The sequence below is a fragment of the Comamonas sp. BIGb0152 genome, from assembly GCF_024809975.1.
In the GTDB taxonomy this organism is placed as follows: Bacteria; Pseudomonadota; Gammaproteobacteria; order Burkholderiales; family Burkholderiaceae_C; genus Comamonas.
This window is the reverse complement of record NZ_JANUDY010000009.1, coordinates 111,599-167,241: the sequence shown is the minus strand read 5'-3', so window position 1 is coordinate 167,241 and position 55,643 is coordinate 111,599. Positions and strand designations below refer to the sequence as shown.

53 protein-coding genes (2 of these 53 running past the window's edge) are annotated in these 55,643 nt (G+C 65.0%); 20 read left to right on the top strand and 33 right to left on the bottom strand.

Annotated elements, in window-relative coordinates; translation table 11 throughout:
- From M2375_RS17535 to M2375_RS17470, 14 genes are all read right to left on the bottom strand, one after another.
- On the bottom strand, positions 1–1,726 hold the 5' portion of the coding sequence (locus M2375_RS17535; RefSeq protein WP_259169173.1) for an ABC transporter ATP-binding protein/permease. 32 nt of this gene lie to the left of the window's left edge; only the first 1,726 of its 1,758 coding nucleotides appear in the window; its start codon is at positions 1,724–1,726; its stop codon lies beyond the left edge, outside the window.
- A 92-nt stretch (positions 1,727–1,818) separates the two neighbouring features.
- Positions 1,819–2,904, bottom strand: coding sequence for a beta-N-acetylhexosaminidase (gene nagZ / locus M2375_RS17530; protein WP_259169171.1), 1,086 nt, complete (start codon positions 2,902–2,904; stop codon positions 1,819–1,821).
- A 60-nt stretch (positions 2,905–2,964) separates the two neighbouring features.
- The gene (acpS, locus tag M2375_RS17525) at positions 2,965–3,357 is read right to left on the bottom strand and encodes a holo-ACP synthase (RefSeq protein WP_259169169.1); all 393 of its coding nucleotides are present in this window, start codon (positions 3,355–3,357) and stop codon (positions 2,965–2,967) included.
- A gap of 24 nt (positions 3,358–3,381) precedes the next feature.
- Complete coding sequence (locus M2375_RS17520; protein WP_259169167.1) at positions 3,382–4,152, bottom strand: pyridoxine 5'-phosphate synthase; 771 nt, start codon at positions 4,150–4,152, stop codon at positions 3,382–3,384.
- Entirely contained in the window at positions 4,149–4,910 is a 762-nt protein-coding gene (recO, locus tag M2375_RS17515) for a DNA repair protein RecO (protein WP_259169166.1), read from the bottom strand. Before recO ends, M2375_RS17520 begins: the two co-directional genes overlap by 4 nt.
- A 154-nt stretch (positions 4,911–5,064) precedes the next feature.
- Positions 5,065–6,048, bottom strand: a complete 984-nt coding sequence (gene era, locus M2375_RS17510; protein ID WP_259169271.1) for a GTPase Era — start codon at positions 6,046–6,048, stop codon at positions 5,065–5,067.
- 96 nt (positions 6,049–6,144) lie between these two features.
- On the bottom strand, positions 6,145–6,828 hold the full coding sequence (gene rnc, locus M2375_RS17505; RefSeq protein WP_259169164.1) for a ribonuclease III: 684 nt from the start codon (positions 6,826–6,828) through the stop codon (positions 6,145–6,147).
- Positions 6,829–7,197, bottom strand: a complete 369-nt coding sequence (locus M2375_RS17500; protein WP_259169163.1) for a DUF4845 domain-containing protein — start codon at positions 7,195–7,197, stop codon at positions 6,829–6,831.
- Positions 7,198–7,222: 25 nt separating this feature from the next.
- Positions 7,223–8,191 (bottom strand): signal peptidase I, encoded by a 969-nt coding sequence (gene lepB / locus M2375_RS17495; protein ID WP_259169162.1) that lies wholly within the window; start codon positions 8,189–8,191, stop codon positions 7,223–7,225.
- 23 nt (positions 8,192–8,214) lie between these two features.
- Positions 8,215–10,023 carry a translation elongation factor 4 gene (lepA, locus tag M2375_RS17490; protein WP_259169161.1) on the bottom strand — a complete coding sequence of 603 codons (1,809 nt, stop codon included), beginning with the start codon at positions 10,021–10,023 and terminating at the stop codon, positions 8,215–8,217.
- Between the two features lie 189 nt (positions 10,024–10,212).
- On the bottom strand, positions 10,213–11,163 hold the full coding sequence (locus M2375_RS17485) for an MBL fold metallo-hydrolase (protein WP_259169160.1): 951 nt from the start codon (positions 11,161–11,163) through the stop codon (positions 10,213–10,215).
- A 63-nt stretch (positions 11,164–11,226) separates the two neighbouring features.
- Positions 11,227–11,562 carry a hypothetical protein gene (locus tag M2375_RS17480; RefSeq protein ID WP_259169159.1) on the bottom strand — a complete coding sequence of 112 codons (336 nt, stop codon included), beginning with the start codon at positions 11,560–11,562 and terminating at the stop codon, positions 11,227–11,229.
- Between the two features lie 5 nt (positions 11,563–11,567).
- Positions 11,568–11,963 (bottom strand): nuclear transport factor 2 family protein, encoded by a 396-nt coding sequence (locus tag M2375_RS17475; protein ID WP_259169158.1) that lies wholly within the window; start codon positions 11,961–11,963, stop codon positions 11,568–11,570.
- Between the two features lie 21 nt (positions 11,964–11,984).
- A complete protein-coding gene (locus M2375_RS17470; protein ID WP_259169157.1) occupies positions 11,985–12,620 on the bottom strand; it encodes a DsbA family protein in 636 nt (211 codons plus the stop codon).
- Positions 12,621–12,701: 81 nt separating this feature from the next.
- Between M2375_RS17470 and M2375_RS17465 the strand changes: the two genes are divergently transcribed.
- From M2375_RS17465 to M2375_RS17445, 5 genes are all read left to right on the top strand, one after another.
- The gene (locus tag M2375_RS17465) at positions 12,702–13,646 is read left to right on the top strand and encodes a LysR family transcriptional regulator (protein ID WP_259169156.1); all 945 of its coding nucleotides are present in this window, start codon (positions 12,702–12,704) and stop codon (positions 13,644–13,646) included.
- Between the two features lie 277 nt (positions 13,647–13,923).
- On the top strand, positions 13,924–15,570 hold the full coding sequence (locus M2375_RS17460) for an ATP-binding cassette domain-containing protein (protein ID WP_259169155.1): 1,647 nt from the start codon (positions 13,924–13,926) through the stop codon (positions 15,568–15,570).
- A gap of 242 nt (positions 15,571–15,812) precedes the next feature.
- Positions 15,813–16,706 (top strand): LysR family transcriptional regulator, encoded by an 894-nt coding sequence (locus tag M2375_RS17455; protein WP_259169153.1) that lies wholly within the window; start codon positions 15,813–15,815, stop codon positions 16,704–16,706.
- A 70-nt stretch (positions 16,707–16,776) separates the two neighbouring features.
- Entirely contained in the window at positions 16,777–17,691 is a 915-nt protein-coding gene (locus tag M2375_RS17450; RefSeq protein WP_259169152.1) for an NAD(P)-dependent oxidoreductase, read from the top strand.
- A gap of 118 nt (positions 17,692–17,809) precedes the next feature.
- Entirely contained in the window at positions 17,810–18,295 is a 486-nt protein-coding gene (locus M2375_RS17445) for a ribosomal protein L7/L12 (protein ID WP_259169151.1), read from the top strand.
- 37 nt (positions 18,296–18,332) lie between these two features.
- Here M2375_RS17445 and yghU read toward each other — a convergent pair whose 3' ends face one another.
- Positions 18,333–19,169 carry a glutathione-dependent disulfide-bond oxidoreductase gene (gene yghU, locus M2375_RS17440; RefSeq protein ID WP_259169150.1) on the bottom strand — a complete coding sequence of 279 codons (837 nt, stop codon included), beginning with the start codon at positions 19,167–19,169 and terminating at the stop codon, positions 18,333–18,335.
- A 262-nt stretch (positions 19,170–19,431) separates the two neighbouring features.
- On the opposite strand from yghU, the gene M2375_RS17435 reads away from it, so the two are divergent.
- Complete coding sequence (locus tag M2375_RS17435) at positions 19,432–20,181, top strand: type 1 glutamine amidotransferase (protein WP_259169149.1); 750 nt, start codon at positions 19,432–19,434, stop codon at positions 20,179–20,181.
- 125 nt (positions 20,182–20,306) lie between these two features.
- On the opposite strand, the gene serS is transcribed toward M2375_RS17435, so the two are convergent.
- The 3 genes from serS to M2375_RS17420 form a co-directional block, all read right to left on the bottom strand.
- Positions 20,307–21,623, bottom strand: coding sequence for a serine--tRNA ligase (serS, locus tag M2375_RS17430; RefSeq protein ID WP_259169148.1), 1,317 nt, complete (start codon positions 21,621–21,623; stop codon positions 20,307–20,309).
- Positions 21,624–21,741: 118 nt separating this feature from the next.
- Complete coding sequence (gene ispH, locus M2375_RS17425) at positions 21,742–22,725, bottom strand: 4-hydroxy-3-methylbut-2-enyl diphosphate reductase (protein ID WP_259169147.1); 984 nt, start codon at positions 22,723–22,725, stop codon at positions 21,742–21,744.
- Between the two features lie 2 nt (positions 22,726–22,727).
- Positions 22,728–23,213 carry a peptidylprolyl isomerase gene (locus M2375_RS17420; RefSeq protein ID WP_259169146.1) on the bottom strand — a complete coding sequence of 162 codons (486 nt, stop codon included), beginning with the start codon at positions 23,211–23,213 and terminating at the stop codon, positions 22,728–22,730.
- Positions 23,214–23,426: 213 nt separating this feature from the next.
- On the opposite strand from M2375_RS17420, the gene radC reads away from it, so the two are divergent.
- Entirely contained in the window at positions 23,427–24,125 is a 699-nt protein-coding gene (gene radC / locus M2375_RS17415; protein WP_259169145.1) for a DNA repair protein RadC, read from the top strand.
- Positions 24,122–24,940, top strand: coding sequence for a Smr/MutS family protein (locus M2375_RS17410; RefSeq protein WP_310473186.1), 819 nt, complete (start codon positions 24,122–24,124; stop codon positions 24,938–24,940). Before radC ends, M2375_RS17410 begins: the two co-directional genes overlap by 4 nt.
- Positions 24,941–24,949: 9 nt before the next feature.
- On the opposite strand, the gene M2375_RS17405 is transcribed toward M2375_RS17410, so the two are convergent.
- From M2375_RS17405 to M2375_RS17390, 4 genes are all read right to left on the bottom strand, one after another.
- Entirely contained in the window at positions 24,950–26,065 is a 1,116-nt protein-coding gene (locus tag M2375_RS17405) for a M48 family metalloprotease (RefSeq protein ID WP_259169144.1), read from the bottom strand.
- Positions 26,066–26,143: 78 nt separating this feature from the next.
- Complete coding sequence (locus M2375_RS17400) at positions 26,144–26,737, bottom strand: LemA family protein (RefSeq protein WP_259169143.1); 594 nt, start codon at positions 26,735–26,737, stop codon at positions 26,144–26,146.
- A gap of 263 nt (positions 26,738–27,000) precedes the next feature.
- Positions 27,001–27,399 carry a group II truncated hemoglobin gene (locus M2375_RS17395; RefSeq protein ID WP_259169142.1) on the bottom strand — a complete coding sequence of 133 codons (399 nt, stop codon included), beginning with the start codon at positions 27,397–27,399 and terminating at the stop codon, positions 27,001–27,003.
- A 111-nt stretch (positions 27,400–27,510) separates the two neighbouring features.
- The gene (locus M2375_RS17390) at positions 27,511–30,027 is read right to left on the bottom strand and encodes an ABC transporter permease (protein WP_259169141.1); all 2,517 of its coding nucleotides are present in this window, start codon (positions 30,025–30,027) and stop codon (positions 27,511–27,513) included.
- A 136-nt stretch (positions 30,028–30,163) separates the two neighbouring features.
- Between M2375_RS17390 and M2375_RS17385 the strand changes: the two genes are divergently transcribed.
- Positions 30,164–31,189, top strand: coding sequence for a sensor domain-containing diguanylate cyclase (locus tag M2375_RS17385; protein WP_259169140.1), 1,026 nt, complete (start codon positions 30,164–30,166; stop codon positions 31,187–31,189).
- A gap of 10 nt (positions 31,190–31,199) precedes the next feature.
- Here the strand turns inward: M2375_RS17385 and M2375_RS17380 are convergent, their stop codons facing one another.
- The 4 genes from M2375_RS17380 to apbC all read right to left on the bottom strand — a co-directional run bounded on the left by M2375_RS17380 (position 31,200) and on the right by apbC (position 35,939).
- A complete protein-coding gene (locus tag M2375_RS17380; protein ID WP_259169139.1) occupies positions 31,200–31,514 on the bottom strand; it encodes a hypothetical protein in 315 nt (104 codons plus the stop codon).
- Positions 31,511–33,802, bottom strand: coding sequence for an FdhF/YdeP family oxidoreductase (locus M2375_RS17375; protein ID WP_259169138.1), 2,292 nt, complete (start codon positions 33,800–33,802; stop codon positions 31,511–31,513). The genes M2375_RS17380 and M2375_RS17375 overlap by 4 nt, the downstream gene beginning before the upstream one ends.
- Before the next feature lie 98 nt (positions 33,803–33,900).
- On the bottom strand, positions 33,901–34,848 hold the full coding sequence (locus M2375_RS17370; RefSeq protein WP_259169137.1) for a LysR family transcriptional regulator: 948 nt from the start codon (positions 34,846–34,848) through the stop codon (positions 33,901–33,903).
- Positions 34,848–35,939, bottom strand: a complete 1,092-nt coding sequence (gene apbC / locus M2375_RS17365) for an iron-sulfur cluster carrier protein ApbC (RefSeq protein WP_259169136.1) — start codon at positions 35,937–35,939, stop codon at positions 34,848–34,850. The genes M2375_RS17370 and apbC overlap by 1 nt, the downstream gene beginning before the upstream one ends.
- Before the next feature lie 109 nt (positions 35,940–36,048).
- On the opposite strand from apbC, the gene M2375_RS17360 reads away from it, so the two are divergent.
- The 4 genes from M2375_RS17360 (at position 36,049) to M2375_RS17345 (ending at position 40,646) form a co-directional block, all read left to right on the top strand.
- Positions 36,049–36,630 carry a restriction endonuclease gene (locus M2375_RS17360; protein WP_259169135.1) on the top strand — a complete coding sequence of 194 codons (582 nt, stop codon included), beginning with the start codon at positions 36,049–36,051 and terminating at the stop codon, positions 36,628–36,630.
- A gap of 85 nt (positions 36,631–36,715) precedes the next feature.
- Positions 36,716–37,981: a patatin-like phospholipase family protein gene (locus M2375_RS17355; protein WP_259169134.1), complete on the top strand. Its 1,266-nt coding sequence runs from the start codon at positions 36,716–36,718 to the stop codon at positions 37,979–37,981.
- A gap of 122 nt (positions 37,982–38,103) precedes the next feature.
- On the top strand, positions 38,104–40,254 hold the full coding sequence (metG, locus tag M2375_RS17350; protein WP_259169133.1) for a methionine--tRNA ligase: 2,151 nt from the start codon (positions 38,104–38,106) through the stop codon (positions 40,252–40,254).
- Positions 40,255–40,259: 5 nt separating this feature from the next.
- On the top strand, positions 40,260–40,646 hold the full coding sequence (locus M2375_RS17345; protein WP_259169132.1) for a hypothetical protein: 387 nt from the start codon (positions 40,260–40,262) through the stop codon (positions 40,644–40,646).
- A gap of 21 nt (positions 40,647–40,667) precedes the next feature.
- Here M2375_RS17345 and M2375_RS17340 read toward each other — a convergent pair whose 3' ends face one another.
- Complete coding sequence (locus tag M2375_RS17340) at positions 40,668–41,345, bottom strand: YitT family protein (RefSeq protein WP_259169131.1); 678 nt, start codon at positions 41,343–41,345, stop codon at positions 40,668–40,670.
- A 153-nt stretch (positions 41,346–41,498) separates the two neighbouring features.
- The gene (locus M2375_RS17335; RefSeq protein WP_259169130.1) at positions 41,499–41,993 is read right to left on the bottom strand and encodes an outer membrane protein assembly factor BamE; all 495 of its coding nucleotides are present in this window, start codon (positions 41,991–41,993) and stop codon (positions 41,499–41,501) included.
- A 42-nt stretch (positions 41,994–42,035) separates the two neighbouring features.
- Here M2375_RS17335 and M2375_RS17330 point away from each other — a divergent pair, with 42 nt between their 5' ends.
- From M2375_RS17330 to M2375_RS17320, 3 genes are all read left to right on the top strand, one after another.
- Complete coding sequence (locus M2375_RS17330; RefSeq protein ID WP_259169129.1) at positions 42,036–42,242, top strand: DUF3460 family protein; 207 nt, start codon at positions 42,036–42,038, stop codon at positions 42,240–42,242.
- 62 nt (positions 42,243–42,304) lie between these two features.
- Positions 42,305–43,165, top strand: coding sequence for a ScpA family protein (locus M2375_RS17325; protein WP_259169128.1), 861 nt, complete (start codon positions 42,305–42,307; stop codon positions 43,163–43,165).
- A 70-nt stretch (positions 43,166–43,235) separates the two neighbouring features.
- The gene (locus tag M2375_RS17320; protein WP_259169127.1) at positions 43,236–43,598 is read left to right on the top strand and encodes a 5-carboxymethyl-2-hydroxymuconate Delta-isomerase; all 363 of its coding nucleotides are present in this window, start codon (positions 43,236–43,238) and stop codon (positions 43,596–43,598) included.
- Between the two features lie 114 nt (positions 43,599–43,712).
- Here M2375_RS17320 and M2375_RS17315 read toward each other — a convergent pair whose 3' ends face one another.
- Positions 43,713–45,281 carry a TerC family protein gene (locus M2375_RS17315; protein WP_259169270.1) on the bottom strand — a complete coding sequence of 523 codons (1,569 nt, stop codon included), beginning with the start codon at positions 45,279–45,281 and terminating at the stop codon, positions 43,713–43,715.
- Positions 45,282–45,524: 243 nt separating this feature from the next.
- On the bottom strand, positions 45,525–47,357 hold the full coding sequence (locus M2375_RS17310) for a bifunctional anthranilate synthase component I family protein/class IV aminotransferase (RefSeq protein WP_259169126.1): 1,833 nt from the start codon (positions 47,355–47,357) through the stop codon (positions 45,525–45,527).
- A gap of 86 nt (positions 47,358–47,443) precedes the next feature.
- Here M2375_RS17310 and M2375_RS17305 point away from each other — a divergent pair, with 86 nt between their 5' ends.
- Positions 47,444–48,076, top strand: a complete 633-nt coding sequence (locus tag M2375_RS17305) for a tRNA-uridine aminocarboxypropyltransferase (RefSeq protein WP_259169125.1) — start codon at positions 47,444–47,446, stop codon at positions 48,074–48,076.
- Between the two features lie 112 nt (positions 48,077–48,188).
- Positions 48,189–49,718 (top strand): M20/M25/M40 family metallo-hydrolase, encoded by a 1,530-nt coding sequence (locus tag M2375_RS17300; RefSeq protein ID WP_259169124.1) that lies wholly within the window; start codon positions 48,189–48,191, stop codon positions 49,716–49,718.
- Between the two features lie 86 nt (positions 49,719–49,804).
- Here the strand turns inward: M2375_RS17300 and M2375_RS17295 are convergent, their stop codons facing one another.
- Complete coding sequence (locus M2375_RS17295) at positions 49,805–50,863, bottom strand: purine nucleoside permease (protein WP_259169123.1); 1,059 nt, start codon at positions 50,861–50,863, stop codon at positions 49,805–49,807.
- Between the two features lie 33 nt (positions 50,864–50,896).
- Positions 50,897–51,880, bottom strand: a complete 984-nt coding sequence (locus tag M2375_RS17290) for a LysR family transcriptional regulator (protein WP_259169122.1) — start codon at positions 51,878–51,880, stop codon at positions 50,897–50,899.
- A gap of 162 nt (positions 51,881–52,042) precedes the next feature.
- Here M2375_RS17290 and lysA point away from each other — a divergent pair, with 162 nt between their 5' ends.
- Positions 52,043–53,293, top strand: coding sequence for a diaminopimelate decarboxylase (lysA, locus tag M2375_RS17285; protein WP_259169121.1), 1,251 nt, complete (start codon positions 52,043–52,045; stop codon positions 53,291–53,293).
- On the opposite strand, the gene M2375_RS17280 is transcribed toward lysA, so the two are convergent.
- Positions 53,294–54,700, bottom strand: coding sequence for a PLP-dependent aminotransferase family protein (locus M2375_RS17280; RefSeq protein ID WP_259169120.1), 1,407 nt, complete (start codon positions 54,698–54,700; stop codon positions 53,294–53,296).
- Positions 54,701–54,838: 138 nt separating this feature from the next.
- On the opposite strand from M2375_RS17280, the gene M2375_RS17275 reads away from it, so the two are divergent.
- Positions 54,839–55,643, top strand: partial view of a hydroxymethylglutaryl-CoA reductase, degradative gene (locus M2375_RS17275; protein ID WP_259169119.1) — the 5' portion only. It continues 482 nt past the right edge of the window; only the first 805 of its 1,287 coding nucleotides appear in the window; the start codon lies at positions 54,839–54,841; its stop codon lies beyond the right edge, outside the window.

Here is a 55,643-nt window from a genome sequence, read left to right as displayed (position 1 = left end):
GCTGCGCCGGGTCCAACTGCCAGCGCTGGCCGTGGAAGGCCTGCACACTGTCGCGGTGGGCCACCGATACCAGGGCGCCACCGCGCTCGCGCACCAGTTGCTGCAGTTGCCCATAGACCTGCGCCTCCGTGGCTTGGTCCAGCGCACTGGTCGCCTCGTCGGCAAACACCCAGGCAGGCCGTTTGAGCAGCACCCGCGCAATGGCCAGGCGCTGCTGCTCGCCGCCCGAGAGCACGGCATTCCAGGCAGCGGTTTCGTCGAGCCGCGCCACCAGCGGCGCCAGTTGTGCTGCACGCAGGGCCGCTTGCAGCTGCGCATCGCCATAGGCAAGAGCAGGCTGCGGATAGGCCAGCGCCTGGCGCAGACTGCCCTCGGGGAAGTAAGGCCGCTGGGCGATGAACATGCTGTCCATCGGCCGCTGCACCCACCCGCTGGCAAAGGGCCAGATGCCCGCCAGGCTGCGCAGCAAGGTGGATTTGCCACTGCCCGAGCGGCCACTGATCAGCAGCTGCTGGCCAGGGTCGATCTGCAAGTCGGCATGGTCGATGACCACCCGGCCATCGGGCAGCGCCACCTGCAGGCCCTGGGTTTGCAGCTGGTCGCCCTCCTCCAGTACCGCGCCTTGCGGCTGGGCCTGCGCACGCAGGCCCGCATCAAAGCTGGCCAGGCGCTGGCTGGTGGCGCGCCATGCTGCAATATCGCTGTAGTTGTTGACGATCCAGCTGAGCGAATCCTGCACCTGGTTGAAGGCCGAGGCGATCTGCATCAGCTGGCCCAGCTGGATGGCACCGCTGAAAAAGCGCGGCGCTGCAATGATGAAGGGAAAGACCACGGCGGCCTGGCCAAAGAAGTTGCTGAACCAGGCCAGGCGCTTTTGCTGCTTGATGAGCAGCAGGTAGTTGGCCAGTACATCGCCAAAGCGCAGGCGCAGCTGCTCACCCTCCACCCGCTCGCCTGCGTCCATCGCAATCGCCTCGGCATGCTCGCGCACCCGGATCATGTGGTGGCGGTAGTTGGCCTCCAGGCGCTGCTGCTGGTTGTTGAGCCGCACCTGGGGCTTGCCCAGCCACAGCGATATGGCGCTGCCCACCAGGCAGTAGACCACGGCCATCCAGACCATAAAGCCAGGAATATGCAGGCTGCCGCCGCCCAGCGCCGCAGGCAGGCTCAGGTCCATCGCGGCGCTCAGGCCCCAGAGAATGCCGACAAAGCTGACAAAGGTGACCAGGGCATTCAACAGGCCCATGCTGAGCGCCACGCTGTAGCTGCTGAACAGGTTGATGTCTTCCTGGATGCGCTGGTCAGGGTTGTCCGGCGCCTGCAGCCCGCCCGCGTAGCGCCCCAGCTCCATGCGGTAGAAGGCCTGGTTGGCCAGCCAGCGGCCCTGCAGGTGCGCGGTCAGCCAGCGCCGCCAGTGCCACTGCAGCAGCTGGGTCAGGTAGAACTTGTAGACCGCAATGACGATGTAGACCAGGGCCAGCCACAGAAAGCGCCAGAGCTGGTGCCAAAACACATCGGCCTGCTTGTTTTGCAGCGCGTCGTAGAACAGCCGGTTCCAGTCGTTGATCTGCACCAGCATGAACACGGCAGCCAGGTTGAGCGCCACGATCGCCGCCAACAGGCTCCAGGCGCGGCGCTTGTCCTCGGAGACAAAATAGGGCCGCGCAAGCGCCAAGGTCTCGCGGCTGGCCAGCGCCATGCGGCGCAAGGAGTGCTGAAGGGGCATATGCTCTTTGCCATCTGTGGGGGTCAAAGAGCAATTTAGGGGACGCGGCTGAGGCGGGGCTTAAACGGCCCCAACCCAGGCAGCTGCGGCCGTTAGCCCAGCAGGTCCAGCGCGTCCTGGTAGGCGGGCTGGCGCATCAGCTCATCCCAGGGCTGGGGCACCGTCTCGGGCAGCAGCGCCAGGCGGCGCGATTCCGAATCCTCATCGGGCTGCCAGCGGCCACTGCGCAGTGCCTCGTCCATGCCATCCAGCAGCTCATCCACATGCGCGCCCAGGCCCAGGCTCTGGTTGCACAGCAGCACCATGTCGCAGCCGGCAGACAAGGCGGCCAGCGCCGCCTCGGTGTAGCTGATCACCTCGCAGTTGATGCGGCGCGCGCCCTCCATGCTCAGGTCGTCGCTGAAGATGGCGCCGTCATAGCGCAGGCGCGTGCGCAGCACGTCCTTGAGCCATTTCTCGCTAAAGCCAGCCGGGCGCTTGTCTACCTTGGTATAGATGACGTGGGCCGGCATCACGGCGGTGAGCACACTGCTCAACCAGGGATAGGGCGCGGCATCTTCGGCCAGAATCGCGCTCAAGCTCCGCGAATCAACGGGGATGTCGACATGCGAGTCGGCCTTGACAAAACCATGTCCGGGGAAATGCTTGCCACAGTTGCCCATGCCCGCCTGCAGCAGGCCATGCATCAAGCTCTTGGCCAGCATCGCCACCACGCGCGGGTCGCGGTGAAAGCTGCGGTCGCCGATGACCGAGCTTTCGCCATAGTCCAGATCCAGCACTGGGGTGAAGCTGAAATCCACCGCGCAGGCGCGCAGCTCGGCGCCCAGCACAAAGCCGGCCGCGGTTGCCGCATTCATCGCCCGCATGGCGCCGCTGCCCGGGCGGTGTTGGCTGCCCTGGCCGTCATCCATCCACATCTGGCCAAAGTGGCGCATGGGCGGGATATGCGTGAAGCCATCCGTGCGAAAGCGCTGCACGCGCCCGCCCTCATGGTCCACACAGATCAGCAAATCCGGCTTGACGGCCTTGATCTGCGCGCACAGCTGCACCAGCGCCGAGCGGTTGTCCCAGTTGCGGGCAAACAAGATGATGCCGCCCACCAGCGGGTGTGACAGGCGGGCGCGGTCGGCATCGGTCAAGGCCTTGCCGGCGATATCAATGATCAGAGGTGCGTGCATGGGAAGGGTGCAAAGAAATCAGAAACGGGCCGCACTGGGCAGGGCCCGGCAAGACGGGATTTAAAGCTTTTCGACCACGCAAAAGCTGGCCGCGTAATCGACCTCATCGGTCACGGTGATATGGGCCGTCAGGCCTTGCGCCTCAAACCAGGTAGCCAGCTCGCCATGCAACCGTATGCCGGGCTTGCCGCTGGGCAGGTTGATGATCTCGCAGTTGCGCCAGGTCATCGGCATGCGCATGCCCAGGCCCACGGCCTTGCTGAAGGCCTCTTTGGCGGAAAAGCGCGTGGCCATGTAGCGCACGCCCCGGTCGGGCCAGCGCTCGCTGCGGCGGCGCCAAACCGCCAGCTCGCCCTCGGCCAGCACCTTGTGGGCAAAGCGCTCGCCCTGGCGTTCCAGGGTGGAGCGAATGCGGCGGATATCGCAGATATCAGTACCAATGCCGTAAATCATGTTTTGACCAGGCCTGGGCCAGCGTTAGAGCAGCACGCCATCGGCGCGGGCATCGAGTGAGCGGCGGTAGGCGCGCACGGCCTCGGCGTAGCCCATCTCCAGCGCATCGGTCACAAAGGCATGGCCGATCGAAACTTCCAGCACCTGAGGGACATGGGTCACAAAGGCGGTGAGGTTGCGCAGGCTCAGGTCATGGCCCGCATTGACGCCCAAACCCACCGCCTGCGCCGCCTTGGCCGCTGCAGCGTAGCGCGCCAGTTGGGCGCCCTGCTCGGGCGTGCCAAAGGCAGCGGCATAGGGCTCGGTGTACAACTCCACCCGGTCGGCGCCCACGGCCTTGGCGGCGGCCATTTGCTCAGGGATCGGGTCCATGAACAAACTCACGCGCACGCCCAGCGCCTTGCACTCAGCAATCAGCGGCTGTAGGCGCTCGGCATCTTGCGGAAAATTCCAGCCATGGTCGCTGGTGAACTGGTCTTCACCATCGGGCACAAAGGTGGCCTGGTGCGGGCGGAACTGGCGCACATAGTCCATCAAGTTATGGAAAGGATTGCCTTCAATGTTGAACTCGCGCTTGACTGGCCAGGTGGCGATCACGTCCGCCAGCCTCTGCACATCGTCCGGGCGGATGTGGCGCTCGTCCGGCCGGGGATGCACGGTGATGCCCTGGGCACCGGCCTCCAGGCACAGGCGTGCGGCACGCGTGACACTGGGAATATCCAGATGGCGCGTGTTGCGCACCAGTGCCACTTTGTTGAGGTTGATCGACAGGGCGGTTTTCACAGGGGTAGTCATAGTGATTGGATATCCATCATCAACTGGCGGGTGCGCAGCACGGGCTGACCACAATGGTGTTGCAGCAGCGTACGCAACTGAACTTTTAGCTCACCTGCACACAGCACGCAAGCCCTGAGCACGGCCGGATACGCGTTGGCAGCCGACAGCGCCTCTTCTATAGCCTGCCATTGTGCACCGGCCAGCGCGGCCCTGTCTTGGCCATGGGCCTCGCGCAAACCGGCATCGGGCACCAACACATAGCGGCCCTGGGCCTGGAGCGGTTGCAGCGACAGGGTTTGTACCGACAGCGATGGCAAAAGCCCCAGCTCGCGCAGCAGCAGCAGTTCAAAGGCACGCAACACGGGTTCGAGCACCTCGCCATGGTCGGTGGCCAAGACCTGGACGACGCCCGCATAGATGTCGAACAGGTTGGCAAAGGGGTCTTCGCGCGCCAGCAGGCGCATCAGCAATTCATTGAGGTAGAGGCCCGACAGCAGCCCCCCGCCCAGGGGCATGGTGTGGCCGCCTACCCATTCGGCACTTTTGAGCGTGTGGATGTCGGAGCCGCCTTCACCCGCAATACCCCAGGACAGGCGCAGCGGCTGCAGTGCCAGCAGCACCGGCCGGAAACTGGACGTGGGTTTCTTGACCCCTTTGGCGACCAAGGCCACCCGCCCACGGTGCCGGGTAAAGCACTCCAGCACCAGGCTGGACTCGCTCCAGTCATACCGGTGAAGAATATAGGCAGGCTCTTCGTTGACGCGCTTGACAGCCATGGCGGGGGTCGTTGCAGTACGTGATTAAAAAATCACTAAGGTCTCAGGGTAGCCCACAAAGCCAGGCACTGCTGCACGGGCCCGCAAGCCCCTGCGGTGCGCCACGTTGAAAGTGGCAGAGCACAGCCTGGCCGGGCGGCCAGGCCGGAGCCGCTTACTCGTAGCCGAAGGACTTGACGCGGGCCTCGTCATCGGCCCAGCCGGACTTGACCTTGACCCAGACCTCCAGGAACACCTTGGCGTTCAGTAGCTTTTCCAGCTCCTGGCGCGCTTCGGTGCTGATGCGCTTGAGCTTTTCGCCCTTCTCGCCGATCACCATGGCCTTGTGGCCGTCGCGCTCGACCACGATGGTGGCGGCAATGCGCATGAAGCGGCCATGCGTCTTGCTCGGCTCTTCTTCAAACTTGTCGATGATCACGGTGGAGGTGTAGGGCAGCTCATCGCCGGTAAAGCGGAACAGCTTTTCCCGCACGGTCTCGGAGGCGAGAAACTTCTCGCTGCGGTCGGTCAGCTCTTCTGGCCCGTAGAACCAGGCCTGCTCGGGCAGGTACTTCTCGCAGATACCGAACATCCGTTCGATATCGCCCTTGTTCTTGGCCGACATCGGCACAAACTCGGCAAACGGGTGGCGCTCTTGCATGTCACGCAGCCAGGGCGCGATTTCATGGCGGCGGTGGATGGTGTCCAGCTTGTTGGCGATCAGCAGGGTGGGAATGCCCGGCTTGAACAGCGACAGCACCTTGGCATCGGCCAAGGTGAAGCTGCCCGCTTCGACAACAAACAAGATCAGGTCCACATCACCGATGGCACCCATCACCGTCTTGTTGAGCGATTTGTTCAATGCGCGCGAATGGCGGGTCTGGAAACCAGGCGTATCGACAAACACGAACTGGGTGTTGTCCTGCGTGCGGATACCGGTGATGCGGTGGCGCGTAGTCTGCGCCTTGCGCGAGGTGATCGAGATCTTCTGGCCGACCAGCGCATTCATCAACGTGGACTTGCCCACATTGGGCTTGCCGACGATGGCGATCAGACCGCAGCGTTGCGGGCCGGTGGGTGCAGCGGGCGCCTCGGCGGGCGCAGCATCCGGCGTGCTGACACGCGCGACGGTCGTGCCCGGCTTGGCCGCAGCCAGCATGGCATCGAGGTCGGACACGGACTGGCCCGAAGGCAGCACAGCAGGTTCTTGGCCAGCAGCGCTTGAAGGATTGGATTTTTTGGAGGTCATAAAAGCTTAGCGATGCTGGGTCTGCAATTGTTGCAACATGATGGCGGCGGCCGCCTGCTCGGCAGCACGGCGCGAGGCGCCTGCGCCTTCGCTGCGGGCCTGAAAGGCAGGAACCACGCAGTCGACATGGAAGGTCTGCGCATGCGCAGCACCGGTTGTGCCGGTCACCACATACTCCGGCACCGACTTCTTGCGCGCCTGCAGCCACTCCTGCAGCGCTGTCTTGGCGTCCTTGGAGGCTGCAGGCATGTGCTGCGAGATTTCCACACGCTCGTAGAGATGATGCACGATGGCCTCGGCCTGCGTGTAGCCAGCATCCAAGTAAACCGCTCCAATAATCGCCTCGACCGCATCGGCCAGGATCGAGGGGCGCTCACGCCCGCCTGATTTGGACTCGCCTTCACCCAGACGCAGCACCTTGGCCAGCTGCAGGCGCAGCGCAATCTGGTGCAAGGTGTCTTGCTTGACCAGGTTGGCACGCATGCGCGAGAGCTCACCCTCCGGGGTGCCTTTGAGCTGCTGGAACAGCATCGTTGATACCGCCAGGCCCAGCACCGAGTCGCCTAAAAACTCCAGGCGCTCATTGTGATCCGCACAAAAACTACGGTGCGTTACCGCTCGCTGCAGCAACGCACCGTTCGCAAAAGAATACTGCAGGCGTTCCTGCAATCGACTAAGTTCTGGTTCCACCTACTTCACACTATCGTTAAAACGGAAGACCAGAAAGGCCGGCCCGTACAAGGGGATGTCCCGCTCGTAGCTGTAGGACACCACAATCTTGCCGTCCGTGTCTTTGGTCACTTCCAAATCATTGGCATTGACCGATGTCATGTCATCAATCGCCTGCGAGCGCTCATAGATGGCACGCACTTCCTGCACCGTGGTGCCTTGGCGGGCAGCTTTGACGGCTGCCTTCTTGATGTTCATGTTCTCGATCACGATTGGGACTGCTTTGCTGCCCACAATGGCCAAAGCCACGATGATGAAACCCCAGAGCACCACACCGATGAACGACATGCCGCGCTGGCGGTGCCTGGGTGCTTGTTTCATAGCCTGCATAGTCAATCCCTCTTAGAAAACTTTTTTAGTTAAATGGTCCGATGCGCTTGATGTTACCGAAATTCATCCAGACAAAGAAGGCCCGGCCCACAATATTGGCATCGGGCACAAAGCCCCAGTAACGGGAATCCAACGAATTGTCGCGGTTGTCACCCATCATGAAGTAGTGGCCTTCGGGCACCTTGCAGGTCACGCCTTCGACGCTGTAGCGGCAGTTGTCCTTGTACTTGAAGTCGGTCACGCCTTGCACGAAGTTGGGCACATCGGGGTTGATGATGGAGCGGTGCGGTTTGTCGCCCAGCTGCTCTTCAATCTGCTTGAAGTAGCGCATGGCGTCCTGCTCGAAATAATCGGGCTGGTTGGTCGTCGGCACCGCCTTGCCATTGATCGTCAGGCGCTTGTTGATGTAGGCCACCTCGTCGCCGGGCACGCCCACCACACGCTTGATGTAGTCCATGCTCGGCTGCGGTGGGTAGCGGAACACCATCACGTCGCCGCGCTTGGGTGCCGTGCCTTCGCTGATCTTTTTGTTGATCACCGGCAGGCGCACGCCGTAGGTGAACTTGTTGACCAGGATCAGGTCGCCCACCTGCAAGGTCGGAATCATCGAGCCCGACGGAATCTTGAAAGGCTCGAACAGGAAGGAGCGCAGGATAAACACCACGATGATGACCGGGAACAGACCTGCGGTCCAATCCAGCCACCAAGGTTGCATCAACAGGCGTGCCTTGCCCTCTTCCAGATCGTCGCCATCGACTTTCTGGATGCCTTGGGCATCGAGCTGCCGGCGCCGCTCTTGGGCCGAGGCCTCGAGCTGCACGGCAGCGGCCTTGCGCCGGGGCAGAAAGTAAAAGCGCTCTGCCAGCCAGTAGGCACCGGTGATCACCGTGGCCAAAAACAGCAGCAAGGCAAAATTGCCCTCGATTGCGCCGCTGTACCAGGCGCCCATATAGGCCACAAAGGCGGCCAGAATCAGTGTTGTCAGGAGTTGCATAACTTTGTTCTGGGCTTCTTTTCTTAATCGTCCACCTGCAGGATCGCCAGGAAGGCCTCTTGTGGCACTTCCACCGAGCCGATCTGCTTCATGCGCTTCTTACCGGCCTTCTGCTTTTCCAGCAGCTTGCGCTTGCGCGATACGTCGCCGCCATAGCACTTGGCCAACACGTTCTTGCGCATCGCCTTGACGGTTTCGCGGGCGATGATGTTGGCGCCAATCGCCGCCTGAATGGCCACATCGAACATCTGGCGGCTGATGATTTCACGCATCTTGGCCACCACGGCGCGACCCCGGTAGACCGACTGCGAGCGGTGAACAATGATGGACAGTGCGTCCACCTTTTCACCATTCAGCAAGATATCGACCTTGACCACATCCGAGGTGCGGTATTCCTTGAACTCGTAGTCCATCGAGGCATAGCCGCGCGAGACCGATTTGAGCTTGTCAAAGAAGTCCAGCACGATCTCGCCCAGTGGCATCTCATAGGTGAGCATCACCTGGCGGCCATGGTAGGCCATGTCCATCTGCACACCGCGCTTTTGGTTGGCCAGGGTCATCACCGGGCCGACATAGTCCTGGGGCATGTAAAGGTGTACGGTCACGATCGGCTCGCGCACCTCTTCCAGACGGCCAGCATCGGGCATCTTGGAGGGGTTCTCGACGTCGATGATCTGGCCATCGGCCTTGAGCACCTGGTAGACCACGCTAGGCGCGGTGGTGATCAGGTCCTGGTCAAACTCGCGCTCCAGGCGCTCCTGCACGATCTCCATGTGCAGCAAGCCCAGGAAACCGCAGCGGAAGCCAAAGCCCAGCGCTTGCGAGACTTCGGGCTCGTACTGCAGGGCCGCATCATTGAGCTGCAGTTTTTCCAGCGCATCGCGCAGCTGGTCATATTCAGAGGCTTCGGTCGGGTAGAGCCCGGCAAACACCTGCGATTTAACTTCCTTGAAGCCCGGCAGCGGTGCGCTGGCGGGGCCCAGGTTGTTGGGCAGCTTCTTTTCGAGCGTGATCGTGTCGCCCACCTTCGCCGCCTTCAGCTCCTTGATGCCGGCAATGATGTAGCCCACCTCGCCCGCCTTGAGGCTGTCGCGCGGTTCATTGGCGGGCGTGAAGACACCCAGCGTATTGGCTTCGTAGGCGGCACCGGTGGCCATCATCTTGAAGCGCTCGTTCTTCTTGAGCTGGCCATCGACCACGCGCACCAGCATCACGACGCCCACATAGGCATCGAACCAGCTGTCCACAATCATCGCGCGCAGCGGTGCGTCGGGGTCACCCTTGGGCGGTGGCACCTTGGCCACCACGGCTTCCAGAATTTCTTCGATGCCCATGCCGGTCTTGGCCGAGCAGGGAATGGCATCGGTCGCATCAATGCCGATCACGTCCTCGATCTCGGCCTTGGCATTGTCCGGATCTGCATTGGGCAGGTCCATCTTGTTGAGCACGGCAAACACTTCCACGCCCAAATCCAGCGCGGTGTAGCAATTGGCCACGGTCTGGGCTTCCACCCCTTGCGAGGCGTCGACCACCAGCAGCGCACCTTCGCAGGCCGACAGCGAACGCGAGACTTCATAGGAGAAGTCCACGTGGCCGGGCGTGTCGATCAGGTTGAGGTTGTAGACCTTGCCGTCCTTGGCCTTGTAGTTCAAGGCTGCGGTTTGCGCCTTGATGGTGATACCGCGCTCTTTCTCGATGTCCATCGAGTCCAGCACCTGCGCCTCCATGTCACGCTCGGCCAGACCTCCGCAATACTGGATCAGGCGGTCTGCCAAGGTCGATTTGCCATGGTCAATATGGGCAATGATGGAAAAATTACGAATGTGCTGCATTAACAAACAACGGATAAAGGCCTGGAATCTGGCGCGCACGCCAAATGGGCTGGAGATTCCAGCCAAAACACGCATTGTAGGCACAAAGCAATGCACCCCAGCCGGGATGGCCGATCCCGGCTGGGGTGCAGTCCCATCGGAAACCTCAGCGCCATGCGCCCAGGCAGGCAGGCATCAGGTGCCCCGCCATCAGTGCCACTGCATCTCGCCCTTGGCCACCTTGGCGCTCAGGGCCAGGCTTTCCAGGCCGCCCAGGTTGGGAAAGCGCTGCTTCATCGCCGCTTCCAGCGCAGCGCCATCCTGGGCCTTGGCCGTCTCTTCGTCAAAAGCGCGAATGTAATCGGCGGTAAAGCCCACCGCCGCCGTGCCTGCGGGCATCGCACCCACAAAGTGGCCCGGGATCACCACCTCAGGACCCAGCGCCTTGATACGCGCGAGCATCGCCAGCCAGTCGGTATGGGACTGGGCCGTCTGGGTATCGGCCATCCACACATGCTCACCGGCCATCACCGGAATGCCACCAGCCACCGTCTTGATGGACGGGATCCACACGACGGTACGGTCCGGCGTGGGGCCATCCAGGCCAATCAGCTGCAGGCTCTGGCCATCGACCTGCAGGCTATCGCCTTGCAGCGGCTGGGGCACCACCAGTTGCATGGGCGCGTTCTCGCCCAGCTTCGGGCCCCAGACCTTGAGCTTCTCGTCCTTGGTGGCTTCGATATGCGCAATGGTCTGGGGCGTGGCCACAATCTTGGCCTCGGGGAAGGCTGCCTGCAGGGTATCCAGGCCAAAGTAGAAATCCGGGTCGCCATGGCTGATGTAGATGGTCGTCAGGCGCTTGCCGGTGGCCTTGATTTTTTCTACCAGCTTGCGTGCCTGCTCGGCGGAGAACTGTGCATCGATCAGCACCACCTCCGTCTTGCCCTGCACCAGCACGGACGACACGGCAAAGATGGCCTGCTCGCCAGGGTTGAAGACCTCGGTGGTCAGGGCCGCCTGTTGCGCCTCTGCGGCTGGCTGCGCCTCGGGCGCGCTGGCAGCAGGAGCGGCAGGCGCCGATGCGGTGTTGCTGCGCTCGCAGCCCACCAACAGGGCGGCGGCCAGGGCACAGGCGGACAGGGCGTAATAGCGTTGTTTCATGGTCATGGTTCCTTCAAGAAAGAGGTCAGTGAGGGGCCGCAGGCCATGCTGCGGCCCAGTGATTCAGCCAGCAGCAGCGCTGGCGGCACTGCTTGGTGCAATCGCAGTCGCAGTCGCAGTCGCAGTCGCAATGGCATTCGCAATGGCATTGGCGATGGCCGCCTCCAGCTGGGCCAGCTCCTGGTCCCAACCGCCGCGCTGGCGAAAGCGCTTACCCGCGCGTTCGTACCAGTTTTCAGCGTCTTCCAGATCGCCTTCCTGCCAATGCACCATGCCGTGCAACCAGGCGGCCAGCAGGCCTGGGTGGCGCTGAACGCCGTCGTGGGCGGCATGCCAGTCGCCCGCTTGCAGCAAGGCCAGCAGCGTCTGCAACTGGCGCAGTTCTTCTAGTGTCGGCATGGTGGCTACGGCTGGGCCGCCTGCTGCATGGGGTAGCTGTCCACCACCTGCTCCATGCGGATGATCAGGCCATCGCGCAGCTGGTAGAGGTGCGAGAAGCTCGCCTCCATGGCCTTGCCGCTGGCGCGGTGGGTGCCGGTGTAGCGGCCAAAGGCAGCGACCCGGTCGCCATCGGCCAGGTAGGTATGCACCTGCACGCTGAAGCCTGCCCAATCGCTGCTCAGGCGCGCAAACACGCCTTGCACAATCTGCGCCGCGCCCACATAGCGGCCGGCATAGGGCGAGCCAGCCGCCTCGATCCACAGCACATCGGGTGCCAGCGCGGCCATCAGATGCCGGGCATTGTCTTCGGCGCTGCCTTCATAGGTGGCGCGAATGGTGTCCAGGTTGCGCTTCGTCATGCAGTCTCTCCAGTCGGCCCATCAGGCGGCCAGCCATTGGGCAACAAAAGCCTCGGGGTCGGAAAAAGCGGCACTCGCGTTCAGCAGCTGCTGCTGGCCATCTTGCGCCAGCACAAAGCTGGGCACGCCTTGCGCGCCCATCTGCCGCATCAGCTGCTGGGCCTGGGCCACCCGCGCGCTGTTGGCATCCATCAGCGCCACATCGGGGGCCGCCAGCCGGGCGGCGGCATCCTCCAGGCCCAAGCCGCGCAGCAGCGCCAGCAAAACAGGGATGGCCGTGATGTCGGCCCCCTCCACATAGCGTGCATGCTGGATGGCCTTGAGCGCTTCGGGCTCGCGTTGCGGCGCCGTCAGCGAGACAGCGGTCAACGCCACTGTGGCCGGGCCACTGTCAAACATCTGTTGGCTGTTGTCCAGCACCTGGCTGCGGTAAAGCGCGCTGAAGGGTTGGCCCGTCAGGCGCTCAATGCGCTGGTCATTGCTCCAGGCATAGGCGGCAAAGGCCGCATCCATGGGCCGGGCGCCCTCGCCCGAAAAAAGCCCGCTGGGCAGCATGTGCAGCTGCTCGCCACTGCGCTGCGCCAGCGTCGCCAGGACCTTGCCTGCGCCATAGCACCAGCCGCACAGGGGATCAAAGAGGTAGTACAGGCGTTTCATATCTATTCCGTATCGAATGCAATGCCGCCATAGTATGCAATTGCGATTGACAAATAAATAGAGATCAAACAGATAATCTGTATGCAAAAAGCAAACAATGTCGACGATGCCGGTATTGGCAACTACGCCAACCTCAAGCGCCTGGCGTATTTCAGTGCGGTGGTCGAGACCGGCAGCTTCACGGCCGCTGCAGAGCGCCTGGGCATCACCAAGGCCGTGGTCAGCCAGCAGGTGGCCCGGCTGGAGGCCGATTTCAGCACCAGCCTGCTTGCCCGCAGCACCCGCAAGGTGGTGCCCACCGATGCGGGGCGTGTGTTCTACCAGCGCTGCGCTTTGATCCTCAAGGAGGCCGCAGACGCCTTTGATGAACTGTCGCAGTCGGCCCAGGCGCCGTCGGGCACCTTGCGGCTGACGGCCCCGCTCGACTACGGCATCGCGGCCATCGTGCCGGCGATCACCGCGTTCTGCCGCCGCTACCCGCAGTGCAAGGTGGATGCCTCACTCAGCGACCAATCCTTGGACCTGATGGACGGCCAGGTGGAGCTGGCCATCCGCGTGGGCTGGCTCACCGAGCTGCACCTGCAGGCCCGCCAGATCGGCAGCTTTCGCCAGCTGTTGGTGGCCGCGCCCGCCTGGCGCAGCCAGCTGGCCGGCATCCAGGTGCCGCAGCAGTTGAGCACCCTGCCCTTTGTGGCCAACACCGCGCTGCGCGATCCGCTGCACTGGAGCTTTTCGCGCAGCGCGCTGGAGCGCCAGAATGTCGGCATGCCCTCGGTGCTGTCGCTCAACGCCACCATGGCCGTGCGCGAAGCCGTGCGCCATGGCGCAGGCCTGTCGGTGCTGCCCGACTACACCGTGGCCGAAGACCTGCAAAGCGGTCGCCTGGTACAGGTGCTGCCCGATTGGAAGCTGCCCTCGGGCGGCATCCATGCCGTGTTCCCGGCCGCGCGCTTTCGCCCGGTGAAGGTGCGTGCCTTTGTGGAGCTGCTGCAAGAACAGCTCGCTGCCAGCACCGATGGGCGCTGATCTGCAGCGCGGCCCACTGGCCAACCGCCCAGCACGCAGGGGCCCGCCAAGCCCGGGCTTTGCGCCTGTTGGCATACGGCCTACAATCACCAGCTTGCCCACTGTGCGAGATCCTCTACCCATGCGCCATTGATGCCGCCGTCCTCGACCGTAGACACGGTTTTGCTGACGGCCCCCACACGTCCCGCCCCTTTATGGCAGCGGCTGCAACCGCCAGCGCTGCAGGCTCGCAAGCCACGGTACAGGGGATGTTCGGCATCCATGACATCGCACTGGTATGACAGACACGCATTTGACGCTGCACGGCGTCTCCTATTCGCTGCCCCAAGGCCGGCAGCTTTTCTCCGATCTCCACGCCCGCTTTGACCGCCAGCACACGGCCCTGGTCGGCCGCAATGGCGTGGGCAAAACGGTGCTGGCCCGGCTGCTGGCAGGCCAACTCGAACCGACCAGTGGCCGCATCAGCCGCGCAGGCCGCATCCACTACCTGCCGCAAAACCTGCTGCTACAGCACCCAGAGCAAAGCATTGCCGCGCTGGCCGGCCTGGCGCCGGCGCTGGCCGCTTTGCAGCGCATCGAGCAAGGCAGCAGTGACCCGCAAGATTTTGCACTGCTGGCCGAGCGCTGGGATCTGCGCCAGCAGTTCCAGACCCTGCTGCAAGACAGCGGCTTGCCCGCCCTGCCCGCGGATACCCCGGCCAGCACATTGAGCGGCGGCCAGGCCATGCGTGTGGCGCTGCTGGGCGCCCAGCTGGCGCAGGCCGATTTTCTGATCTTGGACGAGCCCAGCAACCACCTGGATGCGGCTGCCCGGCGCGCGCTGGCGCAGCGCTTGCAGCGCTGGCCGGGCGGCCTGCTGCTGATCAGCCATGACCGGCGCCTGCTCGCGCAGATGGAGGTCATTGCCGAGCTGAGCAGCCAGGGGCTGAGCCTGTACAGCGGCTCCTACGGCGGCTACCAGCAAGCACAGCAGCAGCGCACGCAACTTGCGATGGATGCGCTGGCCCGCAGCAAGCAGGAGCGCAAGCGCAGCGAGCACGCCCTGCGCGACCAGCAAGAGCGCCAGGCGCGCAAGCTGGCCCGGGGCGAGCAACAGGGCAAGCAGGCCAACCAGGCCAAGATCCTGCTGGGCCGCGCCAAACAGCGCTCGGAGGCATCATCGGGCAAACTGGCCGCCCAGCATGCCGCTGCCCGCGAGGCCTTGAACGCCCGCGTCAGCGAAGCGGCCCAGGCCATCGACTGGCAGGCCGGCCCCATCCACTGGCACCTGCCCCCCGAAGCCTTTGGGCGGAGCCGCAGCAGCAGCGCCATCGTCGCCGAGCTGCAGGCGGTGCGATCCCCGCGCCTGGCTGGTGCGCAGCCGCTGCACCTGCAGTTGCGCGCCGGCCAGCGCCTAGCGATCACGGGGCCCAATGGCTGTGGTAAATCCAGTTTGCTGCAGATGCTGGCCGGCCAGCTGGCCCCCGCTGCGGGGCAACGGCAAGTGCATGTGCCCAGGGCCATGCTGGACCAGCAGCAAAGTGGGCTGCAGCCAGAGCGCAGCGTGCTGGCGCAATGGCAGCAGTGCAATCGCCGTACGCCAGAAGGGGTGCTGCGCATGCGCCTGGCGCAGCTGGGGCTGGATGCCCGGCATATCCTGCAGCCCAGCGGCCAGCTGAGCGGTGGCGAGCGCCTCAAAGCCGCCCTGGCCTGTGCGCTGTACCGCGACGATCCCGCCCAGTTGCTGCTGCTCGATGAGCCCGACAACCACCTCGATCTCCCCTCGCTGCAGGCGCTGGAGCAGATGCTGCGCAGCTACCCGGGTTGCCTGGTCGTCGTCTCGCATGACGAGCTGCTGCTGGACGCCCTGGCGCTGACGCAGCGGCTGGCGTTCAGCGATGACGGCTGGCAACTGCAGCCTTGGACCCCCGACTCCGCCACCTAACCACCGCCGGGCGGCACACGGAAGTTCTCTGTGATGCGCTGCTCGGCGCGCTGGCTAAGGGCTAGCAACCAGCGCCACCACCGGGCTGGCCTACTGGCCGGCATCGGCGGGGCCGCCAGCGCTGGCGTCGGATGGACAGGGGAAGCAGGGAGAGGTCGAGGGTTTTGCATGGACACCGATGCTCGGCCTGGGCCACACTTCTGTAAAGTTGAATTTCCTATGCATTCACTTCAGAAAAACTGATGCGAAACCTCAACCTGGACCAGGTGCAAACCTTGGTTGCCATTGCCGACCTGGGCACCTTTGCCGCCGCCGCGCAGGCCCTGCACCTATCCCCGCCAGCCATCAGCCTGCATATCAAGGAGCTGGAGGCGCGCATGGACACGGCCCTGCTGCTGCGTGGCAGGCGCCAGGCGGTGCTCACCGCTGCGGGCGAGGTGCTGGTGGCCCATGGCCGCCAACTGCTCGACGCCAGCGATGAGCTGATCGACCTGGTGCAGCGCCGCGCCAGCGGCCGCGAGGGCCTGGTCAAAGTGGGCGTGTCGGCGGGGGTCAGCACCCGGCTGCTGCCGATGATGCTGGAGCAACTGAGCCAGCGCAGCCCGGGGGTGGAGGTCAAGCTCGAAGCGGTGGGCTCGGCCGAGGCGATGCAGCGCCTGCGCGCCGGCTCGCTGGATGTGGCCATTGTGGCCAGCCCCCAGCCCAGCAGCGCCGAGATCGTGCTGACGCCCTGGCGCAATGACCCCATGGTGGTGCTGCTGCCCGCCGCCTGGAAGGCCCCCAAGCGGGTGACGCCAGACTGGCTGGCCGACAAGCGCTGGGCCTCGTTTGCACCGGCCACACAAATGCATGGGCTGATTGCCGGCTGGTTTGGCCAGGCAGGCCACCATCCCCGGCCTTTTCTCACCCTGAGCTACCCCGGCGCGCTCAAAAGCCTGGCTGCTGCCAGCCAGAGTGCCGTGATCCTGCCGTTGGAAGAGGTGGAGGACCAGCTGCAGCTGCCCGGCGTGCAGGTGCGCCATCTCTCGCCCCGGCTGATGCGGCCGATGGCCGTGGCGCACCGCCGCGACGGCAGCCACAACCCGGCCGCTGCTGCGGTGCTGGAGGTGCTGGCCGCCTTTGCACTGCCGGGCTGATGTCCTGTGTTTGACAGGGGCCAGGGCCCCGCCCCTGCCATCATGGATGCATACCAACAAGGAGACATGAATGGCAGACAAGATCGGTTTTATCGGACTGGGCCGCATGGGAAAACCCATGGCCGCCAACCTGGTCAAGAAAGGCTTTGCACTGGTGGTCCATGACCTGAACCAGACGGCAGTCAATGACCTGGTAGCGATGGGCGCGCAAAGCGCGGGGCTGCGCGAGATGGCCCGCGACTGCAGCATCATCGTCACCATGCTGCCCTCGTCGGTGGAGGTGGAGCAAACGGCGCTGGGCGAGGATGGCATCTTTGCCCATGCCCAGCCCGGCAGCATCTTGATGGACATGAGCACCATCGACCCGCTGGCGACCGACCGGCTGGCCCAGCAGGCCGCTGCCAAAGGCCTGTCGATGGTGGATGCCCCGGTGGGGCGCCTGGCCGAGCATGCCGACCGGGGCGAATCCCTCTTCATGGTGGGCGCCAGCGATGCCGACCTGGCCCGCGTGCAGCCCTTGCTGAACGCGATGGGCACGACCACCCACCACTGCGGGCCGGTGGGCACGGGCGGGCGCACCAAGCTGGTCAACAACTACCTGGCCGTCACCCTCACCCAGGTGAACGCCGAGGCGCTGGCGCTGTCGCAGCGCTTTGGCCTCGATATCACCAAGACCTTGCAGGTGCTGCTGGGCACCTCGGCCACCAACGGCCAGCTGCGCATGAACTTTGCCAACAAGGTGCTGCTGGGCGACACCACGCCCGGCTTCACCATTGACCTGGCCCACAAGGACATGTCGCTGGTCGTGGCCGCCGCCCATGCCAGCAAGGTGCCCATGCCGGTAGCCGCTGCCGTGCACGAGTCTTACAGCCTGGCGCGCGCCAGCCAGCATGGCGGCCTGGATTTCTCAGGCATGGCCGATGTGCTCTGCAGCCTGGCCGGCATTGACAAGCCGCGCGTGCCCAAAGGCTGGACACCGGGCTGAACGCAGCCCCGCCTTGGTGCGCGCGGGTGGCCACGGCAGCGGTTTGCGTCGCCGTCCTATGGCCGCCGCGCTGCAAACGGGGTACAAAGGCAGTTCCAGCCACCCGCCCCCCTCCGCCATGACCGCTCCCATCCCTGCCCACATCGCCTCCCTTTGGCGCAACCACGACAAGATTGCCGCCATCAAGCGGCTGCGCGAAGAAACGGGCATGGGCCTGGCGGAGGCCAAGCATGCGCTGGAAACCCAGCTGGATGGGGGCGATGACAGCGCCTCTTCCGCCGGCAGCCTGGGGGTGAGCGCCGCCATCGATGCAGCGCTGGCCCGGGGCGACAAGATCGTCGCCATCAAGCTGCTAAAGGACGCCACCGGCATGGGCCTCAAAGAGGCCAAGGACCGGATTGAATCGGGGGACCCGCAGCAGTGGCGGGTGGAGGGCAACCTGGCCCAGCACCCAGCCACGCCGCCAGCCGTGCGACCGGCTGCGCCCAACTGGGCGGCCGCCGGCCATGAGCCGGGCAAGGTGCAAGGCTCGGGCACCTGGACGGCGGTGTTCGCCATCGTATTGGTCCTGGTGCTGGCGGCCTGGTACTTCTTGCGCGCTTGATCGGCTCAAAGCCTGCCAGGGCCCGGCATTAGCGGCATTAGCGCTGGAAGTCCGCCGCACTGTGCCGCTCGGGCATGGGTGACTCGCCCCGGATGCGGTTGACGCGCTGGCCGCGTTGCACCGCCGGGCGCTGCGCAATCTCATCGGTCCAGCGGCGCACATGGGCATAGGCGCCCACATCCAGAAACTCGGCCGCGTTGTAGACCTCGTTGTTCATCAGTGCGCCATACCAAGGCCAGGCAGCGATGTCGGCAATGCTGTAGTCCTTGCCAGCGATAAAGTGCTGCTCGGCCAGCTGGCGGTTGAGCACATCGAGCTGGCGCTTGACCTCCATCGCATAGCGGTTGATCGGGTAGGCCATCTTCTCTGGCGCATAGGCATAGAAGTGGCCAAAACCGCCGCCCAGAAAGGCCGCACTGCCCACCTGCCAGAACAGCCAGTTGAGCACCTCGGTACGGGCTGCGCCCTCCTTGGGCAGGAACTGGCCAAACCTCTCGGCCAGGTGCATGAGGATGGAGCCCGACTCGAACACCCGCACCGGCGTGCTGCCACTGCGGTCCAGCAGCGCGGGAATCTTGGAGTTGGGGTTGACATCGACAAAGCCGCTGCCAAATTGGTCGCCCTCACCGATGTTGATCAGCCAGGCGTCGTACTCGGCCTCGGCAATGCCCAGCTCCAACAGCTCTTCGAGCATGATCGTCACCTTGACGCCATTGGGCGTACCCAGCGAATACAGCTGCAAGGGGTGCTTGCCCACCGGCAGTTCCTTGTCGTGCGTGGCGCCCGCTTCGGGGCGGTTGATATGGGCGAAGGCGCCTCCATTGCCTTTGTCCCAGGTCCAGACTTTGGGCGGTTGGTAGGGTTGGGTCGACATGCTTTACCTCAGCTTTCTGTATAGGGCTGGGGCCCATCTCTGCGGCCCGGCAGGGTGCGGGCGCAAGGGCTTGGGGCCACCTGCTGACGATCATAAAGATGACCCCGGGGCGCTGCAGCGCTGCCTGAAAAGACCACAAGGCAGGTCGCGGCAGCTTGATGCCATCTTGATGGCGGCCCGCGCAGTCTAGATGTGCGCTCAATGCCAGGCTTTCTACAGTGGAGGCCTCTCTACCCAGGGCTTGAACCGCGAGCCTCCCGCCATGAAACCTGTCGCCATCCTCCAGCATGAAACCTCGCAGGGCCCGGGCGTGTTGCTCGACCATTTGCAGCAGCACGGCATCCCGTATGCGTTGATAACGCCCTGCGACAAGGGCATCGCTGCGATGCGCGCGCGTGACTACCGCGGCATCGTCGTGCTGGGCAGCAACCATTGCGCCAATGAGCAGCTGCGCTGGATCGAGCAGGAACGCTGCCTGCTGCAAAACGCCCTGGCTGCGGAGGTGCCCGTGCTCGGCCACTGCTTTGGCGCGCAGATGCTGGCCCGTGCCATGGGCGCGCGCGTATGGCGCAACCCCTGCGCCAACATCGGCTGGAGCCGCGTCTGGGTCACCCCCCAAGCGCGGGCATGCATGGACTTGCCCGCCGAGGCCACCATCTTCAACTGGCACTACGACAGCTTTGAGATTCCGCCAGGCGCCCGCCGCAGCATGTATGGCCGCCACTGTCTGAACAAAGGCTTTGTGCATGGGCCGCACTGGGCATTCCAAGGCCATCTGGAGGTCACCGCCCAGAGCGTGCGTGACTGGTGCGAGGAAGGCGCACCCGAGCTGCGCAGCGCCGCTGGCCCCGCCGTGCAAAGCCAGGCGCAGATCCTGGCGCAATTGCCCCGGCACATCCGCCAGCTGCACCAGATCGCCCAGCGCACCTACAGTGCCTGGACGGCGCAGTTACCCCGCCCGCGCCTTTTTTTCATGCCCGTATGGGGAGAGGCGCGCCTGGCGCTGGCATGAGTTGGGTGGGCTGCTGCGCCTTGCCCCGCATTGATGCCGCTGCGGCACGCTTCAACCCAACACCACACCCATAAAAAAGCCGGTGCATCGCTGCACCGGCTTTGGAGAAGGAGCGGCCTAAAAACTTAGGCCTTCAGCACGGCCACACCGCCCATATAGGGCTGCAGTGCCTCCGGCACGGTCACCGAGCCGTCGGCATTCTGGTAGTTCTCCAGCACGGCCACCAGGGTGCGGCCCACGGCCAGGCCCGAGCCGTTCAAGGTGTGGACCAGCTCGTTCTTGCCTTGCGCGTTCTTGAAGCGGGCCTGCATGCGGCGGGCCTGGAAGGCTTCGCAGTTGCTCACCGAGCTGATTTCGCGGTAGGTGTTCTGCGCCGGCAGCCAGACTTCCAGGTCATAGGTCTTGGCAGCACCAAAGCCCATGTCACCGGTGGACAGGGCCAGCACGCGGTAGGGCAGGCCCAGGCGCTGCAGCACGTCTTCGGCGTGGCGCGTCATCTCTTCCAGCGCCTCGTAGCTCTTGTCCGGGTGCACCACCTGCACCATCTCGACCTTGTCAAACTGGTGCTGGCGGATCAGGCCCCGGGTGTCGCGGCCGGCCGAGCCCGCTTCCGAGCGGAAGCAGGGGCTGTGCGCCGTCAGCTTGATGGGCAGTTGGTCTTCGCTCAGCACCTCGTCGCGCACCAGGTTGGTCAGCGGCACTTCGGAGGTTGGGATCAGGTAGAGCGCGGCGGTATCAGGCACGGCCTCGGCGTCCTGGCCGCCCTTGTTGGCGGCAAACAGGTCCTGCTCGAACTTGGGCAGCTGGCCCGTGCCCTTGAGCGAATCGCTGTTGACGATATAGGGCACATAGCACTCGGTGTAGCCATGCTGCTCGGTCTGCAGGTCGATCATGAACTGCGCCAGCGCGCGGTGCAGGCGGGCGATAGGGCCCTTCATCACGGTAAAGCGCGAGCCGGTCAGCTTGACGCCGGCCTCAAAATCCAGGCCCAGGGGCGTGCCCACATCGACATGGTCCTTGATCTCAAAATCAAAGCTGCGGGCCGTGCCCCAGCGGCGCACTTCCACATTGGCCGACTCGTCCTCGCCCACCGGCACGCTCTCGTGCGGCAGATTGGGCAGGGCCACCAGCATCGCATGCAGTTCGGTCTGCAGTTCGTCCAGGCGGGTGGCCGATTGCTCCAGCTCGGTCTTCATCGCCGCCACGTCGGCCTTGGCAGCTTCAGCCGCGTCTTTCTCGCCCTTGCCCATCAGCATGCCAATTTGCTTGGACAGCTGGTTGCGCTTGCTCTGCAGCTCTTCGGTGCGCGTCTGGATGGTCTTGCGTTCCGCTTCCAGGGCCTTGAAGGCTTCCACATTCAGAAATGCCTGGGGGCTCTTGCGGGTCTGCAGGCGGGCGACGACCGAGTCCAGGTCTTTGCGAAGCAACAAAATATCAAGCATGAATAACCTCTTGGGGGTGGGCATCCGCTGCGGGATGCCGAAAATATCTGGGGGGAGGCGGTGGGTCTGCCCACCGCGATCAGCGAAGGGGACGGGCCGCCAGGCCGCAAGGCCTTGTTCAGCGACCCGTCTCCGGAGATCGTGCAGAAATCTCCAGGCCGCCGACATCGATTTTCAGGCCCTTGGGCAGCGGAAACTTGACGGTCTCCTCGATGCCATCCATCTTACGCACCGAGGTGGCGCCCAGCATCTTGATGCGCTCGATCACCTGCTTGACCAGCACCTCGGGTGCCGAGGCACCGGCCGTGAGGCCGACGCGGGCAATGCCGTCAAACCACTCGGGTTTCAGCTCATCGGCGTTGTCCACCATATAGCCCGGCGTGCCCAGCTTGACGGCCAGCTCGCGCAGGCGGTTGCTGTTGGAGCTGGTGGGGCTGCCCACGACGATCACCAGATCGACCTGGGGGCTCATCACCTTGATGGCGTCCTGGCGGTTCTGCGTGGCGTAGCAAATATCTTGCTGCTTAGGCTCGCGGATCTGCGGAAAGCGCAGCTTGACGGCGGCCGAGATCTCGGCGGCATCGTCCACACTCAACGTGGTCTGGGTCACCACGGCCAGCTTTTCCGTCTGGCTGGGGTGGACATGGGCCACATCGCTCACCTGCTCGACCAGGTGGATGCCTTCCGAGAGCTGGCCCATGGTGCCTTCGACTTCCGGGTGGCCCTTGTGGCCGATCATGATGAACTCATAACCCTCTTTGGCCAGCTTGGCCACTTCCACATGGACCTTGGTCACCAGCGGGCAGGTGGCATCAAAAATGCTGAACCCACGGCGCTCGGCCTCGCGCTGCACGGCCTTGCTCACGCCATGGGCCGAAAAGATCAGGGTCGCACCGGGCGGCACATCGTCCAGCTCTTCAATAAAGATCGCACCCTTGGCCTTGAGGTCGTTGACCACATAGGTGTTGTGCACGATCTCGTGGCGCACATAAATCGGCGCGCCAAATTTCTCGATCGCCCGCTCGACGATCTCGATGGCCCGATCGACGCCCGCGCAAAAGCCGCGCGGCTCGGCCAATACGATTTCCTGGGGCCGCAACATGCTCAGAGCACCCCGATCAGCTTGACTTCAAAGGTCACCGGCTGGCTGGCCAGCGGGTGGTTGAAGTCAAATTGCACGGCGCCATCGTCGCGCACCTGCATGGCCACACCGGCGTAGGTGTTGCTGCCATCGGGCGTGGGGAACTGCACCACATCGCCCAAGCTGTACTGCTCCATCGGGTCGCCCAGCTCGTTGAGCAAACGGCGCGCCACCCACTGCACCATCTCGGGGTTGCGCTCACCAAAAGCCTCGCCAGCGGGCACATGGAAGGTGGCGTGCGTGCCTTCGGGCAGGCCCAAAAGCAGGTTCTCGACCGACGGCGACAGCTCGCCCATGCCCAGGGACAGGGTCGCGGGCTTGCCTTCAAAGGTGTTGATCACATCGCCCGCCGGGCCAGCCAGGCGGTAGTGCAAGGTCAGAAACGATCCGGGTTGTACCACTGGCGCATCGGTAGGCAGCGGCGTCACGGGGGCCATCGGAGTAGTCATGCAAATCCCTATAAACTGGGCCGTATTGTAGGTTGTAGGGTGTAACCCCTGCATGAAACCCTAATCTGGCCATCGGCCGACAGCGAACCTTCCGGAGTGCCGATGAACACCCCTCTTTGCTGCCTTGCCCCTGCCTGTGCATGGCACGCACCGCCCCTGCCCCGCCCGTTTGGCGCCCACCTCTTGCCGGGCCAGCCGGACTGAAAGCAGCACATGCCCCTCAAAGATCTCCCCACCGACTGCCAGCCGCGCGAAAAACTGCTCGCCAAAGGAGCCGGCACGCTGACCGATGCCGAGCTGCTGGCCATCTTGCTGCGCACCGGCATGGCCGGCAAAAGCGTGCTGCAGTGGGCGGCCGAGCTGCTGGCCCCGCGCCAGCCCGATGCCATCGGCAGCTTTGGCGGCATCAACGGCCTGCTGCAAGCCAGCAGCGCCGAGCTTTCCCAGGTCAAGGGCCTGGGCCCGGCAAAACGGGCCGAGCTGATGGCGGTGCTGGAGCTGGCCCGCCGGGCCATGGCCCAGCAGCTGCAGCAGCGCACCATGCTGGAAAGCGCCGCCACCGTCAAAGCCTATGTGCAACTGCACCTGGCCCACAAGCAGCATGAGGTGTTTGCCGTGCTGTTTCTCGACAGCCAGCACCAGCTGATTGCGCTGGAAGAATTGTTTCGGGGCACCTTGGGCCAGGCCAGCGTCTACCCCCGCGAGGTAGTGGTGCGCGCGCTCCACCACCATTGCGCGGCCGTGATTCTGGCGCACAATCACCCCAGCGGTCATGTCCGGCCCAGCCAGGCCGACAAGCAACTGACCCACAGTCTCAAGGCCGCCCTGTCCTTGGTCGATGTGCGGGTGCTGGACCATATTATTGTTGGGCCCGGTGCAGCGCTGTCGATGGCCGAGGAAGGTGAGATGTGAGTAAACAGGACAAAACCCGCAGCGTCGCATCGCTGCGGGAGCTCAAGCAACTGCGCAAGGCGCTGACGGCCTTGCAGGCCGAGCAAGCGGCCCAGCGCCAGCGGCAGGAGCAGGCCCGGCAGCAGGCGCTGCGCCAGGCCGAGCGCGACCGCCAGCTGTTCCGCCAGACCGTGGGCGCCGTGCGGCCCCTCCCGAGCAACGACCAGGTGCCCGCCGAGCCCGCCCTGCCCGATCCCTTGCCGCTGCAGCACTGGGCCGATGAAAAACGCGTGCTGCTCGAAGCCATGAGCGACGAGTTCGACGCCAGCACCTTGCTCGATACCGATGACCAGCTGAGTTTTCGCCGCAAGGGCATTGGCCGCGATGTGGTGCACAAGCTGCGCGCAGGCAGCTGGACCATCCAGCGCCAGATCGACCTGCATGGCTTTCGCACCGATGAGGCACGCGAGGCACTGGGCGCTTTTATCCGCCAGGCCCAGCGCCAGGGCCTGCGCTGCGTGCGCGTGGTGCATGGCAAGGGCCTGGGCTCGCCGGGCCGCATGCCGGTGCTCAAAGGCCGGGTGCACAGCTGGCTGGTGCAGAAGAACGAGGTGCTGGCCTTTGTCCAGGCCCGCCCGGTCGATGGGGGCGCCGGCGCCCTGGTGGTGCTGCTGCGCGCGGCATCGATGACCACCAGCGCCGTCCAGGTGGCCGATGCGCTGCTGGAGATGCAGGCCATCGCCCAGCAAGCCGCCGCTGCGCCAGCGCCCGACCCGGTGGCCGCGCAGGTCCTGTCCTGGGCGGCACAGGTCCGCAGCGCCAAGGCCAAGCGCTGAGCATCCAACCTAGCTGGTTTTGGACTGTGCCAGTGGCAGCGGGGCACTGAACGGGTTCACCCAGCGCTGGTCGGCATCCTGCAGCGGCAGCGGCTCCCGTGCTTCGTCCTCGCCATAGATGCGCGCAATCCGCGCTTCCAAGCTGGGGTGGCTGGCCATCCAGGGCACGCCACCCAGGTGCCAGAAATCATGCAATTCTTCGATGCTGTGGACCTCCAGCAGCAGCATGTGCGCTACCAATGGTGAATAGGCCCCTGAGCCTGCGCCTTGCGGCTGCAAGGCATCGGCTTGCAATGGGTAGTCCTGCAGCCACAGCGCTTTGCGCAGCACGCGGCCCAGCCCGTCGGGGTTGCGCGTCCACTGCACCGCCCGGGCATCTGCCAGGTATTCGCGCTGGCGCGACACTGTGGCCTTGAGCGCCTGGGCAGCGAGCCAGCCCAACCAGCCCACAGCCATCAGCGGCCTGCCAAACAGCGATACGCCGCGCTCAACCCAGTCGCGCCCGTAGTTGAACAACATCTCCAGGCCAAACACATAGCCGGCCAGTTCCATGTTCAGCCGGGTATCCCCTTCGTGCAGATGGGACAGCTCGTGCGCGACCACGCCCTTGAGTTCATCGCGGCTGAGGTAGTCCAGTGTGCCCATGGACACCACGATCACCGCATCCTCGGCCTCCCAGGCCGCTGCAAAGGCGTTGAGCGATTGATCACGGGGCAGCACCATCGCCTGGGGCCGCAGGGCACCAGCGGCAATGCACAGCTCGTCAACGATATTCAGGTACTGCTGCTCGGCATGCGATACCGACGGCCGTGCCGCCCGCGCGCCCAGTTGCTTGGCCAGATGCAGCCCACCCTGGCGCAGGTTGCTGCGCTTGATCCAGGCGCCGCCCAGCACCATCAGGCTGACGATGCCGATATTGGTGGCCAAAAAACCGGCCGGGTAGTGCACGGCGACCTGTTCAAGCCGCAAGCTGGTCAAGGCCACGGCCACCAGTGCCGGCGTCCAGAACACCAGCGCCAGCACCAGGTGCACGCCAGCGGCAATGCCCAGCACCAGCAGCGCAAAGGCGGCCAGCAAGCCCCAGGTGCGGCGCCGGGCGCTGGCTTGGAAATCCCAGAATGTCATGGAAGTGCGGCTGCGGCGTTGCAGCACGGCATGCCGGCGTGGCGGTCAGCGTCGCTGTAGGCAGCCGCCACCATCGGCTTAAAACTGCACGCGAACGGTTTCGCGCTCCTGGGCACTTTGCGTGGACTGCAGCATGGGCATCGCATGAAAGCCCAGAATCGAGGCGACCACAATCGCGGGGAAGGCGCGGGAGGCGTTGTTGAAATGCAGCACCTCGTCGTTATAGGCCTGGCGCGCATAGCCAATGCGGTTTTCGGTGCTGCCCAGCTCTTCGCTGAGCGAGCGCATGGTGCTGTCGGCCTTCAGGTCGGGGTAGCTCTCGGTGAGCACCATCAAACGCCCCAAGGCGCCGCCCAGCGCACCCTCTGCGGCCACCATGGCATCGGCCACCTCGGGTTTACCTGGGGCTGCGCGCAGCGCACTGGCCGCCGCCTGCGCCTGGCCACGCGCACGGATCACCGCCTCCAGGGTCTGGGATTCGTGCTCCAGGTATTTCTTGGCCACCGCCACCAGGTTGGGCACCAGGTCATAGCGCCGCTTGAGCTGCACATCGATCTGCGCCAAGGCGTTGCTGGTGCGGTTGCGCAAGGCCATCAAGCGGTTGTAGACCAGCGCGCCCCATACGAGCAAGGCTGCAATCACCGCCGAGACCACCATCATGTTGGTATTCATAACCCTCTTCCACCCTCTTCGTTTTTAGTGGCTTGATTATGGGCCAAACCGCTGCGGCGCCCCAATAGCGAATGCAAACCAAGATTCACGTTGCATTTTGAGAACCTTGTCCCTGACAGAAATCAATAAATGCGGTATTGGGTAACCACCGCGCTGCCTGCGGCGGGCACCTTGGGCAATCGCGGCAACGCCCTGCCGTGGTCTGAACGCGGTCTCGGGCGATCCGCGCCCATTCCATGGGGCGGCGGTTCTGCAGAGTATCGCTAGCGGTTGCGCATCCAGTCTGCCGTCTGGAAAAAGCTCTGCGCGAGGCGGGCACGCAGCGCGGCATCGACCCCGATATCGCCCATGGCCTGGTCCATGCAGGCCAGCCACTGGTCGCGCTCCAGAATGCCGATGGAGAACGGCATATGGCGCATGCGCAAGCGCGGATGGCCAAAACGCTGCTGGTAATGGTCGGGCCCGCCCAGCCAGCCGCACAAAAACCAAAACAGCTTGTCCCGCGCATCCTGCAAAGTGCTGCCATGGGCGTCACGCAGCTCCTTGTAGCCGGGCTCCAGGTCCATCAGGTCGTAGAAGCGGTCCACCAGCACCCGCACCTGCCCTTCGCCGCCGATCCATTCAAAAGGGGTGTCAAACGGGGGTTTTTCGTCGATTTGCATACATAGCTCTCAGGGTGGGCGCAGGTCTGGGGCAGAACACCAGGCAGTGGCCGCGTTGTCTGCACAGCGCCCACTGCCCGGGCCAGCGATATTAACGGCTATTGAACGCCCTCAAACCGCTTCACGCAAGGTCACCACCACCGGGCGGCGCAGCACCTCGCGCAGGCCCCACCAGCCCGCCACCAGCGCCAGAATGGCACCGCAAACGCCACCGGCCAGCGGCACCCACCAGCGCGGCACCCAGGCAAAGTCAAACACAAACTGGGCCAGCGCCCAGCCAATGGCCATGGCCACCACGCTGGCCAGCACACCGGCCAGCAGGCCAACCCCGGCCAGCTCCGCGCGCTGCACCTGGCGCAGCAGCTGGCTGCGCGCACCCACGGCCCGCATGATCGCGTACTCGCGGGCACGCTCTTCCCGCGTGGCGGTAATCGCCGCAAACAGCACCACCAGGCCAGCGGCCAAGGTAAAGCCAAACAAGAACTCCACCGCGCGAATCACCTGGTTGAGCACCTGCTGGAGCTGGGCCACGGTGGCGCGCAGGTCCACATTGGTGATGTTGGGAAACTCGCGCACCAGCGCATTGTCAAAGCCCGCCGTCTCGGGCGCGCGGTAGGCGGCCAGGTAGGTAATGGCCACCCCATCCATCTGGGCGACCGGGTACATGACAAAGAAATTCGCACGCATCGATCCCCAGTCCACCTTGCGCAGGCTGGTGATCGTGCTCTCGTGCGGCACGCCGCCCATGTCAAACAGCAGGCGGTCGCCCATCTTCAGGCCCAGGGTCTCGGCAATGCCCTCTTCGACGCTGACGCCGCCCGCCTCGCCCGGCTTCCACTGGCCCTGCACGATCTGGTTGTGCTCCTGCAGCACATCGCTGTGGGAGATGTTGAACTCGCGGTCCACCAAGCGCTTGGCGCGGTCTTCCGTGTAGTCGCCCGGCCCCACGTCCTTGCCATTGATCTGGATGAGGCGGCCGCGAATCATCGGGTACCAGTCCCATTTGTCGATGCCCGCTTGGCGCAGCCGCTGCTGGAAGGCCTCGGCCTGGTCGGGCTGGATATTGATGACAAAGCGGTTCATCGCATCAGGCGGCGTGGTTTGGCGCCAGGTCTGGATCAGGTCGGTGCGCAGCAGCACCAGCAACACCAGCGCCATCAGGCCCACCGCCAGGCTGCTGACCTGCACCACGGCAAACCAGGGCCGGGCGGCGACCTGGCGCGTGGCCAGCAGCAACCAGCGCGGCGCCGTGCGCTCGTTCACCACGCGGCGCAGCAGCGTGATGGCGGCGGCGCTGAGCAGCGCAAACACCACGATCGCCACCGCAAAACCGCCCACGGCAATGCCGCCCAGCTTGGCATCGCCGCTGACCAGCAGCAGCATGGCGGCAAAGCCCAGTACGCCGAGCAGCAGCACCGATGCCGAGGCCGGGCGCAGCGCACCCAGGTCACGGCGCAGCACCCGCAGCGGTGGCACCTGGGCCAGTTGCAGCACCGGCGGCAGGCCAAAGGCCAGCAGCAAGGTCATGCCCATGCCCACGCCCATCACCAGGGGCCAGCCGCTGGCCGCTGGCAGCGTGACCGCGAGCAAGCCGGCCATCAGCCAGACAAACAAATAGTGCATCGCATAACCCAGCGCCACGCCCAGCAGGCTGGCCGCCAGGCCCACGATGACAAACTCGACCACATAGGCGCCGGCAATGGCGCGCTGCGCCAGGCCCAGCACCCGCAACAGCGCCGCGCCATTGAGGTGGGCACTGGCAAAGGTGCGGGCCGCCAAGGCCACGGCCACGGCCGACAGCAGCGCAGCCAGGAGCGCCACCAGGTTCAGGAACTTCTGCGCGCGCTCCAGCGTTTGCTCCATCTCGGGCCGGCCGCTTTGCAGCGACTCAATGCGCACACCATGGCTTTGGGGCTGGGCTACTTCGGCCTCGGCCCATTGCAGAAACTGCGCCGCGCCCGCGGGCTCGCCGGCCACCGCGAAGCGGTAGAGCAAACGGCTGGCAGGCTGCACCAAACCGGTGGCAGCCAGATCGCTCCAGTCCAGCATCACCCGAGGAGAAAAGCCCAGAAAACCCGCGCCCCGGTCGGGCTCGATGGTCAGCACCCGGCCAATGGTGAAGCGCTTGTCACCCAGCCAGAGCACTGAACCCGTTTGCAGGCCCAGCGCTTCGAGCAAGCTCGGATCGACCCAGACTTCGCCTGGAGCCGGAATGTCCCGGGTTGCCGCATCAGGCTGGCCGGCAGCCGGCGCCGTGCGCAAGCTGCCCCGCAGAGGGTAGCCCGCCTGCACCGCCTTGAGGCCCACTAACCGCGATTCGCCGCCATCGGCATCGTCGGCGCGGGCCATGGTTGGGAAGGTGACCGTAGTCACGCCTTTCAAACCCAGGGCCTGGGCCTTGTCGCCAAAGCCGGCCGGCGTGCTGTTGTCGCTCACCACCACCACATCGCCGCCCAGCAGCTGGCTGGCATCGCGCTGCAACCCCGCCTGCAGGCGGTCCGAGAAAAAGCTCACCGAGGTGAGCGCTGCGACGGCCAGCGCCACCGCCACCAACAACAAGCGCAGCTCACCTGCCCGCCAGTCACGCAGCAGTTGGCGCCAACCCAGCGCAAAAAAATTGTGTTCCATGCAGCGAACATAACTGATGCGCGCTTATCCCCTGCCCTTACCGGATTACCGCTATGACTTTCATTGAAAGAGATCATCCCCAGGACCGCGATTGCGAGTTACGATATGAAACAACAATCTCTCAACGAGCCCTCCTATGCAAGCCTTGATTTCACAATTGGGCCAGACGTTTGCCAAAGCTCGCAGTCTGGAGGAGCTGACGCGCCCCCTGCTGGAGATGCTGCAAAAAGTCACCCATCTCGAATCCACCTACCTCACCCGCATCGATCTGGGCCAGCGCGTGCAGCAGGTGCTGTTTGCGCGCAATACCCAAAGCCTGCAGATTCCCGAGAACCTGAGCGTGCCTTGGGAAGACACCTTGTGCAAGCGCGCCATCGATGAGAACTGCCTCTACACCGACGATGTCGGCCAGATCTGGGGCGACTCACAGGCCGCGCAGGCGCTGGGCATACAGACCTATGCCAGCACACCGGTCCACCTCTCGGACGGTGCGCTCTACGGCACGCTGTGCGGCGCCAGCGCATCGCGCAAACCGCTGCAGCGCGATACCCAGGATGTCATGCGCCTGTTTGCCCAGTTCCTGGGCCAGCAGGTCGAGCGCGAGCAGCTGCTGACCCAGATCCAGGTGCAAAACGAAGAGCTGCAGCGGCTGGCACGCACCGATGCCCTGACCGGCCTGCCCAACCGCCGCGCGCTGATCGAGCAGCTGGACCAGCTGCAGGCCATTGCCCAGCGCCAGGCGCGCTATGTGCTGGTCGGCATGATCGACATGGATGGCTTTAAGGCTATTAACGATGGTTATGGCCATGAGGCCGGTGACCGCTTCTTACAGCTGCTGGCCAACCAGATGCGCGAGGCCATGCGCGACTCCGACCTGATCGCGCGCCAGGGTGGCGACGAATTCGTGTTCACCGGCCTGGGCCCGTTTCTGCACGAGCCCATTGCGCCCGCGCTGAGCGAGACACAGGCCCGTTTGTTTGCCAGCACCCGTGCGGAGGCGCTGTGCCTGGGCACGGGGGTGCGCTTGAACTACACCGGTGCCAGTGTGGGCCTGGTGGCGGTCACCCCGGGCACCGATGCCGATACCGCCTTGCAGCAGGCCGACCTGGCCATGTACCAGACCAAGCAAGCCCGCAAAGCCCGCCACCCGGTCGCGGCCTGAGCCCAAAGCCTTACAACGGCGATGAGGCCTGTGCGATCTGCGATGCAGCCGCCGCGCCTGGCGCGGTCAATGCCAGCATCCAGCGCCCGTCTACCGATTGCGTCTCCACCCAGGGGGCCTGCTCGGCCTGCGCCAGCAGCAGGTTGAGCATGGCCAGCTCGCGCAGCACGCTGCTGGCAGCTGTCTCCAGCCGTTTGGCCAGCCGCACCAGCGGTACCGGCTGGCCTGCGCGCGCCTGCTGCTCCTGCGCCAAGGCCTGCAGCATGCGCAGCGCCAGTGGCGAAAGTGCCGGGGCGGCAGCCGCCACGGGGCGCACTGCACTCACAGCGGCGCCTGCCCGGGCTCCAGCACCACGGGGATGGATTTGGACGTCGGCGTGCCGGCGTGGGCTGCCACGGCCGACAGGGGCACCAGCGGATTGGTCTCAGGGTAGTAGGCGGCCAGGTTGCCGCGCGGAATGTCATAGGCCACCAGCTTGAAGCCATCCACCTGGCGCGGCTGGCCATCATCCCAGACGGTGCGGATATTCACCCAGTCCCCATCGGCCATGCCCAGCGCGCGGATGTCATCGGCATGGATGAACACCACCCGCCGTTGGCCAAACACGCCCCGGTAGCGGTCGTCCATGCCATAGATGGTGGTGTTGTACTGGTCGTGGGAGCGGGTGGTGAGCAAGGTGAACACGCGTTGGTCACGCAGCCGCGCACGCGCCCGATGGGTGGGGGTATCGACCGGCACCGCATGGGCGTGGAAACTGGCCTTGCCGCTGGCCGTGGCCCAGATGCGCTCGCTGGCGGTGTTGCGCAGCCGAAAACCACCGGGCACGGCCACACGCTGGTTGAAGTCCGCAAAATCGGGAAACACCTTGGCAATCTCGTCGCGGATCAGCGCGTAATCGGCGGCCAGCGCCAGCCAGTTCACCCGGCTGCGCGCGCCCAGGGTCGCATGGGCCAGCCGGGCGACGATCGCCGGTTCGGACAGCAGGTGTTCGGACGCAGGCGGGTTCATGCCCATCGACAGGTGCACCATGCTCATCGAATCCTCAACCGTCACCCCCTGGGGCTGGCCATTTTGCAGATCGATCTCGGTGCGGCCCAGGCAGGGCAGCAGCAAGGCCTGGCGGCCATGCACCACATGGCTGCGGTTGAGCTTGGTGGTGACCTGCACGGTCAGCGCGCAGCGCTGCAGGCCTTTCCAGGTTTCGTAGGTATCGGGCGTGGCCGCCGCAAAATTGCCGCCCAGCGCAAAAAACACCTGGGCCCGGCCATCGCGCATGCTGGCAATGGCGTCGACCGTGTCCATGCCGGGCGCGCGGGGCGGCGCAAAGCCATATACCTCCTGCAACCGGTCGAGCAAGGCCGCAGGCGGCTTCTCCCAGATGCCCATGCTGCGGTCGCCCTGCACATTGCTGTGGCCGCGCACCGGGCACGGCCCCGCTCCTGGCCGGCCGATATGGCCGCGCAGCAGCAGCAGGTTCACAATCATCTGGATGGTCGCTACCGAATGCGCATGCTGGGTAATGCCCATGCCCCAGCAGGCAATCACCTTGTCCGCGCCCAGGTAGACCTCGGCAGCCGCACGCATCTGCGCCTCGCTCAGGCCGGATTCCTGCGCCAGCAGCGCCCAGTCTTCAGACTGCAGGCTCTGCGCCAGCGCCTCAAAGCCGGTGGTGTGGGCGGCGATAAAGCCATGGTCGAGCACACCGCCACGGCTAGCTTCCTGCTCCAGCACATGCTTGAGCATGCCCCGCAGCGCCGCAAGATCACCGCCCACGCGCAGCTGGAAGTAATGCGTGCTGATGGGGCTGGAGCCCAGGGTGGCCATCTCCAGCTTGTCCTGCGGATCGGCAAAGCGCTCCAGGCCGCGCTCACGCAAGGGGTTGAAGCTGACAATGCGCGCGCCGCGCTTGTGCGCCTCGCGCAGCTCGCCCAGCATGCGCGGGTGGTTGGTGCCCGGGTTCTGGCCAAAGATGAAGATGGCATCGGCCTCTTCAAAATCGGCCAAGGTCACCGTGCCCTTGCCCACGCCGATCTGGTCGCGCATGGCCGAGCCACTGGGCTCATGGCACATGTTGGAGCAATCGGGGAAATTGTTGGTGCCGTACTCGCGCACAAACAGCTGGTAGAGGAAGGCCGCCTCATTGCTGGCCCGGCCCGAGGTGTAGAACACCGCCTGGTCCGGGCTGGGCAGCGCGTTCAGGTGCCGGGCGATCAGCGCAAAGGCATCGCCCCAGGCAATCGGCTGGTAGTGGTCGCTGGCCGGGTCGTAGACCATCGGCTGGGTCAGCCGGCCCTGGTCTTCCAGCCAAAAGTCGCTTTGCTGGGCCAGCTCGCGCACGCTGTAGCGGGCAAACAGCTCGGGCCCCGCGCGCCGGGCCGTGGCCTCGGCCGCGACGGCTTTGACGCCGTTCTCACAGAACTCGAAAGTCGAGGCATGGTTGCGGTCCGGCCAGGCGCAGCCCGGGCAGTCAAAGCCATCGGGCTGGTTGGCGGACAGCAGAGTCTTGGCCCCCTTGAGGGCAATGTCGTGGTGCAGCAGCGTGTTTTTGACACTGTTCAAAGCGCCCCAGCCACCGGCTGGGCCTTTGTAGAAGGCGATTTTCTGTTCTTGCATGGCGGGCGCTTGGTGTAGCCCTGCATTTCAACGCGCTGGCAGCCCGGCGTCAAATTCAATACGGCAATGCCGGCATTCAAGATGCCTATGTGGCCGACCTAGCGCGCCTGCAACGCGCCCGCATGCTGCCGGCACTGCGCCTGCCAGTCGGCCTGCGCCATCACCGCGCGCGCTGCCTCGATCGCCGGCATGGCTTGCTGGGATTGCTGGTAAAGAAAGGCCACTGCGCTCTCGGCGACCGGATCGACCAGCGGCCAGGCGCGCAGGCCCGGCGTGTAGCGCACGGTGGCCAGCACGGCGCCCGGCACAATGCTGGCCATTTGCCCTTCGCCCACGGCCTGCAACAGGGCCTGTACAGAATTGGTTTCCATGGCGGGCTGCACCACCACGCCTACGCTGTCAAAGCTGCGGTCCACGATCTGGCGGTTGTGCATGTCCGGGGTCAGCAGGCACAGCGGCTGCTGCGCGGCCTGCGCCCATGGCATGGGTTCGGCAGCCTGCAAGCTGTCGGCCACACAGGCGGGCGGCGGTGCTGATTGCAGCAGGTAGTAATGCTCTTGGTATTGCGGCACGCAGTGGGTGCTACTGCGGCCAATGCGGTCGCTGTAACCCAGCGCCAGGTCCAGGCTCAGCGCTTCCAGGCCACGCTCAATGTCGGGCGAACTCATCGCATGCAGCGCAGGCACCAGGCCCGGGTGCTGCTGGCGCAGCAGGCTGGCAAAGCGCAGCAGCATCGGCATGGCAGTAGGCACCGCCGCCATGCGCAGGGGCCCTTGCAATTGCCCTGCCTGGGCCGAGAGGCGCTGGCGCAGGCGCGCCTCGCTTTGCAGCATCTCCAAACCGGTTTGCAACACCTGCTCACCCTCGGGCGTAAAGCCGGCAAACACCCGGCCCCGGCGCACGATAGGCACGCCAAACTCCGCCTCCAAGGCGCGCAGCGCATTGGACAGGGTGGGCTGGGTGATGTGGCAGGCCTGGGCTGCCCTTGCGAAATGGCCATGCGCATGGAGCGCGGCCAGGTATCGCATGGCAGCGAGCAGGTTCATCAGGTGTTGCTGCTGACGCTGATGGTGGGGAACTTCGACGAAAAATCTTTCGCCTGCTGCGCAATCTTGACGGCAATGCTGCGTGCCACCTGCTTGTAGATGGCTGCCACTTCGCTGTCGGGTGCGGCCACCACGGTGGGGGTGCCGCTGTCCGCTTGCTCGCGGATCTGCATCGACAGCGGCAGCGCGCCCAGGTAGTCGAGCTGGTAGTCGGCCGCCATGTGCTTGCCGCCATCGGCGCCAAAGATGTGTTCCACATGGCCGCAGTTCGTGCAGACATGCATGGCCATGTTCTCGATCACGCCGAGAATGGGCACGCCCACCTTCTCGAACATCTTGATGCCCTTGCGCGCATCCAACAGAGCGATGTCCTGCGGGGTGGTGACAATCACGGCGCCGGTCAGCGGCACCCGCTGGCTCAGGGTCAGCTGGATATCGCCGGTGCCCGGTGGCATGTCAATCAACAGGTAATCCAGGCCTGCCCAGTTGGTCTGGCGCAGCATTTGCTCGAGCGCCTGCACGGCCATCGGGCCACGCCAGATCATCGCCTGGTCCTGGTCCACCAGCAGGCCGATCGACATCACCTGCACGCCATGGTTCAGCTTGGGCTCCATGGTCTTGCCGTCGCTGCTCTCGGGCTTGCCCTCCACGCCCATCATCATGGTCTGGCTGGGGCCGTAGATATCGGCATCCAGCACACCCACCGTGGCGCCCTCGGCCGCCAAGGCCAGCGCCAGGTTGGCGGTGGTGGTGCTTTTGCCCACACCGCCCTTGCCCGACGCCACCGCAATGATGTTCTTCACGCCAGGCAGCAGCGGCACGCCGCGCTGCACTGCATGCGAGATCACCTTGTTGCTGATGCTCACCGAGACGTTGTCCACGCCGGGCACCGTCTTGGCCGCTGCCACGAACTGGCTGCGCAGCTGGGGCACCAGGCTTTTGGCGGGGTAGCCCATCTCCACCTCAAAGGCGACATCGCCGCCGTTGATCTGGAGGTTGCGCACAGCGCGTGTGCTGACAAAATCTTTGCCCGTGTGTGGGTCTTGAACGCTGGCCAGCGCGGCCAGTAGCGTGGTTTCGGTCACTGTCATCGTGTTTTCTATTCCTGAGGCAGCAATAAGTCTAGCGAACCGCGCTTGCCCTTGCGAACCAGCGACAATCTGGGCTTTGCCCTCTGCACCTCTTGAAAGACCTGCACCCGTGAAACTGAAAATGGCCGAGAACTCCGTGTTTGCGATCTTGCTGCGCTCGTCGTGGTGGATCAGTGTGGTGGTCGGAGCCATCATCGTGGTGCTGTGCCTGGCGCTGCTGCCCAAGGACATCCGCTTTGTAGGCGCCGCCGGCAGCCTGCCGTTTTTGGTGATCGGGGCCATGGCCGCCAAGCGCCAGTGGAACCAGCCCAATGCCGCTGCCACGCAAGCGCTGCTGGCCCAAGCCAGCACCATGCCCAGCCGCGACCTGCAAGCCTGGCTGACCCGCGCCTGGCAGGCAGAAGGCTACACCGTGACCCCTTTGCAACAGGCCCATGCCGACCTGCAACTGGCGCGCCAGGGACAATCCACCTTGGTGCAGACCAAGCGCAGCAAGGCCGGGGTGCATGGCATCGAGCCGCTGCGCGCGCTGCACGAGGCCGCCAGCCAGAAGGGCGCAGCCAGCGTCTATGTACTGCTGCAAGGCGAGTTGAGCGAGAATGCCCGCCTTTTTGCCCGAGATCAGAAGATCGTGGTGCTGCAGAACCTGGAGCTGGCCACCTTGCTGAAAAAAGCCCCCGCACAGGCCTGATTTCAGCGACCGCTGGGGTTGCAGCCTGGAAATCAGCGACAGCCCTGCTTGGCGCGGCCCCCCACTTTCGGCTATGGTGCAGGCCATGCCGCCCGCTCTGCACTACAACCCCCATACCGCATCCACGGCCATCGTGCTCTCGGGCGGTGGCGCACGCGCCGCCTACCAGGTGGGGGTGCTGCAGGCGCTCTCCCGCTTGCGGCAAAACGCCGGGGCCGACCAGGGGCCCACGCCCTTCCCCATCGCGGTCGGCACCTCGGCCGGGGCCATCAATGCGGCGGGCCTGGCCTGCGGCGCCGACCACTTCGACCTGGCCGTGCAGCGCCTTTCGCGCGTGTGGCGCAATTTTTCCACCAGCCAGGTCTACCGCGCCGATGCCTTTGGCGTCATGCGCAGCGGCGCGCGCTGGCTGAGCCTCCTGACCCTGGGCTGGGCGCTGACCCGCTGGCGCCATGGCAAACCGCGCTCCCTGCTGGACAATGCGCCGCTGCTGGAGCTGCTGCAAGCGGAGCTGCCGCTGGAGAAGATTCCCCACCTGCTGCGCAGCGGCCAGCTCGCGGCGCTGGCCATCACCGCATCGAGCTACAGCACGGGCGAGCACATCACCTTCTATGAAGCGGGCCCGCATGTGCCCAGCTGGTCGCGCACCCAGCGCCGCGCCATCCAGGACCGCATCACCCACCAGCACCTGATGGCCTCGTCCTCCATCCCCTTCATCTTTGCCCCGACCGAGCTGAAGATACGCGGCCAGTACAACTACCTGGGCGATGGCGCCATGCGCCAGACAGCGCCGCTGGCCCCCGCCGTGCACCTGGGCGCCAAACGCATTGTGGTGGTAGGCGTGGGCCGCTCCCACGAGGTGCTGAACCTGCCCCAGGGCGAGCATCCGCCGTTTCCATCGCTGGCCCAGGTGGCTGGCCATGCGCTGTCCACCATTTTTCTCGATGCGTTGTCGGTCGATGTGGAGCGGGCCCAGCGCATCAACCACACGCTCAGCCTCATCCCGCAGGCTGAGCGCGCGCACAGTGCTTTGCGGCCGCTGGACCTGCTGGTGATTACGCCCTCCCAATCGCTGGACGCGATGGCGCTGGCCCATTTGCAGGAGCTTCCCACCCCGGTGCGGGCGCTGCTGGGCGCCGTGGGCGTCTCCGTGCACAGCCAGAACGTGGGCAGCGCAGCGTTGGCCAGCTACCTGTTGTTTGAGCCCGGTTACACCCGGGCGCTGATGGCGCTGGGCCGGGCCGACACCATGGCGCGCAGTGACGAGGTCTGCGCCTTTTTCGGCTGGGGCAGCGGCGCGCAGGCCGGATCCAATCCCCTGGTCATGCCAACAGGCCCCGTAAGCGCCTAGAATTGCCCGGTTCTGGAGCGCCCGCGGGCGCGAGGGCTGGCTGCGCTGGCCCTCCCCGTGACCAGAATCCGCAACGGCCACCGGCCTGCGTCCTCTCTGTGATTAGAAAGTTCCGCAACCCTATGTCTCAACGAAAGATTTTCGTCACCACCGCCCTGCCGTATGCGAACGGCAACTTCCACATCGGCCACATCATGGAATACATCCAGGCCGATACCTGGGTGCGTGCGCAGCGAATGCAGGGCAATGCGGTCAACTTTGTCGGTGCCGATGACGCCCATGGCGCGCCCATCATGATTGCGGCCGAGAAAGCCGGCAAGACGCCCCAGCAGTTTGTGGCCGACATCGCCGCCGGCCGCAAGCAGTACCTCGATGGCTTCCATATCGGTTTTGACAACTGGAGCAACACCGACAGCCCCGAGAACCACGCGCTGTCCAAGCAGATTTACCTGGACCTGAAAAAGGCCGGCTTTATCGAGACGCGCACCATCGAGCAGTTCTTCGATCCTGAGAAGAACATGTTCCTGCCCGACCGTTTCATCAAGGGCGAATGCCCGCGCTGCCACGCCAAGGACCAGTACGGTGACAACTGCGAGGTCTGCAGCTCGGTCTATGCGCCCACCGATCTGATCAACCCCTACTCGGCCCTCTCCGGCGCCAAGCCGGTGATGAAGACCTCGGAGCATTTCTTCTTCAAGCTGTCCGACCCGCGCGCCGTCGAGTTCCTGACCCAATGGACCCAGGACGGCCAGCATGTGCAGCCCGAGGTCGCCGCCAAGATCAAGGAATGGTTTGGCGTGCGCACCAACCCCGATGGCTCGACCAGCGAAGGCCTGGACGACTGGGACATCTCGCGCGATGCGCCCTACTTCGGCATCGAGATTCCCGATGCGCCGGGCAAGTACTTCTACGTCTGGCTGGATGCGCCGGTGGGCTACCTGGCTTCGCTGAAGGAACTGCTCAATAAGCGCGGCGAGGACTACGACGCCTACATGGCCGATCCTGCGCTGGAGCAGTACCACTTCATCGGCAAGGACATCATCACCTTCCACACCTTGTTCTGGCCGGCGATGCTGAAGTTCAGCGGTCGCAAGACGCCCACCAAGATCTGTGTGCACGGCTTCCTGACGGTGAACAACGGCGAGAAGATGAGCAAGAGCCGTGGCACGGGCCTCGATCCGCTCAAGTACCTGGCCCTCAAGATGAACCCCGAGTGGCTGCGCTACTACCTGGGCGCCAAGCTCAATGGCAAGAACGAGGACATCGACTTCACTGCCGAAGACTTCATGCTGCGCGTCAACTCCGACCTGATCGGCAAGTACGTGAACATCGCCTCGCGCGCTGCCGGCTTTATCAGCAAGCGCTTTGAAGGCCGCCTGGGTGAGGTAAGCGCCGATGGCCAGGAACTGCTGGCCGTGCTGCGCGGGCAAAAGGACGCCATCGTGGCCGCCTACGAGGCACGTGACACCGCCCGCGCCGCCCGCGAGATCATGCAGCTGTGCGACAAGGTCAACAGCTATGTCGATGCCAACAAGCCTTGGGAGCTGGCCAAGAAGGACGACATGCAGGCGCGCCTGCACGATGTCTGCACGGTCTGTATCGAGGCCTTCCGCATCCTCACCATCTACCTCAAGCCCATGCTGCCGGGTGTGGCCGCCGAGGTCGCGAACTTCCTGATCGTGCCGCCCGAGCAATTTAGCGAGGTGGACAAGCCGCTGGGCGCGGGCCACCAAATTGGTGTGTACCAGCATTTGATGCAGCGCGTGGACCCGCTGCAGCTCGAAGCGCTGTTTGAGACCCCTGCCAGCCAGGAAAAGGCCGCCGCCGCTGCCGCGCCTGCCAAGGCCAAAAAGGCCGAGAAGAAGGCCGAAGCCGTGGTCGACCCGAATGCACCGGGCGGCGAGCCGCTGGCCGAGACCATCGGCATCGACGACTTTGCCCGCATCGACCTGCGCATTGCCAAGATTGTGGAATGCAAGGCCGTGGAAGGCTCGACCAAGCTGCTGCAGCTGACCCTGGATGTGGGCGAAAAAGGCGAAGACGGCAACCCCAAGACCCGCAATGTGTTCAGCGGCATCAGCAGCATGTACACGCCTGAGCAGCTGCAAGGCAAGCTGACCGTGCTAGTCGCCAACCTGGCGCCCCGCAAGATGAAGTTCGGCATCTCCGAAGGCATGGTGCTGGCCGCCAGCCATGCCGATGAGAAAGCCCACCCCGGCATCTATGTGCTCGAGCCCTTCCCAGGCGCTTTGCCTGGCATGCGCATCCATTGATCTGCATGGCCGCTGACCGCCCCCTCTTGAAGCCCTTGCGTCCGTTGGCCGCAGGGGCTTTTTACTGCGCCTCCGCGTTGCTGCTGGGCGGCTGCAGCGTGGTCGCCGTGGGCGCCGCTGCCGTCAGCGTGACCGCCACGGCGGTGGGCCTGGCGGCCGATGCCGCCGTCGGCACGGTCAAGGTGGTGGGCAAAGGCGTTGGCAAAGCCTATGACATGGCGACGGGGGAAGAACCGGACAACAGCGGCATCACGGTGCGTTACCGGGAGCGCAGGCCGGGCGAGACCTTCCCGCCACAGCAGCCATCCGAGCCACCGCCATTGCAAGCGCAGCCATCACCGGCAGCAAGGCCTGCAGCGGCCCCAGAAACCGCCATCCCGAGCAGTCCCTGACGCACACGGGCTCAGGCCCGGTCAGTTACCAGCGTAGCGGCCGGGCCGGTGGCTGATCCACAGGAACACGCTCATGACGACCGCTGCCAGCACCGAGTAGGCCACCCGCTCGAAAGGCACGATCCACAGGGCCAGCAGCACAACAGTGCAGTCGATCACCATCTGCACCTTGCCGGCACGGATGCCATAGCGGTTCTGCAGGTAGAGCGAGACAATGGTGGCGCCGCCCAGGCTGGAGCGGTGGCGGGCGAGAAACAAACAGCCCGTGCCCATCAGCAAGCCGCCGGCAATGGCGGCGTAGAAGGGGTTGATGTAATCGATGTGGATAAAACGCGGACCAATATCGACCAGCAAGGCCAGCATGGCCACCGAGATAAAGGTCTTGATCGTGAACTCCGGCCCCATACGCGTCCAGGCAAACCAGTAAAAGGGCAGATTGATCGCAAAGAAAATGGCACCGAAGGGCAAGCCCGTCGCGTAGTGCAGCAAGAAGGCCAGACCCGCCGTGCTGCCCGTCAGCAAGCCCGCCTGCGCAAACAGCCCCAAGGTGATGGAGACAAACAGCGAGCCGGTGAACAGCGCCTGTGCATCTTCAAAACGGCCATGGCGCATAGCGGGCACGACCAGCGGCGCAGGGGCAGCCGCCACGGGGCCAGAGAGGCCGGTGGGAGCGGTGGGACGGGATAGCGGTGAGGACATGTCGGGTTGACAGCAAGTTGCGTGCCCGCGCAGGGATGGTGCGGCGGGGCTGCCTAGCGCGGGTAGCGCTAGGTGTAAACCCGAATTTTAAAGAGATTCAGCCTGTTACGTGTAGGCATATCCGCAACACTTGCGCGACCAGGCCAGCAGCGATCAGCGGCTATTCACCACCAAGGTGCTGTTGCTGCGCACCACTTTGCCCTGGGCATCGAACACCACGGTGAACAGCATCTTGGTGCTGGGCGGGTCGATCCAGCCCCAGTCCCATTCGGCTTCGTTCTTCAGCGGGTAGCTGGTGCGCTTGGCCGGCTGGCCCAGCAGGCGGCGGATTTCTTGCTGGTCCATGCCTGGCTGCACCTTGGCAAAGTAGGCGGGGGCCAGCACCTGGCGCAGCGCGGTCATCTTGCCGTCCTTGCCAATGGTGATCATGTAGTTCTGCGCACCGGCGGGCTGGCGGGTGTATTCCAAGGTGTGCGAGCCGTCCGCCTCGTCCCAGATCTGGTTGGGCTCGCCAAAACGGTCGCGCACATCCTGCTCGGTAGAGACAAATTCCTCCAGTTCCTTGATGCGCTGCTGGTCGCAGCCCACCATAAACACGGAAACAGCCAGCGCAGAGGCGGCGATTGCAAGTTTGGTGACGAAGGACATGGTCAGGTTCGGTAGAATCCAGGGAAGAGGTAAATATACGCTATGTCTTTCTTTCGCCGCCCTGATTACCAATCCGACACCACCCAGTTTCTGCTGAAGCTCAAAGCCGACAAGCCGCAGCTGGAAGAAGGCCAACTCGAAGGCCGCGCCCTGCTGTGGGACAAGGACCTGGACCGCCAGCAGCAAGCCGAGTACCAAACCGCACGTGTGGCGCAAAAGCCCTACGTGTACCAAACCAACCACGATTGATCACCGCGCAGGTTGCCGGCCGCCTGGCTGGCAGCGCCTGTCGATCATGAATAGCCCTGTGCATGGCAACTTCCGGCAAGCTGACAAAGGCTGAGGACGGCCTGAGCCCCTCTGCCAGCAGTGCCATGCCCGATGTGGTGGACCAGGTTGCGCTCGCCCGTCTGTACGGCGAGCCCCTGTTCGCCATGCCCACCGACCTGTACATCCCGCCCGATGCGCTGGAGGTGTTCCTGGAGGCTTTTGAAGGCCCGCTGGACTTGCTGCTCTACCTGATCCGCAAGCAGAACTTCAACATCCTCGACATCCCGATGCTGAGCGTCACCCGCCAGTACCTGAGCTATGTCGACGAGATCCGCAGCCGCAACCTGGAGCTGGCCGCCGAATACCTGCTGATGGCCGCGATGCTGATCGAGATCAAGTCGCGCATGCTGCTGCCACCCAAAAAGCAGGCCGAAGGCGAAGAAGCCGAAGACCCCCGTGCCGAATTGGTGCGCCGCCTGCTGGAGTACGAGCAGATGAAGCTGGCCGCCCAGGGCCTGGGCGCTGTGCCGCAGTACGGGCGCGACTTTATCAAGGCCCAGGTCTTCATCGAGCAGGCGCTGCAGCCGCGTTTTCCGGATGTGGACATGTCCGAGCTGCAAGAGGCCTGGCGCGACATCCTCAAACGCGCCAAGCTGGTGCAGACCCACAAGATCACGCGCGAAGAGCTCTCGGTGCGCGAGTACATGAGCGCCATCCTCAAGCGCCTGCAAGGCCGGCGCTTTGTGGAGTTTGAGGACATCTTTGAGCCGGAAAAAGGCAGCACCGTGCTGGTGGTGACCTTTATCGCGCTGCTGGAGCTGGCCAAGGAAACGCTGATCGAGATCACCCAGGCGGAAGCCTTTGCACCCATTTATGTGCGGCTGTCCTATACGCCTGTTTAACAGCCGCCGGGTCTGATCGACCCGCTGCCCCAACCCCTTTTCCCCGCCCTTCATTCCAACGGAGACCACCATGCCGCATCTCGTCATCGAATACACCAGCAACCTCGAGAACTTCCCCGAGGCCCACCTGCTCGACGCGCTCAACGCGGCCGTCATCGCCAGCGGCCAGGTGCAAAACGAGCAGGACCTCAAGAGCCGCACCGTGCGCACCGAGCAGTTCGTCATCGGCGCCGATCCTACGGCCCTGCGCGGCTTTGTGCATGCCGAGCTGCGCCTGCTGGCCGGCCGCACGCCTGAGATGAAGCGCGACCTGTCCGAACGCATTGCCACCGTGCTGCGCGAGTTCACGCCCCACCCCGAGGGCATGCTGGTGCAGTTGAGCGTGGACATTGTCGACATGGACCGTGGCTCCTACTACAAGGGCTCGCTGTAAGCGCCTGCGCGGTTCGCGGTTCGGTCGCGACGCAGTACAAAGGCCTGCCGTCTCTTGCGAGAAGGCAGGCCTTTTTCATCGTGGGGCAGTGCTCAGCCGCCGCCCGCTGGCGGTTCAGTACTCCAACGGCCCCTGGCCCTTGTGGTCCTTTTCGATGCGGATCTTGCGCATCACGCCCTCGGTGGCCTCGGTAACCGCAAACTGCCAGCCATCGATCACCACCACATCGCCTTGTTTGGGCAACGCACCATTGAACTCGGTGAGCAAGCCGCCCAAGGTGGTAAAGGCATCGGCAGACGAGACCAGCTCACTGGATCCCAGCAGCTGCTGGACCATGTGCACATCGGCCGCGCCGCTGGCAATCCAGGTGTCGGGCTCGCCCTCCACCGCCTGGATGGTGAAGCTCTCGTCCTCGTCCGGGAACTCACCCGCAATCGCTTCGAGCACATCGACCGGCGTGACCACGCCGCTCATCACATGGAACTCGTTGATGACGATGACCATATGGCCCTTGGACTGGCGCAGGTCATTGATCAGCGCAATCACGCCCGCGCCTTCGGGCACCATCAGCGGCTTGCGGATGGTGGTGGGCTGGATGGCGCCGTGCTGCATCAGGTCCATCAGCATGTCCTTGGCACGCGCCACGCCCTGGAGCTGGTCCACCTGGCCCAGGCAGACCGGCAAATGGCTGTGCGGGTTGTCATTGAGCGAGCGCTGGATGGCCTGGGCATCGTCGTTCAGGTCCACCCAGTCCACATCGGAGACGGGGGTCATGATCGAACGCACCTTGCGGTCAGCCAGCCCCAGCACGCCGCTGACCATGCTGCGCTCTTCGGGCCCAAAGGTCAGCGCGTCCTCCGCCGTGGCCGGGTCGCCATGGTCGTGCTCCACCTGCGCATTACCGCTACGGCCGGCCATCAGCGACAGCACCTTGAGCGCCGTGCGCTCGCGCAGCGGCACCCGCTGCTCATGGCGGATCGCATTGCGCGAGGACACCTGGTTGAAGGTCTCGATCAGGATGGAAAAGCCAATGGCGGCATACAGATAGCCCTTGGGCACATGGAAGCCCAGGCCCTCGGCCACCAGGCTGAAGCCGATCATCAGCAAGAAGCTCAGGCAAAGAATCACAATCGTTGGGTGCGCGTTCACAAAGCGGGTCAGCGGCTTGGAGGCAAACAGCATCACCCCGATCGAGATGACGACCGCGGCCATCATCACACCCAGGTTGTTGACCATGCCCACGGCGGTGATCACGGCATCGAGCGAGAAGACCGCATCGAGCACCACAATCTGCGCCACCACGGCCGAGAAGCTGGCATAGACCGTGCTGCTGGATTTGCTGAGGCTCACGCCTTCCATGCGCTCATGCAGCTCGGTGGTGGCCTTGAACAGCAGGAACAAGCCGCCCAGCAGCAAGATCAGATCGCGCCCCGAGAAACTGAGCGGCCCGACGGAAAACAGCGGTTGGGTGAGCGTCACCAGCCAGGAGATGGCCGTGAGCAGACCCAGGCGCATCACCAGGGCCAGGGACAGGCCGATGACCCGTGCCCTGTCCCGCTGGTGGGGCGGCAACTTGTCGGCCAGGATTGCAATAAAGATGAGGTTGTCGATGCCCAGAACGATCTCAAGCACCACCAGGGTGACGAGACCAATCCAAATCTGCGGGTCGGAGAGCAGCTCGATCATGCGGTGCTCCCTTGACAGGGCAGAGGCACCGCAGGCGGTGCGTGGGGGCTAGAACAGGGAGACAGCGACAGGGTCGTCGCAGACGGGAGAGGCTCAGGGTCCGGGTTGCCGGGCATAAAATCCGAAGGGTTGCTAAACAGCCTCCATGGTAGCCTGCGGCACAAAAACCCTGAGCATCTGGCCCATTCATCACGGTGGCGACATGCCGTGCTTCGGCAAGCACAGGCCTGCTGAACAGACTCAGATACCTACTGCAGGCTGCGGCCACACCGGCACCTCACCCCGCACCTGCGCCGGTATCCAGCCACGCAAGCTATTGAGAAAGGCCCAGGCCTCAACGCGCGGCACGTCGCTCAGCGGCACCACCGCCTCCACGACCTGACCCGCCTCCAGCGCCAGGCGGCGCCCCACACCGGGCAGCAGGCCGCAATGCAGCGCGGGGGTGATCCAGCGCCCATCGATTTGCATGGCGATATTGCCTCGGGTGGTTTCGGTGATCTCTCCGGCCTGGTTCCACAGCAGCGTGTCGAACACGGTTGCGTCTTGCGGTGTCCAGCGCTCGTAGTGCGCGCGGCGGCTGGTTTTGAAGCGGACAAACTCGCCCTGGGCCTCGGCCAGCGGCGCAGGCGCCCACTGCAGCACCACCTGGGCGGGGGATGCAGGGCAGGCAAAGGCCTCGGCCTGGAAAGCGCCCTGCGCATCGAGCAGCAGGCGCAGGCGCCACAGGCCTTGCGGGTGTGATTGCGCCAACGCGTCTAAAGCCGCTTGCGCGGCCAGCACATCCCAGCGGTAGCCAAAATGCACAGCGGCCCCCGCCATGCGCTCCAGGTGCAGCGCGGCATGGCGCAGCACGCCATCGTCCAGCGCCAGCGTCTCGATCAGTGCAAACGGCATGCTGGCCCGCTCCAGAAAAGCGCGCTTGTGCCGCCATTCATCCCATTCGCCGTCGGCAGTGGCATCGGCCGTAATGCCGCTGCCAATGCCGCATTGCAGCTGCGGACCCCGCAAGCGCACGGTACGGATGGGCACGTTAAAAGTGGCACGCATGCCACCGGCGCCATCGGAGCGCACTACGCCCAGCGCGCCGCAGTACCAGCCGCGCGCCTCCGTCTCCAACTCGGCAATCGCCTGCATGGCCGCCCGCTTGGGCGCGCCAGTGACCGAGCCACAGGGAAACAAGGCCTGCATCACATCGACCAGCCCGGTGCCCTGAGGCAGGCGGGCCTGCACGTCGGAGGTCATCTGCCAGACGGTGGGCAAGGCCTGCAGCGCAAACAGCTGGGGCACCTGCACGCTGCCCAATACGGCAATACGCGCCAGGTCATTGCGCAGCAGGTCGACCACCATCACGTTTTCGGCCCGTTCCTTGGCCGAGGCACGCAGTGCCTGGGCCTGCGCCTCGTCCTGCTGGGCGGTGCTGCCCCGCGCGGCGGTGCCCTTCATGGGCCGGGTCAAAATAGCTCCCGCGCCGCTGGCCGGCTGGTGCCAGTCAAAAAACAGCTCGGGCGATACCGACAGCAGCTGCTCGTCGCCCTTGTCGATGTGCAGCGCATAGCCGCCGGGCTGGGCCTGCTGCAAGGCGGCAAACAGCGCTGCGCCGTCCACATCGCCACCGCCGGGCAAGGCGCTGCGGCCCTGCAGCTGCTGGGTGTAGTTGATCTGGTAATAAGCGCCGTTGCGGATATCGGCATGGATGCGGGCCATCTGCGCATCGAACTGGGGACGGGTCAGCGCGCTGCGCCATTGCACTTGCACCGCTGGCGTTTCGGCATCGGGCGGCTGCGCCGCCTCGGCGCCGGGGGCATCCCACACCGCAAACCAGGCCAGCGCCTCGCCACTGGCCGCTGCTTGCGTGGGCAAATAGGGGTTCAGCGCCGTGGCGGCCTCATAGCGCAGGCCACCCACGCAGCAGGCCCCGGCACGCGCGGCCTGCTCCACGGCCACCAGCAAGGCGCGCAGCGATGGCGCATCGTGCGCCTCCAGCACCCTGTCGGGGCCGGTCAGGTTCAGGCGCAGGCGCTCGCGTTCGCCAGACAAAGGCTGGCCCATGTCGATGCGGGCAGAAAAGGGCATGTGCATTGTCATAGGGGCGCCAGCATAGCGGCGCAGGCTTTTCCCTGCAGCACAATAGCATTCTGCCCACCACTGCTGCCTACCACGTGTCTTGCCTCTCTCCCCGCGCGATGTGCCCTGTCTGCCTGCGGCCGCAAAGCGCCTGTATCTGTGCGCTGGCGCAGCCCGTGCTGGCCGCTACCCAGGTGCTGATCCTGCAGCACCCGCTGGAGCGGCAAGAGGCCAAGGGCACTGCCCGGCTGCTGCACCTGTGCCTGCCGGGCAGCCGGCTGGAGGTGGGCGAGGCCTTTGACCCGCAGCAGCTGCAGCAGTGGCTGTACGACGCATGGCCGGGTGCAGAGGCAGCGCAGCAAACGCTGCTGCTCTACCCGCAAACGCCAGACCAGCCAGCCGCCTTGAGCGCTCTGACTGAGTGCGATGCGCCAGTGAGCGTCCGGCGCCTGGTGCTGCTCGATGGCACCTGGCGCAAAAGCCGCAAGATGCTGTATGCCAATCCCCTGCTGGCCCAGCTGCCCCGACTGGCACTGACGGACACCGGGCCTGCCGGCTACCGCATCCGCAAAGCGCCGCGCGCCGGCCAGCTTTCGACCTTGGAGGCCGGCGCACTTGCGCTGCAAGCGCTGGAGGGCTGGGCGCAAGATGCCCCACCGCTGCAGGCGTTGCAGCAATCGTTTGCCGGGCTGATCGCGCAGCATGAGCGCCTGCGCCCCGCGCACTGAGCGATTGGCGCCCTGGCGACAATCGCTTGCTGTGCCTGCAGATGGCCGAGCGCGCACTCGGAGATACTGCAGCCCATCCCACCTGTCCATCCACCACTGACGGAGCCCCTGCATGACATTCTCAACCCTCACCCTGCTCAGCGCCGCGCTGTGCGCCGCCGGCCTGGCCCAGGCCGCTGCTCCATCGGACGCCGCCGTGCACCAAGCCAGCAGCGCCAGCCTGCGCGAATGGATCGAGGTGCTGGCGCTGCCCAATGACTCGAATGTGGCGGCCGATATCGAGAAAAATGCGCAGTGGTTCAAGGCGGCGCTGGACAAGCGCGGCTTTAGTACCCAGCTGCTGCCCAACCAGGGCAAGCCCATGGTGCTGGCCACCCTGCCGCCCGTGCCCGGTGCCACCAAGACGGTGCTGTTCTACGCCCACATGGATGGCCAGGCCGTGACCCCCGCCGAATGGCAGCAGGAGAGCCCCTGGAAGCCGGTGCTCAAGGAGCGCCAGGCCGATGGTTCCTGGAAAGAGATCGCGCTGGACCAGCTCTACGGCGCCCAGCCCAACCCCGAATGGCGCGTGTTTGCCCGTTCGTCATCGGACGACAAGGCGCCCATCATCATGCTGATGGCGGCGATCGACGCCCTCAAGCAGCAAGGCCTGGCACCCAGCACCAATATCAAGATCCTGCTCGACTCGGAAGAAGAAAAGGGCTCTCCATCCTTGGGCGGCGTCATCGATGCCCACCTGGAGGCCTTGAAGGCCGACGCCCTGCTGGTGCTCGACGGCCCCATGCATGCCAGCAACCGCCCCACCCTGGTGTTTGGCAACCGGGGCGTGGCCCAGGCCACCTTCACGGTCTATGGCGCCAGCCAGGATCTGCACAGCGGCCACTACGGCAACTACGCCGCCAACCCTGCGTTCACGATGGCGCAGCTGCTGGCCTCGATGAAGGCGCCCGATGGCCGGGTGCTCGTCAAGGGCTACTACGATGGCATCAGCTTTGATGCCCCAACCCAGGCGGTGATGAAGGCCGTGCCCGATGACGAGGCCGCCCTGCGCAAGCGCCTGGGCATCGCGCAGGCCGAAAAGGTGGGCAACAACTACCAGGAAGCGATGCAGTACCCCTCGCTCAATGTGCGCGGCCTGCAAAGCGCCGATGTGGGCGCCAAGGCCCGCACCGTGGTGCCCGCCCAGGCGATTGCCGAGCTGGACCTGCGCACGGTACCCGAAACGCCACCCGAGCGCCTGCTGCAGCTGCTCAAGACGCATATCGAAGGCCAAGGCTTTACCTTGATTGATGGCGAGCCCAGCGCCGAGCAGCGCGCCCAATACCCCAAGCTCGCCAGTCTGAAGATGGGCGGTGTATCGGCCTCATCCAGCGCCGTGCGCACCGATTTGAACGCCCCTATTGGCGACTGGTTGCGCCAGGGCATGCAGCAGGCCTGGGGCCAGGCGCCCGTGCAGATCCGCATGATGGGTGGCACGGTGCCCACCGGCGCAGCGGTGCAGGCGCTGAAGGTGCCTTTTGTGATCGTGCCCATGGTGAATGCGGACAACAACCAGCACAGCAAGAACGAGAACATGCGCCTGGGCAACTACTTCGATGGCGTCAAGAGCCTGGCAGCCATCCTGACCCAGCCCTGGAAGTAAGCAGCGGAAAAAAAGCACCACCCGCGCTGCGCTGCGTTGGTGGTGCTGGTAGTGCTGGTGGTGCTGGCCTTGCTTAACCAGTCAACCTAACGCGGCACCGGCACGCCGTCCTTCCACTGCGGCCAGTCCTTCACCACGGTGTCGACAAAGACACCGCCCACCGCCACCACATTGGCCACCGTCTCGGCAAAGCCGCCCGCGGTGTCACCGGGCTTGGGGTCCAGGTGGGCCTGGGTGGTTTCCTGCGGGTTGCCCTGGTCAAAATTGACGGAGCCGCGCAGGCTCAGAATCCGGTCCGTGCCATGGCTGCGCTTCAGTACCAGCGCAATGGCGGCAGCCTCCATTTCGGTAGCGACATAATCGTCCGCACCGTAGAGCTTGGCGATGTACTGCGCCTCTTTGGACAGGCCCGGGCCATGGAAGAAGGTATCCCCCGTCATGTGCGTGCCCACATGCACGCTGGGCGCCTTGCGCGCTGCGGCATCGGGGTAGCGCATGCGGTAGCGCTGGGCCGAGTCACTGTCTTGCAGCGGCACGGCGCGTGTCATCGCATAGGCGGCTTGGGTCAGCGCCGGGTTCAATGCAAAACGGCGGTAGTCCTCATAGCCCTTGCGCGGAACAAACACCGGCGCACCGGGCTGGCCTTCTTCTGGGGCCCAGCGGTGGCCCAGGTCGTAATCGACCAGCCAGCTGCCCCAGGTCACATCGCCAATGGTGCCGCGCGATGGCGGCGTGCCGGCCACGCCGCTGATCACGTAATAGCTCTGGTCAAAATTGAACTGCGGGTTCAGCACGATGGCCTGGATCGAGGCCGATGCATTGACCTTGCCCATGCCCAGCACACTGCCGCAAACGCCATCGGCATTGCAGAACACGGGGCCCAAAGCGCCCGCCACCGGGATCGGCTTGGCATCGCGGAAGTAGCGCTCATACCAGTGCTGGAACTCGCCGGCCCGGTCGCCCGTGTTGGCACCGATCTCGAACATGGCGGCGACAAACACCTTGACCTGGATGGGCGGCTGGGCTTGCGCGGCCTGTGGGCTCTTGCTGCCCGTGCTGGCACAGCCGGACAACAGCGCCAGCGCCAAGCCAGAGGCGACAGCAAGTACGGGGCGGAAAACGGGGCGAAGGCGGGGAACGGGCATGGGGATTTTTCTCCTGGCGGTCAGCGTGCCGGCCTATCCGGCGTGCTGCGCATTGTAGGTCTGCAGGCCATCGACCGTCTCTGCCAGCGCTGTCACCAAGGCATCGACCTCGGGCACCGCAGCGCGGTGCAGCGGCAGCAGCACCTGGGTACGAAAAGGAATGGAGAAGGCCAGTGGCCGCTGCACCAGCCCCTGGCCCATGCAGGCCTGGGCGGTGAAGGGGTTGACGATCGCCAGGCCCAGGCCGTTTTGCACCATGGCGCATACCGCCACGGCGCTGTGCGTGTCCAGCAGCATCTGCCGGCCCACACCGGCCTGGGCAAACACCTGGTCGATCTCGGCGCGATACGGGTCGCCCTCGGCCAGGCTGATAAAGGCCTGGCCGGCAAAGTCGGCCGGCTGCAGCTTTCTCTTACGTGCCAGCGGGTGGCCGGCGGGCAACACGGCCACCTCGTCCACCGCCGGCAGCGCCACGGCGCGCGTGCCGGCGGGTGCCTCGCCCTGCTCGGTCAGGCCCAGGTCATAGCGCTGCGCAGCCATCCACTGCTGCAGCAACGGCGATTCCTGCGTGGCCACGCTGACCGCCACCGGCCCCTGCGCCTGCTGCATGCACGCCAGCGCCGCCGGCAGCAGCGCATGGCTGAGCGCCGGCATGCTGAGCACACTGATGCGCGCCGCCTGGGGGCGCGACAGTGCCACTGCCCGCTCCATCACCCGGTCCAGCCCCTGCCAGCTGCGCTGCACCTCTTCCCACAGCGCCAGAGCCCGCGCGTTGGGGCGCAGCCGCCCCTGCACCCGTTCAAACAGCGGGTAGCCCAGCAGCTGCTCCATACGTGCCAGATCGCGGCTGACCGTGGGCTGGGAGCTGAACAGCAGGCCGGCGGCGCCAGTCACCCCACCGGCCAGCATGACGGCGCGGAACACCTCGATATGGCGGTGCTGCAGGCGTGGCGATGACGGGTTAGCGACCTGGGGCGGATCGGAAGCTGGCGGATTGGGGGCTGGCGAACGGGGCATGGGTGGGCGGCAATACAAGAATGACATATCAATTATGAATGACATTCCGATAAATAAGCATTAGACCAAATACCCCACCCCAGGCACACTGGCTACATGTATCCCCGATTTCCCTGATTTCCCTGATTTCCCTGATTGCACGCCCCGCTGGGGCCACCGACTATGAGCAACCCTTTTTCCCCCGATCTGCTGTGGCAGCTGGCCGATGACTTCAACACCCCTTTGTGGGTGTATGACGCGGACACCATCCGCCAGCGCATTGCCGAGCTGCAGGCCTTCGACACCGTGCGCTTTGCCCAGAAGGCCTGCTCCAACATCCATGTGCTGCAGCTGATGCGCGCGCAAGGCGTCAAGGTCGATGCGGTCTCGCGCGGCGAGATTCTGCGGGCGCTGGCCGCCGGCTACCAAGGCGGTTTTGGCGAGCCCTCCGATATCGTGTTCACCGCCGATGTGATGGACGAGGCCACCTTGGCCACCGTGGTCGAGCACCAGATCCCCGTCAATGCCGGCTCCATCGACATGCTGCACCAGCTGGGCCAGGCATCGCCCGGCCATGCGGTCTGGCTGCGCATCAACCCCGGTTTTGGCCATGGCCACAGCAACAAGACCAATACCGGCGGCGAGCACAGCAAGCACGGCATCTGGCACAGCGACCTGACCATGGCGCTGGCGGTGATCGCCGAGCGCGGCCTGCAGCTGGTGGGCCTGCACATGCACATCGGCTCAGGCGTGGACTACGGCCATCTGCAAGAGGTATGCGGTGCCATGGTGCAGCTGGTGCAGCGCACCCAGCAAGCCGGCCACCGCCTGCAGGCCATCTCGGCCGGCGGCGGTCTGTCGATTCCCTACAAAGAGGGCGACGCCACCATCGACACCCAGCACTACTTTGGGCTCTGGGATGCGGCACGCAAACAGGCCGAGGCACTGGTGGGCCACCACCTGGCGCTGGAGCTGGAGCCGGGCCGCTACCTAGTGGCCGAATCGGGCGTGCTGCTGGGGACGGTGCGCGCCACCAAGAACGCCGGCAGCAACCACTTTGTGCTGGTCGATACCGGCTTCAACGAGCTGATGCGCCCTTCGATGTACGGCAGCTACCACGCTATGCATGTGCAGCGCCGTGGCGCAGGCGTGCTGCCCGTGCAGGGCGAGGCTGTCGTGGCCGGGCCGCTGTGCGAATCGGGGGATGTATTCACCCAGGGCGAGGCAGGCGTGGTGCTGCCGCGTCCGCTGGGCGATGCCCAAGTGGGCGACCTGCTGGTGATCCACGACACCGGTGCCTACGGCGCCTCGATGTCCAGCAACTACAACAGCCGCCCGCTGGCCGCCGAGGTGCTGGTCGAAGACGGCAAGGCACGGCTCATCCGCCGCCGCCAGACGGTCGAAGAACTGCTGGCGCTGGAGCTGGGCCTGTAACTAGCCCTTTGACAAGCGCCATTGCGCCACCGCCGCATCCAGACGCGGCGACTGCATGGCCCCCACATTGCAGCGGGACCAGCGCGAGGCGGCGCTGCTGTCGAGGCTGAACACCCGGCCCGGCGCCATCGTCACCTGCTGGGCCAGCAGCGCGCTGGCCAGTTGCGCAGAATCCTCACAGCCGGGAAAGGCCGCCCAGAGATACAGCGACTGCTCGCTGCGCGCAAACACCTCGCAGCCCTGGCGGTCCATCCAGGCCAGCGCCTGCGCCGTGGCCTGGCCCAGGCGCCCGCGCAGGCGTACCAGATGGCGCTCGTACTGGCCCTCGCGCAGCATCACATCCACCATGCGCTCGCAGTACTCCGAACCACTGACATGGATGAGGCTGCGCAGATCGGCCAGGTCACTGGCCAGATCCGGGTGGCAGGCGATGAAGCCCACCCGCAGCGCTGCGGAAAACGACTTGGAAAAACTGCCGATGTAAATGGTGCGCACCAGCTGGTCCTGCACCGACAGGCGCGTGGCCGAGGTTGGCTTGAAATCGGCCAGCGGGTCGTTCTCCACGATCAGCAGCGGGTGCTGGCTCGCCAGCTGCAAGATGCGCTGGGCCTTGGCCGCACTCAGGTCCGAGCCCGTGGGGTTGTGCGCCAGCGACTGGGTAAAAAACAGGCGTGGCCGCTCGGTTTGCAACAGCCGCTCCAGCGCAGCCACATCCGGCCCATCGGCCTGGCGCGGAACGCCCAGCACCCGGGCGCCGGCCAGTTTGAGCTTGCCAAACAGCAGGTAGTAGCCGGGGTCGTCCACCAGCACCGTGGCGCCGGGCGCTACCCAGTGGCGGATGACCAGGTCCAGCGCGTCGTTGGCGCCCTGGGTCAGCAGCAGCTGCTGGGGTGATACCTCCAGGCCGAACATGCCCAGCTTGCGCACCAGGCTCTCACGCAGCGGTGCATAGCCCAGGCGGCTGCCGTAGCGAAAAAGCGCACCCAGTCCCGTTCGCACCACTTTCTGGTGGTAGCGGTCCAGCCGCATATCGGCCAGCCAGTCCACGGGCGGAAAACCGTCGCCCAGCGCCAGCGCATCGGGCCGAGTCTTGAGCTGCTCGCGCATCAGCCAGACGACATCCATGGCGCGCTGCAGTGGCGCGCTGTCATCGCCTGCGGGCAAGGCCGCAGGGCGCTGGGCCAGCACGTAAAAGCCCGAGCCTCGACGCGCTTGCACCAGGCCGCGCGATACCAGCAGCTCGAATGCCGCGACCACCGTGTTCTTGGCATAGCCATGCAGCTGCGCCAAGGCCCGCAGCGATGGCAGTTTGTCGCCGGTGCGCAGCACGCCGTCGGCAATCTGCCGGCCCAGCATATCGGCGAGGTTTTCTGCAATAGAGGCCTTGCGGCCCGAGGCTCTCGGCATGTGTGCTCCGTCGATAGGCCAAGTCGGATGCTGCATTGCAGCAGCACTGTCCCGGCAAACTGTACCTGTCTATATGGGTACAGTTTAGGTAGATTGGTGGCTGGTATCGAGCAACTCAAAAATTATCAGGAGACAAGCATGGCCACCGATTCCCGTCTACCGCAGTTCCGCGCCCTCAGCCCCGCCCAGCGCTGGGACTTTATCGCCAAAGCCTGCCAGTTGACGCCAGAAGAGCATGCGCTGCTGGCCCAGCCAGGGGCGCTGCCGCTGAACCTGGCCGACGGCATGATCGAGAACGTGATCGGCACCTTTGAGTTGCCGATGGGCGTGGCCGGCAATTTCCAGATCAATGGCCGCGATGTGCTGGTGCCGCTGGCCGTCGAAGAGCCCTCAATCATCGCAGCGGCCTCGTTCATGGCCAAACTGGCGCGTGAGGATGGCGGCTTTCAGACCTCCAGCACCCAGCCGCTGATGCGTGCCCAGGTGCAGATTGTCGGCATCAGCGACCCCTACGGCGTGCGCTTGGCGCTGTACCAGGCGCGCGACCAGATCCTGGCGCTGGCCAACAGCCGCGACAAGGTGCTGATCGGCCTGGGCGGCGGCTGCAAGGACATCGAAGTGCATGTCTTCCCAGCATCCCCTCGGGGGCCCATGGTGGTCATGCACCTGATCGTGGATGTGCGCGACGCCATGGGGGCGAACACGGTCAACACCATGGCCGAATCGGTCTCGCCGCTGGTCGAGCAGATCACCGGCGGATCCGTGCGGCTGCGCATTCTGTCCAACCTGGCCGATCTGCGCCTGGCCCGCGCCCGCGTGCGCCTGACGCCACAGACCTTGGCAACCGCCGAGCGCAGCGGCGAAGAAATTATCGAAGGCGTGCTCGATGCCTATACCTTTGCCGCCATCGACCCCTACCGCGCAGCCACCCACAACAAGGGCA

What these genes read in the sequence shown, in the direction of transcription:
- M2375_RS17400 (WP_259169143.1), bottom strand. Translation starts at nt 26,737, where the DNA reads ATGAATACCAACATGATGGTGGTCTCGGCGGTGATTGCAGCCTTGCTC.
- M2375_RS17370 (WP_259169137.1), bottom strand. Translation starts at nt 34,848, where the DNA reads ATGAACCTGCTCGCTGCCATGCGATACCTGGCCGCGCTCCATGCGCAT.
- radC (WP_259169145.1), top strand. Translation starts at nt 23,427, where the DNA reads ATGCCCCTCAAAGATCTCCCCACCGACTGCCAGCCGCGCGAAAAACTG.
- metG (WP_259169133.1), top strand. Translation starts at nt 38,104, where the DNA reads ATGTCTCAACGAAAGATTTTCGTCACCACCGCCCTGCCGTATGCGAAC.
- M2375_RS17445 (WP_259169151.1), top strand. Translation starts at nt 17,810, where the DNA reads ATGACCGCTCCCATCCCTGCCCACATCGCCTCCCTTTGGCGCAACCAC.
- serS (WP_259169148.1), bottom strand. Translation starts at nt 21,623, where the DNA reads ATGCTTGATATTTTGTTGCTTCGCAAAGACCTGGACTCGGTCGTCGCC.
- M2375_RS17340 (WP_259169131.1), bottom strand. Translation starts at nt 41,345, where the DNA reads ATGTCCTCACCGCTATCCCGTCCCACCGCTCCCACCGGCCTCTCTGGC.
- M2375_RS17320 (WP_259169127.1), top strand. Translation starts at nt 43,236, where the DNA reads ATGCCGCATCTCGTCATCGAATACACCAGCAACCTCGAGAACTTCCCC.
- M2375_RS17310 (WP_259169126.1), bottom strand. Translation starts at nt 47,357, where the DNA reads ATGCCCTTTTCTGCCCGCATCGACATGGGCCAGCCTTTGTCTGGCGAA.
- lepA (WP_259169161.1), bottom strand. Translation starts at nt 10,023, where the DNA reads ATGCAGCACATTCGTAATTTTTCCATCATTGCCCATATTGACCATGGC.
- M2375_RS17475 (WP_259169158.1), bottom strand. Translation starts at nt 11,963, where the DNA reads ATGACGAAGCGCAACCTGGACACCATTCGCGCCACCTATGAAGGCAGC.
- M2375_RS17480 (WP_259169159.1), bottom strand. Translation starts at nt 11,562, where the DNA reads ATGCCGACACTAGAAGAACTGCGCCAGTTGCAGACGCTGCTGGCCTTG.
- M2375_RS17295 (WP_259169123.1), bottom strand. Translation starts at nt 50,863, where the DNA reads ATGCCCGTTCCCCGCCTTCGCCCCGTTTTCCGCCCCGTACTTGCTGTC.
- M2375_RS17330 (WP_259169129.1), top strand. Translation starts at nt 42,036, where the DNA reads ATGTCTTTCTTTCGCCGCCCTGATTACCAATCCGACACCACCCAGTTT.
- acpS (WP_259169169.1), bottom strand. Translation starts at nt 3,357, where the DNA reads ATGATTTACGGCATTGGTACTGATATCTGCGATATCCGCCGCATTCGC.
- M2375_RS17300 (WP_259169124.1), top strand. Translation starts at nt 48,189, where the DNA reads ATGACATTCTCAACCCTCACCCTGCTCAGCGCCGCGCTGTGCGCCGCC.
- M2375_RS17280 (WP_259169120.1), bottom strand. Translation starts at nt 54,700, where the DNA reads ATGCCGAGAGCCTCGGGCCGCAAGGCCTCTATTGCAGAAAACCTCGCC.
- M2375_RS17455 (WP_259169153.1), top strand. Translation starts at nt 15,813, where the DNA reads ATGCGAAACCTCAACCTGGACCAGGTGCAAACCTTGGTTGCCATTGCC.
- M2375_RS17435 (WP_259169149.1), top strand. Translation starts at nt 19,432, where the DNA reads ATGAAACCTGTCGCCATCCTCCAGCATGAAACCTCGCAGGGCCCGGGC.
- M2375_RS17385 (WP_259169140.1), top strand. Translation starts at nt 30,164, where the DNA reads ATGCAAGCCTTGATTTCACAATTGGGCCAGACGTTTGCCAAAGCTCGC.
- M2375_RS17325 (WP_259169128.1), top strand. Translation starts at nt 42,305, where the DNA reads ATGGCAACTTCCGGCAAGCTGACAAAGGCTGAGGACGGCCTGAGCCCC.
- apbC (WP_259169136.1), bottom strand. Translation starts at nt 35,939, where the DNA reads ATGACAGTGACCGAAACCACGCTACTGGCCGCGCTGGCCAGCGTTCAA.
- M2375_RS17470 (WP_259169157.1), bottom strand. Translation starts at nt 12,620, where the DNA reads ATGAAACGCCTGTACTACCTCTTTGATCCCCTGTGCGGCTGGTGCTAT.
- lysA (WP_259169121.1), top strand. Translation starts at nt 52,043, where the DNA reads ATGAGCAACCCTTTTTCCCCCGATCTGCTGTGGCAGCTGGCCGATGAC.
- nagZ (WP_259169171.1), bottom strand. Translation starts at nt 2,904, where the DNA reads ATGCACGCACCTCTGATCATTGATATCGCCGGCAAGGCCTTGACCGAT.
- M2375_RS17450 (WP_259169152.1), top strand. Translation starts at nt 16,777, where the DNA reads ATGGCAGACAAGATCGGTTTTATCGGACTGGGCCGCATGGGAAAACCC.
- M2375_RS17520 (WP_259169167.1), bottom strand. Translation starts at nt 4,152, where the DNA reads ATGACTACCCCTGTGAAAACCGCCCTGTCGATCAACCTCAACAAAGTG.
- yghU (WP_259169150.1), bottom strand. Translation starts at nt 19,169, where the DNA reads ATGTCGACCCAACCCTACCAACCGCCCAAAGTCTGGACCTGGGACAAA.
- M2375_RS17485 (WP_259169160.1), bottom strand. Translation starts at nt 11,163, where the DNA reads ATGAAACAACGCTATTACGCCCTGTCCGCCTGTGCCCTGGCCGCCGCC.
- M2375_RS17465 (WP_259169156.1), top strand. Translation starts at nt 12,702, where the DNA reads ATGCAAAAAGCAAACAATGTCGACGATGCCGGTATTGGCAACTACGCC.
- lepB (WP_259169162.1), bottom strand. Translation starts at nt 8,191, where the DNA reads ATGCAACTCCTGACAACACTGATTCTGGCCGCCTTTGTGGCCTATATG.
- M2375_RS17290 (WP_259169122.1), bottom strand. Translation starts at nt 51,880, where the DNA reads ATGCCCCGTTCGCCAGCCCCCAATCCGCCAGCTTCCGATCCGCCCCAG.
- M2375_RS17355 (WP_259169134.1), top strand. Translation starts at nt 36,716, where the DNA reads ATGCCGCCCGCTCTGCACTACAACCCCCATACCGCATCCACGGCCATC.
- M2375_RS17345 (WP_259169132.1), top strand. Translation starts at nt 40,260, where the DNA reads ATGGCCGCTGACCGCCCCCTCTTGAAGCCCTTGCGTCCGTTGGCCGCA.
- M2375_RS17335 (WP_259169130.1), bottom strand. Translation starts at nt 41,993, where the DNA reads ATGTCCTTCGTCACCAAACTTGCAATCGCCGCCTCTGCGCTGGCTGTT.
- ispH (WP_259169147.1), bottom strand. Translation starts at nt 22,725, where the DNA reads ATGTTGCGGCCCCAGGAAATCGTATTGGCCGAGCCGCGCGGCTTTTGC.
- era (WP_259169271.1), bottom strand. Translation starts at nt 6,048, where the DNA reads ATGCTGGCTGCGGCCAAGCCGGGCACGACCGTCGCGCGTGTCAGCACG.
- M2375_RS17390 (WP_259169141.1), bottom strand. Translation starts at nt 30,027, where the DNA reads ATGGAACACAATTTTTTTGCGCTGGGTTGGCGCCAACTGCTGCGTGAC.
- M2375_RS17420 (WP_259169146.1), bottom strand. Translation starts at nt 23,213, where the DNA reads ATGACTACTCCGATGGCCCCCGTGACGCCGCTGCCTACCGATGCGCCA.
- M2375_RS17500 (WP_259169163.1), bottom strand. Translation starts at nt 7,197, where the DNA reads ATGCAGGCTATGAAACAAGCACCCAGGCACCGCCAGCGCGGCATGTCG.
- recO (WP_259169166.1), bottom strand. Translation starts at nt 4,910, where the DNA reads ATGGCTGTCAAGCGCGTCAACGAAGAGCCTGCCTATATTCTTCACCGG.
- M2375_RS17405 (WP_259169144.1), bottom strand. Translation starts at nt 26,065, where the DNA reads ATGACATTCTGGGATTTCCAAGCCAGCGCCCGGCGCCGCACCTGGGGC.
- M2375_RS17395 (WP_259169142.1), bottom strand. Translation starts at nt 27,399, where the DNA reads ATGCAAATCGACGAAAAACCCCCGTTTGACACCCCTTTTGAATGGATC.
- M2375_RS17375 (WP_259169138.1), bottom strand. Translation starts at nt 33,802, where the DNA reads ATGCAAGAACAGAAAATCGCCTTCTACAAAGGCCCAGCCGGTGGCTGG.
- M2375_RS17460 (WP_259169155.1), top strand. Translation starts at nt 13,924, where the DNA reads ATGACAGACACGCATTTGACGCTGCACGGCGTCTCCTATTCGCTGCCC.